The sequence below is a fragment of the Cyanobacteria bacterium QS_8_64_29 genome, assembly GCA_003022125.1.
GTDB lineage: Bacteria > Cyanobacteriota > Cyanobacteriia > Cyanobacteriales > Rubidibacteraceae > QS-8-64-29.
The window spans coordinates 1-53958 of record PXQH01000022.1 but is presented as its reverse complement, the minus strand read 5'-3'; the positions used below and the strand labels follow the sequence as shown (position 1 = coordinate 53958).

The window sequence follows — 53958 nt, the reverse complement described above, 5'->3', positions numbered from 1 at the left end:
AAGGTCGTTGGCGCGCTGCGAGAGGCGTTCGTAGCGCCTGAAAGTCGACCGGCTCAAATGGGCCAGGCATTGCTGCGATTGGCGGGTCGGCATGGCGTTACCCATTGCTCGTTACTGCATGAGGGGGGACCGGCCTGCCAAGGCGCCTTTCCCTAGGCAGGCCGGTACGGGCGGATCTAGACCGAGCCGCTAGCGATAGCGCCCAGCAGATCGGCATTCTCCAGCAGCAGGTAGGCAAAGGTCGCGCCCCCAACGCCGCCGACTAAAAAGGCCCCCGAGAACTGGCTCCAGCCTTCGCTGGTTTGGAGGGCTGCCGGCACGCTCGGGGCTGGCGATCGCTGCTCGGGCAGCTCGGGCGTCCGCGACGAAGCGGCCGTGCCGTAAATCGACAGGCACACCGTCAGAATGACGATCAGCCCGCTGGCTGACAGCAGCCCGACCAGATTGGCAACTTCGGCATCGCGCATGGGGCCCAGCCGGGCAAACGGGCCCAGCAGGAAGTACCCGTGGGCCATGCCAATCTCCAGTCCGCGAGCCAGCGGCGAGAGCCCGGGGCGATAGATGGGCAAGTACTTGAGGAAAAACAGGGCAAAGTCGGAGCCGTTGACGGGCGTGGCGAGATTACCCTCGCTTTGGCTGCGGTCTGGGCCGATGAAATCGCCGGCGCTAAAGTCAAAGCCAGCCGCCCGGCCGCGGGCGCGGATGGCGTGCCAAATGTGGCCGAACAGCACCAGCAGGGCCAGGACGAAGTGGAACGTTGCCAACCAGCCGCGCGCAGTGACGGTGCCGGCCTCGGTCTCGAACGTCCCGGCCGGGCCGTAGAAGGTCTCGGGGTAGACCGTGTCGTTGACCGTGACAAAGTAAGCGGCGAAAAAGCCCATGTAGGCTAGCGTCCCCAGGCTGTAGGACAAATAAGCCTCGCCCGAGTAGACCAGCACGCGCCGCGCCCAGCTAAACGGCTGGGTAAAGATGTGGAAAGCACCCCCGGCAAGCAAGATCAGGCCCACCCAGATGTGGCCGCCCACCACATCTTCCAGGTTGTCAACCGCGGCCATGCCTTCAGGCCCCCAAGCGCCGACCAGGTAGCCAAAGATGGTTGCGGGATTGAGGGTGGGGTCGCTAACGGCGCGCACCTCGCCTGCAGCTGGGTCAAACAGGCCGCCCCAGAGCATGGCTTTGGCCACCAGCAGCCAAGCCCCAATGCCCAGCATGACCAGGTGGATACCCAGGATGTTGGTCATGCGGTCGGTGTCCTGCCAGTCATAGCCAAAAAACCCCAAAAAGGTTTCGTCGCGGCGCAGGACGGCAGGGCCAAGCAGGGCGTGATAGAGCCCCCCAGCGCCCAGGACGGCCGAAGCGACCAGGTGCAGGACGCCGATGGCAAATAGCGGATAGGTATCGACAATCTCGCCGCCGGGGCCAACGCCAAACCCTAGGGCAGCCAAATGGGGTAGCAGGATCAGGCCCTGCTCGTACATGGGCTGGCTGGCATCGAACTGCGAGAGCTCGAACAGTGTCATGGCGCCAGCCCACAACACGATCAGCCCAGCGTGGGCCACGTGCGCGCCCAGCAGCTTGCCCGAGAGATCGGTCAGGCGCGCGTTACCGGCCCACCAGCCCACTCGGGGCTGCGCGCCCTCCGGTGCAGTTGCCGTTGCTGTCATAACTCCTCCTTGCAATCTCTTGCGATAGCACTCCGTTGCCGCTATTGGGCAGCCTCGGCTGTGCGCCGGCCCCGGCGGAAGTCAAACCCGGCGGCCCGCAGGGCATGCCAGATGTGGCCTTGCAGCAGGAAGAACGCCAACCAGAAATGGGCGTTGGCCAGCCAGGTGCGGGCCGTGACGTAGTCGAGGTCAGCGTGGGCAAAGTAAGGAACGATGTTGAATTTGACCGTTAGGGGCGGTCCGTAGAACGCCTCCGGATAAGCGGTGGTATTGACGGCGACAAAGTAGGTCGCGACAAAGCCCATTAGGGCCAGCCCACCCAGGCCGTAGGCCAAATAGGCCTCGCCGGACCAGACCAGCACGCGCTTGGCCCAACCAAAAGGCTGCGTCAGCACGTGCCAAACGCCGCCCAATACCAGCAGGATGCCGATCCAGACGTGCCCGCCGACCAGATCTTCGAGGTTGTCAACGCCCGCGAGCCAGTTGCGGCCTGAGGCATCGACCAAATACCCGAAAATGGGCGCCGGGTTGAGCGTGGGGTCGCTCACGACCCGCACATCGCTAACGCTGGGATCGTAGAGGCCGCCGAAGGCCATCGCTTTGGCAACCAGTAGAAAGGCCCCTATCCCCAGCAAGATGAGATGGATGCCCAAGATGGTGGTCATTTTGTTGCCATCGGACCAGCTGTAGCCAAAAAAGGGAAAGCGCCGCTCCAGCTCGGCCGGACCGTACAGGGCGTGGTAAACGCCGCCAGCGCCCAAAAAGGCGGACGAGATCAGATGCAGCGTGCCAATGGCGAAATAGGGGTAGGTGCTGCCGATCTCGCCGCCAGCTTCAATGCCCCACCCCTGGGCAGCCAGGTGTGGCAGCAGGATCAGGCCCTGCTCGTACATGGGCTGAGCCGGGTCGAACTGCGAGAGCTCAAACAGCGTCATGGCCCCGGCCCAAAAGACGATCAGCCCGGCGTGAGCCACGTGCGCGCCCAGCAGCCTGCCTGAGTGATGGATCAAGCGCGCGTTGCCCGCCCACCAGGGGGCTCGATCGGGATCTTGCGCGGGCGAGAGCGCGCTGGCCGTACTCGCTGCCATGCCGTTCACCTCCTAGCTAGTTGAAAATATAGCGCAACAACTTGCCGAGCAAGCTTATCTTACGGCCAGCTTGTTGAGATCGGCTTTAATGAAAGTTCACAGGACGCCGCAAGTAGCCGCTCGCAAAAAAAGCGCTGCCCCGAAGGGCAGCGCCATGGCAGCGAAGCTTATTAGGGCGGCTAGGAGAGGCTATTGCTCGTTGTCGGCTTCGCCTGCTTCGGCATCCGCAGCAGCGTCAGTATCGGCCTCAGCTTCCTCGTCTTCGCCTTCGGCAGCTGTGCCATCGCCTGAGTCGGTGGCAGCATCGCCACTGCCATCCCCTTCATCCGCTTTCTCAAGTTGGAAGTTGGTGCCGGCGGCCTGCTGCTTGAGCTTCTGCATCCGCTCTTGAACGGCCTGGTAGCGCTCCTGGTTGCCTTGTTCCTGAAAGAGCTTGGCAGCTTTTTCAAAGTCGTCGAGGGCTTTTTGCCGGTTGCCGAGGGCGGCGTGGTTGACGCCGCGGTTGGCGTAGGCACCGGCTAGCTCGCTGTCGAGCTCGATGGCTTGGGTATAGTCCTCAATCGCGGCCTCGAGCTGGTCCTGGCGCGTTTTGACAATGCCGCGGTTGAGATAGACATTGGGTTGGTTGGGTTTGAGCTCGAGCGATTGGTTGTAGTCTTTGAGCGCTTTGTCCCAATTTTGCAGCTGCGCGTGAGCGACGCCGCGGTCGTGGTAGGCGCTGGCATTGTCCTCATCGCGCTCGATGGTCTGGTTGTAGCTCTCGAGCGCTTTTTGGGGCTTGCCTAACTGCAGGTAGCTCACGCCGCGAAAGTAATACGCCCGCGTTAGCTCGCCATCGCGCTCGATGGCGCGGTTGAAGTCTTCAATTGCGGCTTGGTAGTTTCCTTTTTTATAGTTTTCGAAACCCATTTGCAGGGCTGCTCGGGCAGACCCCTCGCTTGCTTGGGCTAGGCTAGGCTGGGAAGTTGTGACTGTTGCGATCACGGCAACGGCGCTCACTGGTGCAATCAGTGGCGCCGTGCTGTAGATCAGCGAAGCGGCTAGCGAAATTGGGGTTCCTTTCATGGCAGCTGTTTGGGGTAGCGACTAAAATCATCTTACACGCAAGCTGGCACCGTCCCCAATAACTGCAACTGAGTCCCGACTGAGGGGTACATTCGGCGACGGGCGCCAGGCTTGTTCGCTTTGACCCTGTCGTAGTAAGGTCGGTTCCACTATAGGCGGCGCAGCGCGTCAATTGCCCCCCAAGGCAAGCCATCCTGCAGTCTCCCCAACCCATCGGGCGCCGCAAGACCATGAACCGGCTCGAGACGCAAAACCTGACCCTAGGCTACGGCCGCTCGCCCGTCATTCGCGATTTGGCACTAGCGGTGCCCAGCGAGCGCATCACGGTCCTGGTGGGGCCCAACGGCTGCGGCAAATCCACCCTGCTCAAGGGGCTGGCCCGCTTGCTCAAGCCGCATGGCGGCACGGTTTATCTGGATGGGGGCGATATTTTTCGGCGCTCCACCCAGGCAGTCGCCAAGCGCTTGGGCATTTTGCCCCAGAGCCCTATTGCCCCGGAGGGGCTGACCGTGCGGGATTTGGTCGCCCAGGGGCGCTACCCTTACCAGAGCTGGTTGCAGCAGTGGTCGTCCCAGGACGAGCGCATGGTGGCTTGGGCGCTCGAGCTGGCCGGCATGCAGGAATTCGCCCATCGTCCGCTGGAGCAGCTCTCGGGCGGGCAGCGCCAGCGCGCCTGGGTAGCCATGGTGCTGGCGCAGGACACCGAAATCCTGCTGTTGGATGAGCCCACAACCTTTTTGGATCTGGCCCATCAAATGGAGGTGTTGGACCTGCTGGCCGAGCTCAACGTCCAGCAGCAGCGGACGGTGGTTATGGTGCTGCACGACATCAACCAGGCAGCCCGCTACAGCGACTACCTGGTGGCCGTGCGCGACGGGCAAATTTACGCCCAAGGCCTGCCCGAGCGCGTCATGACCGAGCAGACCGTCCGCGCCGTTTTTAGCATCGATGCCCGCATCGTGCCCGATCCGGTGGCCGGCACGCCCATGTGCGTGCCCATCGGGCGGCGGGCGGTGGCCGCGCGCCGCTAGATCGCGCGCGCGTAGAACGCTTGCATGGTAGTTGCCAGCGCGCTGCGAGACGCCGGCCAAGTGTAGAACATGTGGCCGCCGCCAAAGCGCTCCACCGCCAAGCGCGCGGCCGCGCCCTCATCCAGCTTCATCAGCTGCACCAGGCGATCGCTGGTGTGGAAGGGCGTAACTAAATCGTAGTAGCCGTGCGCCAAATAGACCTGCAAGTGCGGGTTGAGCTGCAGGCCGTAGCGAAGCTCGTCCGTAGCGCCAATCTGGCGCTCGAGCAGGTGGCGCTCGAGATCCACCTGCCAGCAGCGGTTGGCCTCCCAATTGACCAACGTGTAAGGCCGCTCGGTCTCGAGTCCTAGCTCGCGGCGCAGCAGGGCGTTGATGCCCGCCTCAAATATCCGGTCAATGCCGGCCAAAGTGGGGTCGGGGCCTTCGTAACGCTCGCGGTCGGGGTAGGGATCGACGGCGGTGACCGTGGCATCGTAGAGGCCGCACACCCGGCGGTGATCGCGCAGGAGGTGGCGCACGAAGGTGGTCTTGGCAATGCGGCCCTGTGCGGCTGTCACTAGCGCTTCGGGTAGGCCCAGCATGTCCGCCATGGTTTGCAGCAGCGCCTGCCGCTCCTCATCCGGCATGGCAGCGCCCTGGACCAGCAAGCGGGGCAAGTCATTGCTAGCAAATCGGGCGGCTTCGGCGCGGACGGTCTCGGGTGCGGCATCGGGCGCCCACGTGCGGCTGGCGCCGTGGAATGCCGCCGTTGCCGCCATGGTGGGAAAGGTATCGATCCAAGGCAGGAGGTCGTAATCGGAAGGATCTAGGATTTGGAACTCCAGGGCCGGCGAGAGCAAGATGGCCCCATTGAGCCCGATGCCGTAGCGCTGCTGCAGCAGCTGCGTCAGCTTGGCGACCCGAAACCCGCCGTAGCTCTCGCCGACAACAAAGATGGGGCTCTCCCAACGGCCGTGCCGGGATAAAAACCGCTGCAGGAACTCGGCCAGCGCATCCAAATCCCGCTGTAGGGCGTAGAAGTTGCCGGTCTCGGCTTGGCTGTCGCGCTGGGCCGTGTCGCTACGGTTCTGCTGGGATGGCGCCGATGTGTCCGAGGCGGCCTCAAGCGGACGGCTAAAGCCTGTCCCCACCGGATCGACAAACACCAGATCCGTCCAGGGCAGCCAACTTGCCGGATTCGACTCTAGCTGCACCGGCGGCGGTGGCGCCGTACCGTCAGCCGCAAACGCCACCCGCTGAGGCCCGAGCGCGCCTAGGTGCAAAAAGGCCGAGGAAGCCCCGGGGCCGCCATTGAAGGCAAAGGTGAGCGGACGCTCGCCGGGATGGGCATCGCCAGCCAGATAGGCCACATGAAAGACCTCGGCCACGGCCCGCTCGCGCTCGCGCAGCGGCAGCCACTCGGCCCGCACTTGGTAGGGCCAGCCCGCCGAACCGTCACCGCTGAACTGGTACTCGCTAACCCGGCCGGCCGGGGGCTGATAGGCGCGATCGCTGGCTTCGGCAGGGGCAGAATCGGCCATTAGCGCGAGGATTGCGGCTCGACGGTTTGGGCCCCCTCGGCAGGTGAGCCTGCAACGGCAGCCGGCTCGAGTTGCGGCGTCAGCTGAATGCCGAATGCTTCCTCGAACGGCCCTTTATTGTCCTCGACGCTCCAGAGCTCCAAGGCGCAATCGTCCTCGGCGCGCGCCGGGCTCAGGTGCAGGACGATTTCCTTGCCTTTAGCGCGGTACTCGCAGCGCAGCTGCGCGATTGCACCCAGCTTGCGCCGATCCAGGGCAACGGCCAGGCGCAGCAGGGTACTGAGCTGCTCGACCAACTTGCGGTGCTGCTTGTCGGGCAGGTTCTTGTAGCCCTCGTGTTTTTTCTTGGGTTTGTTTTTGCGGTGGTAGCGCGCCAGGTTGGCGATCGCCTCAATCTCGGCTTCGGTAAAGCCCAGCAGCTCGCCGTTGCGGATGAGGTAATAGGAGTGCTTGTGATAGGCGGAGTGGCTGACGTGGATGCCGCACTCGTGCAAGATGGCGCCCGCCCAAAGCAGCTCGCGCTCGCGGGTGCTCCACTCGTGCAGGCAGCCCTGGGTCCAATCGAACAGGCTCAGGGCCAGCTGCGCGACACGCTCGCTGTAGGCCAAATCCACGCGGTACTTGTGGGCAATGTTGAGCACGCTGCGCTGCCGCACCGAGCCCTGATAGCGCAAGCGATCCGCAATCAGGCCGTGCGCCAACATCCAGTCCACCACCAACCCTTCGCGCAGGGCCCGCTCGCAAATGGTGATGTCCTCGCACCCCAGCAGCTTCATGGTCTCCAGCAGAATGAGGGCACCGGGCAGGAGGATCTCGGCGCGCTTGTCGCCAATGCCGGGCATGGCCGCGCGTTGCTTGCGGTTGCGGGCCGCCAGGCGATCGACCATGCCTTGCAAGTCCGAGCGACTGAACTGGTAGCCCTGCAGTGGTGACGGCACCCAGTCCAGGGTTTCCTTGGCATGCAGCGAGGCCAGGGTCTCGATGGTGCCGGAGGTCCCCACCAGCTGCAGTGGCTCGCCGGGGGCCAGCTGCGATCGCAGCTCCTCACTCGGGCGCGCCAGCATCTCGCGGATGTAGGCCTGCAGGTACTCGAACTCGGCCGTGCTGATGGGGTCGGTGGTTACCAATTCCTCAGTCAGGCGGACCGCCCCCACCTTGATGCTGCTGAGAAAGCGCGGCTCGCGCCCATCGCCCAGGATGAGCTCGGTCGACCCCCCGCCAATGTCGGCAATGGCGTGCGGCCGGTCCTGGAACTCCATGCCCGAGAGCACGCCCAAATAAATGCGGCGCGCCTCTTCTTGTCCCGAAATCAAGCTGACAAAGATCCCCAGCTCCGAGGCGACTTGCTTGAGGAACTCGCGCCCATTGGGCGACTCGCGAACGGCGCTGGTCGCCACGGCCACGATTTGCTCGGCGCCAAAGCTGCGCGCCAAATCCCGGCCGCGCTGCAGGGCAGCCAGCCCCCGCTCCAGCGCTTCTGCCTTGATGGCGCCCGTTTCGGGATCGCGCTCGCCCAAGCGGACAGTATCTTTCTCGCGCGCGATAATATTAAAAGCCGGCAGCTCGGGCTGAATCCGCACGATCACCATGTGAATGGAGTTCGTGCCAATGTCGATAGCGGCTAGGTTGCGTTCGGCTTGACCGGTGGGGTGGGCAATATCGACGGCGTTGGGCAGGGCAGAGTCGGTAGCAACCATGGCACTTGGGGCAAAGCTAGCTCTTGGTGGGGCAACGATATAGCTTAGGATCGGGTAATAGCAAGCACTGGATGGATTCGCGCGAGGTGCCGTGAGCTCGCCTCAATCACCATCGGCCGAGCCCACATGGTGGACGGTGGTGCGGCTGCTGCGCTGGAATCGCCCCACCGGGCGCTTAATCCTAATGGTGCCGGCGCTATGGGGCGTGGTTTTGGCGGCCGGTGGCCGGCCGCCGCTGCCGCTGGTGGGGCTGATTGTCGTTGGCAGTTTTGTCACCAGCGCGGCCGGCTGCGTCATTAACGATCTCTGGGATCGCAACATCGACTCGCAGGTGGCGCGCACCCAAAACCGGCCGTTGGCCTCGCGCGCGCTCTCGGTCCGTACCGGCATTGCTGTCGCCATTGCGGCGCTAGCCTGCGCGGCCGGCATTGCAACGTATCTTAATCCTGTCAGCTTTGGACTCAGTGCGGCAGCCGTACCGGTGATCGTTGCGTATCCGCTGGCCAAGCGCTTTTTCCCCATCCCCCAGCTCGTGCTGGCCGTTGCCTGGGGGTTTGCGGTACTCATCAGCTGGAGCGCGATCAGCTGCGCGGCCAATGCCCCGGCGGCGGCTTCGTGCTTGGGGACGGGGGCCTGGCTGCTGTGGGGGGCAACGCTGCTCTGGACGCTGGGCTTCGACACGGTTTACGCCATGGCCGATCGCGACGACGACCGGCGCATTGGGGTGCACTCCAGCGCCCTGTTTTTCGGCCGTTACGCCAGTGAGGCGGTGGGCGCGTTCTTTGCCGGGGCTTGCGGCTGTCTGGCGGCCCTAGGCGTGCAGCTGGGCCTGCAACCGAGCTTTTGGCTGGCCTGGGCGATCACGGTGGTGGGCTGGGTAGCCCAGTACGTGCGCCTGTCGCAGCCCGAGCTCCCCGATCGCCTGTTCGCGCAACTTTTTCGCGAGAACGTGGGCATTGGCTTTGTGCTGCTGGCCGGCATGGCGGCCGGCTCGCTGGGTTAGCTTCCCATGCGACGCACGATTGTCGGTATTATGGGACCAGGGGAAGGGGCGAGCGCGGCGGACTGCGAACGGGCCTACGCCCTGGGCGAGGGAGTAGCCCAGCGCGGCTGGGTCCTGCTAACCGGCGGCCGGCCGCAGGGCGTGATGGCGGCCGCCAACCGCGGGGCTCGGGCCGCCGGCAGCCTGACAGTTGGGATTCTGCCCGATGGGGATGCGGATGCTGCTGCTCCTGAGGTGGCGGTTGCCATCGCCACGGATCTGGGCAACGCGCGCAACAACATCAACGCGCTCAGCAGCGATGCCATCGTGGCGTGCGGCATGGGGCTGGGCACCGCTTCAGAGGTAGCGCTAGCCCTCAAAGCGGGCAAGCCGGTCGTGCTGCTGGCAGCGCCGCCCGAAGCATTGGCCTTGTTCCGCCAGCTGGCTGGCGAGCGCGTTGCCAGCACCGATACGCCCGAGGCGGCCTTACAGCAGCTACCGGCCTGGCTGGCAATCCCGGACCAGGGCACTGGCGGGCGCACCGGCGGCGGCTAGAATAAGGCCTGAGTCGTTGCACTGCGCCCCTCCCATGCCGGAAGTGCGCTATCCCAAATTTGGCGGCGAGCACCCCATCGACGTGCTGGTCTTTTTGGAGCGATTGGCCGCCAATCACGGCCTGGAGCCGCAAGAGCACATCCGCTGGGAGCGCGAGACGGGCGAAATTTTTGTCTCTAAAAAGCTGCTGGCGCGGGAGCGGTTTCGAACGCTGGGCTAAGGGCGGCCGGCGCGCTCGCGCACCTCGCTTAAGGTAAACAACGCCTCAAACGGCAGCCCGCTCGCGCGAAACTGCTCGGCGGCCCCCTGCTCGCGATCGACCAGCGCCAGGATTTGCACGACGGAGTAACCGGCTGCCTGCAGGCGATCCGCGGCTTGCAAGGCCGATTGTCCGGTCGTGACCACATCCTCCAGAACGGCGACGCGTGCCTCGGCCGGCAAAGTGGGCCCTTCCAGATAGGCGCCTGTACCGTGCCCTTTGGGGGACTTGCGCACGATCGAAGCTGGTAGCGGGCGCTCGCCGTACGCTGAGACCGTACTGACTGCGCTAACAATGGGATCGGCCCCTAGGGTCAGGCCGGCGACGGCTTGCACGCTAGCTGACAAACGCGCCAGCATGAGCTCGCCGACGGCCTGCGCACCTTTGGGGCGGAGCGTGACTTGCTTGCCGTCAATGTAATGGCAGCTGCGCTCCCCCGAGGTCAAGGTGAACTCACCTTGCTGATAGCTATATTGCGCCAGCATGGCGAGCAGGCGCTGGCGGTGCGAGGCTGTCTCGGTCTTTGGCATGGTTGCTAGCCGGGCTCCAAGCGAGTGGGGTTAGTAAGATCGAGGCAGTGACACTAACCCTTCATTATGGCCTGCTCGTTCCGGGCAATGGCGGTAGGGCTAACCCTTTTGCTGGGTTGCTGGGGCCAAGGGGCGCGCGCCCATCCCGATCACGCAACCGCTGGTGCCGAGGCGCTCGAGGCGGCTTTCTTTCACCAATCCGGCACGTTTTTCGAGGACCGCTCGCTGGGCGCTCAAGCTGACACCTTGCTGGGCCTGCAGGGGTATCCCAAGCGTGCCATCGCCAGCGATGCCGAGCGCGCCGATCGCGTTTACCGGCAGTTGCTCGAGCGGTAAAGCGCTAGCGGTCCCCCCATCCGAACGCAGGATTTGGCCAACCCGTTCGGTAGCTCGTTGCGATCCCGGCAGCGCTAGCCGGGACGTCCAGCAAGAAAGACTTTAGAGCAATCCAGGGTGCAGGAGTCGAACCTGCCTGAGGCGAATTATGAGTTCGCTGCCTAAACCGCTCGGCCAACCCTGGTCGCGCTGGCCTGGCCAGCCAGGCTGGTTGCACATTATAGTTACTCTAGCGGCTGCGATGCGATTGCGGTCGGCAGCGCCCGCCATTTAGGCTTGACTAGCGGGCACCCTCGGGCAACGCGGATGCGAGTGCAACCCATGCTGGGACTAACGCTTATTTGGCTGGCGGCCATGCTAGGAGCCACGCTTGTCAGCCTGCTGCTGGGACTTCGCATGGGCTACCAAGCACTGCAAGAGATCGATCCGCCCGAGGGCGCTCCGGCGCAACAGGCCCAGCGCGCGGGTAGCGAGCAGTCCCGCGATGCCTTCTCCATTATCTCGGAGAGCAAAATTATCAAGCAGACCGAAGCCAAAATGAATCGGGATGGCGACAGCAGCGGCTAGCCGCCGGCACTGGGGCAAGCGAGCTGGGCCAGAGCCGTACTGCTGGTGATTTGAGCGCTGCCCGAGCGATGGCTGCCGCCGTGCAACGCCCCAATCGTCATGGTCGTTACTGAAGCTGCCCCGCTCGCGGCTGCCCCCCAGCCGCCCCAACTCTCGTTGGGGGATGCCGCCGTCCGGTTGCTGGCGGTCCTGTCGCTGATTGCAATCAACGCATTTTTCGTCACGGCGGAGTTCGCCATGGTTGCAGTGCGGCGATCGCGGATCAGCCAGCTGGTGGAAGCCGGTGACGTCCAGGCTCAAACCGTGCAAGCGCTGCAACGCAGTATCGAGCGACTGCTATCGACCACCCAGCTGGGCATTACCCTCTCGAGCTTGGCATTGGGTTGGATCGGCGAGCGCACCATGGCCGTTTTAGTCGAAGCGGGCTTGCTGCGCTTGCCCGTTGCGGAGCCAACAGCCCGCTTTCTCTCGCACTCGGTCGCCGTCCCCGTCGCCTTTTTGCTGGTGGCCTACCTGCAAATCGTGCTGGGCGAGCTTTGCCCCAAATCGATCGCGCTACTGCGGGCCGAGCAACTCTCGCGCGTGCTGGGACCACCCAGCCTGCTGCTGGCCCGGTTGGTCCATCCCTTTGTCTGGATCTTGAACCAATCGACGCGCTTGCTGCTGCGCTTGGCTGGCTTTCGCGATGCCCAGCAAGGATGGCACAACCGCGTCACCTCAGAGGAGCTGCAGCTGATCGTGGCGACCGAGCGCGAATCCACGGGCCTGGAAGCCGACGAGCGCACGCTGCTCAACAACGTGTTCGAGTTTGGCGAGGTGCTAACCGAAGAAATCATGGTGCCTCGCCCCCAAATTGTCTCGCTGCCCAGCGAAGCCACCTTCGGCATGCTGCTCGACCGAGTGGCTGCCGAGGGCTATTCGCGCTATCCGGTCACGGGCGAGTCGCTCGATGACATTCGCGGCCTGATCGATTTTAAGGAGATGGCCGTCCCGCTAGCGCAAAACACCATCGCCCATCAGAGCCCCATTCAGGCCTGGATCCGGCCCGTACGCTTTGTGCCAGCGTTTACGCCGCTCAACGAATTGCTGTCGCTCATGCAGCGATCGCGCCAAGAGACCTTCATTGTGGTCGACGAATTCGGCGGAACGGCTGGCCTGGTTACCCTCAAAGACCTCATGGACGAAATCATCGGCGGCGAAACCGAGTCCGAGGACTCCGAAGCCCTCACCATCCAGATGCTGGACGAGCAAACCTTTTTGGTCCAGGCCCAAATGGATCTGGATGAAATCAACGACCTGCTCGATCTGGATCTGCCGGCGACGGACGAGTACCAGACGTTGGGGGGGTTTCTGCTCTACCAATTTCAAAAGATTCCCACCCAGGGCGAGACGCTGCGCTACGGCGATCTGGATATGACGGTCATGTCGGCTGAGGGGCCGCGGTTGTACGAAATCCGCATCCACCGCCGCGAGCCGCCCACCCAATCGCTGCCCCCATCCAGCGAGCGGGAGCGGCCCGACCCTGAAAATGGCTCGGGTGCTGATTCGGCTTCTGCCGATGGGCCGCCACCGGCTTCCTAGCCCCGGGCTGCTACGCCCGATCAAGCGGAGCATAGGGCAGCGGGTCGCGCAGGCCTAGCTCGTCAAAGGCCTGCAGGCGCAAGCGGCAGGCATCGCAGGTGCCGCAAGCGCGCTCGCCCCCGGCATAGCAGGACCAGGTCAGCGCCCAAGGGACGCCCAGCCGCTCGCCCAACTCGACGATCTCGGACTTTTTAAGCGCCAGCAGCGGCGTCTCGATGGCAATCGGTTGTCCCTGGCGGCCTTGCTTGGTCCCCAACCGAAACACCGCCTGCATGGCCTGGATGTAGTCCGGCCGGCAGTCGGGATAGCCGGAGTAGTCCAGGGCGTTGACGCCGATGTAGACGCGCTCGGCGCCGATGGCTTCAGCATAGGAGAGGGCAAAGCTCAAAAAGATGGTGTTGCGCGCCGGAACGTAGGTTGCCGGAATGCTTTGGGCCATGGCCGCCCGATCGCGGTTTTGGGGGAGCTCGCGCTCGCGATCGGTTAGGGCCGATCCGCCCCAGAGGCTCAGATCGATGCGAGCGAGCTGATGCTGAGAGGCTCCAGCAGCATGCGTGATCGCCGCTGCCGCATCCAGCTCGCGCTGGTGGCGCTGCTGGTAGTCGAAGGCTAGGGTATGGCAGGCCAAACCGTCCGCCCGGGCGCGGTACAAAACGGTGGCTGAATCCAGCCCACCGGACAACAAAACCACGGCTTTAACCGTCATAGTGCCGTACCCCTAGGGAACTTTTAGAGACCGTCCTAGGACGGTAGTGCCTCAGTGACTACAGTGCAGCCGATACCTGCCCGTTTGCGCAAAAGCACCGTGGTACTATCTGCATGGTTTTGCCGTCGGGGGGGATTGGCCCTGCACTTCCGTTGTGGTGGAGGAGCTGACAGGAGCGCAAACGCATGCATCACCCAAGAGCCGATGCCACGGAGCGGCATGCCCCCCTGCGCGTAGGCGCAATTGGGGTGGGTAATATGGGGCAACACCACACCCGCATCTTTAGCCTGCTGCCGGACGTCGAGCTGGTTGGCGTTGCCGATATTGACGTCGAGCGCGGCCTTGCGATCGCCCAGCAGTACCAGATCGACTTCTACGAAAGCTATCGCGAGCTGCTGCCGCATGTCGATGCGGCTTGCATTGCCGTCCCCACGCGCCTGCACTACCGCGTTGGCCTGGATTGCCTGCATGCCGGCGTGCACGTGCTGATGGAAAAACCCATCGCTGCCAGCCTTGTTGAGGCCGAGGCCCTGGTCGAGGCCGCAACGGCAGCCGGCGCGATTTTGCAAGTAGGCCACATCGAGCGCTTCAATCCCACCTTTAGCGAGCTGCGGCAGATCCTGCAGGCCGAAACGCCGCTAGCGCTGGAAGCCCACCGCTTGAGCCCCCATCCCCAACAGGCCAGCGATGTCTCGGTCGTGATGGATCTGATGATCCACGATCTGGACCTACTACTAGAGCTCATGGCGGCCCCACCTGTCAAACTGGCCGCCAGCGGCAGCCAAACCGCCAGCTCGCAGCAGTTGGACTACGTTACGGCCACCGTAGGCTTTGCCAACGGCCTGCTGGCAACGCTGACCGCTAGCAAAGTAGCCCATCGCAAAACGCGCCGCATTGCGGCTCACTGCCAGCACGCCCTAGCCGAAGCTGACTTGCTCGGCAATGAAGTCTCCATTTACCGGCACGCCGCCGCTCGAGGCAGCACTGACTGCCATGCCGCTTGGCACCGCCAAGATTGCGACCTAGAGCAAGTTCAGGCCCAGCAGATCGAACCGTTGCATGCCGAGATCGCGCATTTCATCCGCTGCATTCGCAACGGCGCTCGCCCCTCGGTTGGGGGCGAGCAGGCGCTCCAAGCCCTGCGCCTGGCCACTTGGGTGGAGCAAATGGCCCTGACCGATCGCGCGGACACCTGCAACGGTGCTGCAGCGCCCACCACATCGCTCTCGCCCCTCCCCTTGGAGTTTGCCGAAAGCTGCCGCGATTCCGGACAGCGTGGTTAAATTAGGCAAAGAGCGCTCCTCTGCTGCCGTGACGGAACGCCTTTCTGGTTCGCTGGCCTCGGTGGGGGCAAGCGGTAGTACCGGCCCAGCCAGCCCCACCATTCGCCAGGCCCAGCTGCAAGACCTCCCCTGGCTGGCGGCCCTAATTGCTGACAGCTTCCATCCCCCGCGCGGCCTCCAGGCCATAGTCCACCCCTTGTTCAAGCTGGGCATCAAGCTGGGCATCCAGCAAGATTTGCGCCAGCGCCTGAGCGCCCGCTCGAGCGTGTGTTGGGTTGCCACCACCGGAACCGAGCGGGGCGAGGCGATCGCCGGAACGATCGAGCTGGCCCGCCATGCGGGATGGCCGCGCCGCGCGCGCGGCGCGAGCTCGACCTACCTCTCCAACTTAGCCGTCCGGCCCGAGTGCCGCCGGCACGGCATTGCCCGCCAGCTGTTGCGCTGCTGCGAGCGCACGACGCTCGAGTGGGGCGCTCGGGATATTTACCTCCACGTTTTGGAGGGCAATCCCGCCGCGCGACAGCTCTACGAAAGCAGCGGTTACCGCGTGTGCCGGCGCGAACCGGACTGCAGCGCCTGGTTGTTGGGCCGCTCCCGGCGCCTGCTGCTCCACAAACGGCTATGACAGCATCCGGTCGCTCCATCCGGCTGGCCCAGTTTTTGAAATTCGTCGGCGCCGTCGGGACTGGTGGTGAAGCCAAGATCCGGATCCAAGCCAGTGAGGTAACGGTCAACGGCGAGCGCGAGACGCGGCGCGGCCGCCAGCTGGCTCCCGGCGATCAGGTCGTCATTGCGGGCGAGGCTTACGAGGTTGGGGCGCTCGAGTGAGCTTGCAGCGCTGCCTGCAAGCGCGCCAGGGCGCGCTCGTTTTGCGCGCGCGATCCCACCGAGAGCCGGATGCCACCGCCGGTGTGGCGCGCGAGCGTGCCGCTGGCCTGCAGGGCGCTCGCAACGGCCGCCGCTGAGGGGGGCGGGGTAGGGCGCAAGTACAAAAAGTTCGCTGCGCTGGGCCAAACGCGGACGTTGGGGATTTGTTCCAGCGCCATCCGCAGGCGCTCGCGCTCGCTTTGAATGGTGGGCACGGCTGCCAGCAGTTGCTGGCGGCGATCGAGGGCGAACTGCGCCGCTGCCTGCGCCATGCCGCTCAGGTTGTAAGGCAGGCGAATTTTCTCCAGGGCCGCGATCGGTTGGGGATGGGCGATGCCGTAGCCGACGCGGTGCGTTGCCAGGCGGAAGGCCTTGGAGAACGTGCGCAGCACGATCCAGTTGGGCCGTTGGGCGAGCTCGCCGGCGAGCGAGTGCTGGCTGAATTCGAAGTAGGCTTCGTCGATGGCCACCAGGATGCGCTCGGGCAGGCTGCGCAACCAGTCGAGCTCGGCAGCCGAGAGGAGATTGCCGGTGGGCGAGTTGGGGTGCGCCACGAACACGACGCGCACGGGTGCCTCGCGTGCCTCGGCGATTGCGCGCTGCGCGGCCGCCAAATCGATGGCAAAGTCGGATTCCGAACGACCGATTGAGACGACCGGAACGCCCAGCGTGCGGGCGATAATGCCGTACATAGCAAAAGTGGGTTGGGCCACCAGCACCGAACTGGGGCGGCCCAAGCAAGTGGCGATCAGCAAGCTGCGGATGAGCTCGTCGGACCCATGGCCCAGCGCGATGCTATCAGGACTGATGCTGGCAGCTGCGGACTCGCTGGCGTAGGTGGCGATGGCGCGCTTGAGGCTGGCGTGGCTGCCATCGGGGTAGCGATTGGCCGCGATAGCGCGCTCGTAGTAGCGGGCGAGCTCTTGCTTGAGGGCCGCTGGCAGATCGAACGGGCATTCGTTGGCGTCGAGCTTATCGGGCAGCTCGGCTGCCCCCTCGCTGCCATTGGCCCCATCGGTTTGGGTCTCGTAGGCCACCAGCTCGGCAAGGTCGCTTCGCAGCGCTGCCAAGCCAGCACTCGCATCGCCCTCGGGCATGGCCTCTCCCTCGACTCGCCATCCCGCCCAACCCTAGCACTGGCGCGCTCCTCAATGCGGGCTGGCCTGATGTGCCACCCCGCTGCCTTCGGGCAAGGGCGGCCGCGCGCTCAAATAGGCCAACGGCCCGAGCAGCGGGATGAGGCTCACGGCCCAAAAGACGGCCGGCTCGTGCAGGCCGCGTCGCGCCATGTCATCGCCAAGCAGCGACGGAAACAGCGCGCACAGCAGGCAGAAATCCAGGCTCATAACGTGGACGAAGCGGTTGCTCTGCCATTGCTGGGCGAACGCGTGCCAGTCGCCCCACAGCAGGCCGTAGCCCAGCAGCGGCACGCTCGCGATCAACAGCAAGATCCCAGTGGCACGGCGATCGAGCAGCTTGAGCGGGCCGCTTTTGCCCCCGGCCAAGGTGGGGTTAGCGCGGCGCAGAGCCAAATACGGCAGGAGCGCAAACGCGCCCACGGCAAAGGCGGTCAGGGCAAAGGGCCAGGCGCGAACGGGTTGGCCGCTGCCATCGCTGGCCAGCACGCTGGCGTAGGCAATGGGCCAGATCCCCATGAGGTTAAACAGGGCCACCAGCAGCGGGTTGAGATCTTGCCACTGGCCGCTGGCTAGCTGCCGGAGGAGCGCGGGCGTCTCTGGGCTGTTGGGCGGTGCCAGCGCGAACGCGTAGGCAACCAAGCCCACCCACAGCAAGCTGAATGCAATGGTGCGCCACACGGCTCGCTCCTTAGGGGTCGCTAGGGTTGAGCGTGGCAGACAAATAGCCAGCGACCGCCTCGACCAGCGCGATCGCGCTTTCGTAGAGCATGCGCGTGGGACCGATGAGGCCCACGCTACCCACCGGGCGATCAGCCTGGCAGTAATGAGCCGAGATGAGCGTGCAGCTGCGCATGGGCTCCAGCGGATTTTCCGAGCCAATGCGCACTGTTGCGTTCCGCTCGCTACCCTCGCTACCCTCGCTACCCTCGCTGGCCGGCAGCTCGAACATCAGCGGCCAAAGCTGATCGGGCTCGGCTTCCAACAGATGGAGCAGCGTCTGAACTTGCTGCAGCTGCGAAAATTCGGGCTGGCGCAGGACCTCCGAGATGCCGCGGACGACGATGGGGGCTGAGGTCAGCGCGTGGCTGCGCTCGCGCAGCGCTTGCAGGATGCTGCTAATGAGGCGGGCGTACTGCTGGAACTCGCGATCCAGCTCGCTCCAGTCGAGGCAGGCGATGGCAGCCAGCGATCGCCCGCGCAGCTTGTGATTCAAAAAGTTGGAGAGAACCTGTAGCTCTCGCTCGTCCGGTCCCCGATCAGCGCCGTCTGCCCTCGAGGGCCCCATCAGCACCGACTGGGTCTCGTAGGCATCGGTCACCACAATCAGCATCACCCGACCCGAATCCAGCCGCACTAGTTGCAGGTGCTTGAGGGTGTGGTGGGGCGTCTGCGGCCAGGTAACCAGCGCAATGTAGCCGCTGAGGGTGCCCAGCAGCTGGGCGGCCCCGTGAAGCAGAGCTTCTAAGTTGCCGGTTTCGGCATCCAGGCGCTGGTTGAGAAAGCGCTCGGTTTGGCTCCCCAAGCGCTCGTCGGGTTCGATTAGGCGATCGACATAGAGCCGATACCCCCAGTCCGACGGAATGCGACCGGCCGAGGTGTGCGGCTGAAACAGCAAACCGGCCTGCTCCAGCCACCCCATGGCATTGCGGATCGTGGCTGGGCTGACGGCAAAGTCGCGATTGCCGGCCAGCGATTTGGAACTAACGGGCTCGGCTGTGGCGACGTAACGGCGAACGGTAGCCCGCAGGATCTGCTGGTGGCGCTCGGTCAGCTTGCGCTCGTCAGCCATGGTCCGGCACGCTCAGTCCCCTACCACCATGACGCGCAGCTGCAGCCGCGCGTTGCATCGAGCAAGCCGCCATTGCGCTGGCCTGCGCTAATAGCGCGGCACGCTCGAGTCGATCGCCAGGGCATACGCGTCGATGCCGCCAATGACGTTTTTGACATTGCGAAAGCCTTGCTGCCACAGCCACTGGCACATCTGCGCGGAGCGGATGCCGTGGTGGCACATCACCAGGGTCTCGGTTTCGGCATCGAAGCGGTGGTGGATCTCGCCTGCCCAGCTTGCCTGCTGGCTCAGCGGCAGGTTGGCGAACCCATCCAAGCGGGCGATTTCGAGCTCCTCCGGCTCGCGCACATCGATTGCCTGAACCGGCCGCGCTGGGTCGGCAATCGCGCGAGCTAGCTCTTCCACCGTGATTTGGGGAATGTCGGCACTTGCACTCTGCTGGGCCATAGCCTTCCCCTTGTGCTTGCAAGCGGCGATCGCCATTCCCGTTTTAGCGCTCGCGTCCTTGGCGTTCGCGCTTATTTTAAGCTTATTGTAACGATCCGGATCCAGCCCGAACGGGCCGTATGGCAGCGCAATGGCAATACCTGGCGACCGCGCCGCGCGACAAAGCGCACATCGTCGCATCCCGGCTGCGCGAGTGCTTTCCGCAAGCGCAGCTGGTGCCGGAACCATCGGGGTACTGGGGCTTGGTCTGGCTCGGCAGCGACCGGGAGCTGCCCACCGCAACCATGCGCGCCATCCCCGAACTCGAGCAGGCCATTGCCATTGAGGCCGAGGTGGCCCCGCCGGATTGCGCGGCGATCGCAGCCACTTGCGCGCGCGCGGCCGAGCGCCTGCCCGAGGGGGCCACTTTTGCCGTTCGGGCCACGCGGCGCGGCCAGCACGCGTTCACCTCCCGCGATGTCAAAATCGCAGCCGGCGCTGCGGTTCTGGACGCCAGCCGCACCCTGAGCGTGGATTTGAGCGCGCCCGATTTTGTCATCCGGGTGGAGCTAGTCGGCGACTGGGCCGGCATTGGCCTCCTTGAGGGGAGCTGCGTCCGCCCCAAAAAGCGCGGCAAGGCCGACTCCCGCCAGCTAACGCAAAAGCTGACGCTGGTGCAGTTGGCCTACGAAAGCGAAGACTTGCGCGGTACGCGCCGCATGGGCGAGTCGCTAGGGCGCTCGGTGCAGGCCTTCGAGCTAGCTCAGCTGATTGTGGTGGTGGACTCGCCGGTGAGCGCCCGCTCGCTGCGGACGCTGCTCGATGGCATTGAGGAGGGCCGCGAATCGCGCTTCTCGCTGCAAAAGCGGACCTACGGCCACCGCGTGCGCCAAGTGCCGCTAGTGGTGTACGAGCTCTACCAGCTGCTGCGGGATGCAGCTGAAGCGCCTACCTTGACTGTTGCCACCGATCCGCGCGGGCAGACGCTACCGGCGGTTGCCCAGGAGCTGGCCGGCGAGTTGGAATCAGCCCCTGCCGTTTATGCGCTCAACGGCTCCAACGAAGGCATTCCGCCAGGCTGCTTCGAGCTGGCCGACTACACGCTCGATTTGGCACCGCAGATGACCTACGGCACCGACCAAGCCATTGCCGCCACGACCATCGCGCTGCTGGATGTGTGGCACGGTCACCCCGCTCGGGCGAGTCGTTCCTAGGCCTTAAAGCCGCCGAAGGCAGCCAGATTGTAATGTTTCCACGGCACGGCCACCGGGTGAAAGCCAGCCTCACGCAGCATCTGCAACTGTGCCTCTAGCGTTGCCAAGCGATCAGGGCCGGAGTGACCGCAGGGCACGCTGGTGCCAATGCGGGCGCGCACGGCTTCGCGGTCGATGCCATGCTGCTGCGCCCATGCCATCCGGGCTTCGTCGTCGGCATCTGCGAGCGCGGGCGCCTCCGGCAGCAGGGGATCGGCGTTCCAGAACGCACCGCCGGCTTTGAGCGAGCGGCAAGCCTGTTGCAACAGTTGTTGCTTGTCCGCGTCGCTCAAGTGGTGGATGGCAAGCGAGGAGATGATCGCGTCGAACGCGGTGCCGGTTTCGCGGGCGTGCTGGCTGTTGGCCCACTCGCCAAAGTCGAGTTCCAGGCCCTGCCAGCGATCCCCAGCGCCAGCAGCCTGCAGTTTGTCGCTTGCCGCCGCCAGCATGCGCGGCGAATAATCGATTCCTACCAGCTGCGCTTGCGGACAGCGCGCCAGCAGCTTGTGGCTGAGCTCGCCCGTCCCGCACCCCAGTTCCAAAATGCGCTCGGCGCCAGGCGGGACGCAGCGGACGATGGCGTCCAACAGAGAGTCGTAGTGCGGCAGTAGCTCGCGGATGCGGGTGTCGAACTCGGCCGTCTCGGCAAAGACTTCGCCCGGCCGGATCTCGGTAGTCGCGTCAGCCATAACGATCCTCGTACTCGCGCAGCCTCGATGCCCTCAGCCGCCTTCCATTCGCGGGGCTTGGGGGCGATAATGGGGCGCGATCGCGAAACTTTGCCGCACGGCAGCAATGCTCCCGTCCGCAGCCCCCATCCGAATTGCTGTCGACGCCGAGATCGATCGCGCCGGCAACATTGTGGCCACCTCGCGCGCAACCCAGCAAATGGTGGCGGCCCTCAAGCAGGCGATTGCGGCGCAGGACCCGAGTGCTGCCATTGAGGTCGTCCCGGCTGCCGGGTTGCAGGCCGAGCCATCTGACGGGGAGCAGCAACCGCGCTACTGTCCGCTGACGATCGCGCTCCCGGACAGCTTTGAGTTTCCCGGTCGGGCCATCTATCAGGCCTGCAAGGACGTGCGCGCCCGGCAGCAATGGGTCGAGGCGCACCTGCAGTGCGCGAGCGGCTTGCAGCAACCGGCTGCTTGGGCGGGCAACTACTGGTTGCCCATGGTCCTAACCGCTAAGGGACCGCTCTACGGTGAAGCCATTGGGGAAGGCATGGCCCCCAATACCTACCGGCAGCCTATCGAGCTCGACGATCACCAGCGGCAGCAGCTCTATCGCTTGGGGCATCAGCTGTTGCACGCACTGGCAGCGCCGCCAGCCGTCTACTTGTTGCAGTTTGGCTACCTAGACGGCCAGATTGCCTTTGATCGCCTCTGGCCCTTTCCAGCTGCTCCTGCCTTAGCAAGCGTGGGCGTGCAAAGCCCCGATCTGTTTGCCTGCCACTGGCAGTGCCTGACCGGGCGCCCAGTCTGCAACCTGGCGATCCGCGCGCAAGCAGCTGGCTGGTACGAATCGGGCTGACGGACAGCTCGCCCGGCGGCACTGCAAGCGGGCGCTAGCCTTTTTTCTCCTCGCGCGGGCGGGCTTTGTTGACCTTGAGGGTTCGGCCCATCCACTCGGCGCCGTCGAACGCCTCAATAGCCGCGGTCTCTTCGGCTTCATTGGCCATCTCGACAAAGCCGAAGCCTCGCTTGCGGCCGGTTTCGCGGTCGGTGGGAAGGTAGGTGCGCTTAACGGTGCCGTAATCGCCAAAAACGGCGTTTAGATCTTGCTGCGTTACCTCGTAAGAGAGGTTACCGATATAGATGGACATGGAAGCGATTGTCTCCGCAATTGAGCTGGGCTGAGATTTCAATCCGGGACGGCATCTCGATTGACGCCAGCTCCGCAAGCCCAGCGCGCACCTGCCCAACCGAATGAATATCTCTACCCCCTATTGAAACATACTATCGGCTGCACCGAGCGGCTTGATCGCAGGCCCACGCAATTGGGGCAGGCTTCCCTTTACCATCACCAGCAGCGCGCTAAGTTACCGCTCCATGCGCGAAGCCGATGCCTACGGCCTCGCCTTGCAATCCGCGAGCCCGCAGCTGGGCGCTGCGGTGGGGGCGATAGGCGGCGAGCTCCGCACCCAAAGCTGGGATTTGGGCTGGGAGCTGGCGACGCACTTGCAGCTCTGCTTGGCCCAGTTCCTGCCGCCGCTGGCGTGGCGCGATTTGAGCTGGCTTGCCGTTGCCATTGGTCCGGGTAGCTTTACCGGCACGCGCGCCGGCGTGGCAACCGCGCGCGTGCTAGCCCAGCAGCTGGCCTTGCCGCTGTTTGGCATCTCCACGCTGGCGGCGGTGGCGCGATCGCAACCGGCGCTGCTGCAGCCGGAGGGCACCATCGCCGTCCGGATGCCAGCACGCCGCAACCAGCAATTTGGGGCCATCTACCGGGTCACCCCGGACGGGCAGGGCCTGCTGCCAGCGCTGGCCGATACCGCCATGACAGCAGCTGACTGGCAGCAAACCCTGGCAGCGCAACCGGCCGACTGCCAGGTGGTGGAAGCGCCACCCCAGCTGGGCGCAACGGCAAGCGGGGTTTGGCACTTAGCCGCTCGAGCCTGGCAGCAGGGGGAGCGACCGCACTGGTCACAGGCCGCCCCGTTCTACGGCCAGCACCCAGTGGGCTAGGGCCGCCCAACCAGCAAGCTAGCCAGGCCGGCGGCAGCGGCTTCGGCGGCAATGCTGACGAGCCGGAACGCGACAACAGCGCCCAGAAGCGCGCCGGCCGCGAACGGGCCTTGAAGCAGGGCAACGGCACTGGCTTCAAACGTGCCAATTCCGCCCGGAGTGGGCACGACCAACCCCAGCCCCCACGCTGCAGCGAACGCGCCCAGCAGCAGCGGCAGTGCTGCCGGCGGGACCGGCGCGAAGGCGGCCACCGTCAGGGCAAACCCCGCCCCGCGCAGGGCGACAAAGCCCAGCTCCCCCAACAGCGGCCGCAGCGGATAAGCCGACAGCCGCAACGGCTCGTCCTGGTCAGCAAGACGGCGGCGCTGCAACAGCCAGTTCAAATAGCGCGGCCGCAAGCCCCCCCCAATGGCCACCAGGCCGGCAGCCCGCAGTGCGGCTGCTTGTTCCGCCGCGATTGGGAGCAGCGCCGGCAGTGGGGCAGCAGCCAGCGCGATCGCGCCGGCTGCGGCAACCATCAGCAGCGGCTCCAGCAGCACGCTCAGGGTTGCCGTTCCCAGCGAGCTACCGGCGGCTTTGACAGCTTCGATGCGGCCGTAAAAGTGCCAGATATTGCCCGGAACGTACTTGGCCAAGTTGGTGTTGAGATAGAGCCGCAGCCCCCGGCGCAGCGGTAGGGGACGCTCGAGCGCTCGCAGCAGGCTCAGCCACACCAACCCCGACCAAACGTGCGCGATCACCGTCACCAGCAGCGCCATGGCGCAGTACCCCCACTGCGCGCTCGTTAGCTGCAAGCCAGCCATCTCGTGCCAGCGCGCTCGCAGTGTATGGAGCAAAAACAACAGCGCCACGCCGAGCGCAAACCAGCGCAGGGCCGATTTACCCCTCATGCGGCTGAGGGAAGCGCGCGGCAAGTGCGAGGATGGAGATGTTGGGGCAGCCAAGCAAGCATCATGTGTCGGTTGGCATCTTGGGACATGGGGCGCTTCGTTAGGACCTTGGCGTATTTTGGGGCCATTCCGCTACTGGACAAACTGCCCGGCCTCAAGCCCACGGAGGAGACCCCGCGGCCCCAGCCAGCTACCCCCGCCAGCCAGCAGCGTAGCGGCACCATCTTGGTTGCCGGGGCAACTGGCGGCGTGGGCCAGCGCGTCGTGCAGCAGCTCCGGGAGCGCGGTTATCCGGTGCGGGGCCTGGTGCGCAGCATCGAGCGCGCTCGCCCCCTACTGGGCGAGCAACTCGATCTCTATGAAGGCGACATCACCGTTGCCGAGAGCCTGCAGCCGTCCCTCATGCAAGGGGTCACCGCCGTCATTTGCTGTACGGGGACGCGGGTGCAGCCGGTGGAAGGCGATACCCCCGACCGGCAAAAGTACTATCAGGGGGTCACCTACTACGACCCCGAAATTGCCGCATCCACACCTGAGACAGTGGAATACCGCGGCACGAGCAACCTGGCAGCGCTGGCCGCGCAGCAGGTGCGGGCGCCCGGCGCGCGGATGCTGTTTGACTTCTGTGCCCCTTCAGCCCAGGAACAAGCTGCCTGGGGCGCCCTTGATGATGCGGTCATGGGCGGGGTCAGCGAGAGCAGCTTCTCAATGGCTGGCGACAGTGCTGTTTTTGCCGGCAACGTTTCCACCGAAAACAACGGTGGCTTTGCCTCGGTGCGCACGCGCAACTTCGATCCGCCGCTCGATCTGAGCGATTGCGACGGCGTACGGTTGCGCGTCAAAGGGGATGGCAAGCGCTATAAGTTTTTCCTACGCAGCGACAGCCGCTGGGACGGCATCGGCTATGGTTATAGCTTCGATACCGTGCCCGATCGCTGGATCGATGTCGAGATTCCCTTCAAAGCAGTGACGCCCACCTTCCGCGCCCGCACCCGAGAGGACGCAGCCCCCTTCGATCCCGGCCAGCTCCATTCGCTGCAGCTGATGCTGAGCAAATTCGAGTTCGATCGCGAGCTCAACCCCACCTTCGAGCCGGGCCCGTTTGCACTGCAGGTCGCTACCATCGAGGCCTATCGGGATTGGCCCGGATCGCAGTTTGTCATGGTGAGCTCGGCCGGCGTCACGCGACCCGAGCGCGCCGATCTGGACTGGGAGCAGCAACCGCCCGCAGTCCGCATGAACGAGCAACTCGGCGGCATCCTGAGCTGGAAGCGTCGGGCCGAAGGCAGCGTGCGCCAGAGCGGGTTGCCCTACACCATCCTGCGGCCCTGCGCGCTCACCGAAGCAAGCGGCGGCAAGCCGCTACAGCTGGCGCAGGGCGACGAGATTACCGGTCAGGTCAGCCGGGATGCGATCGCCGAGCTGTGCGTGCAAGCCATCGCCGAGCCGCAAGCGCGCAACAAAACAGTTGAGGTCCGCGAAGCGCCTGCAGGGGGTCGTGGGACGGCAGCCTGGCAAGACCTCCAGCCCGATCCGAGCGTTTGAGTCCAAGATCGTGTCACTGTCCCCTGAGTTTTACGGTTGGCAAGGCTATCGCTGCAGCTACGAGTGCTGGCAGCCGTCGAGTGCCACCAATCCAGGACCCCCTCTAGTCCTGATTCATCCCATTGGCGTCGGACTCTCGCGGCGCTTTTGGTGGCGCTTCTGCCGCCAGTGGCAGCAGCAGGGGCATCCCCATGCCCTCTATAACCTGGACTTGCTGGGATGCGGCGATGGCGACCTGCCGCGCTGGGCTTACACGCCAGCCGATTGGGGCAGCCAGTTGTGCTGCTTTTTGGAGACTGTGGTTCAAGCCCCGCCGCTGGTCGTCGTACAGGGGGCATCGCTGCCCATCGCGCTCGAGCTGGTCCGGCAGGAGCCCCAAACCAGCATTCGCGGCCTAGTTCTGGTGGGGCCGCCAGCTCGATCGGTCATCCGCGATCGCGCCCCTCTCTGGCGGCAGCGGCTGCTGTGGCTGTTGCTGAGCTCGCCGCTGGGTTGGGCTTTCTTTCAGTACGCTCGCCGGCCTCAGTTTCTACGCTCGTTTTCGCAGCAGCGGCTGTTTGCGCGCGCTGAGGCGGTGGATCGCGAGTGGTTGGAACTGCTGGCAGTTGGCGCCCGCGATAGCCGAAGCCGCTACGCGGTGCTTTCGTTTCTGGCAGGCTTTTGGCGGCAGAACTACGCGGCCCTGCTACCGGCAGTCGCCCAGCCGACACTCGTGCTGGTGGGCGATGCCGCGACCAGCATCAGCCGTCGGGCAGCGCCCGAGACGCCCCAGCAGCGGCTGGAGGCGTACCGGCAGCAGCTCCCCAACGCGCAGGGGCAAACGATTGCCGGTCGCAACGTCCTGCCCTACGAAGCCACAGCTGCTGTCGAGGCGGTGATCGCGCCCTTTGCCCGTTCGCTCGCGCGCTAGTTCAACTGCCCGCTTCGCGCGCCATTTGCAAGATCCGCTCGGCAACCGAGTCGCCAACCGGCATGACCGAGAGCCGATTGCCGCGCTTGACAGCCAGCAGCTCCTCGGGGCCAAAGGTGGCCTTGAGCGTCGCAATGGATAGGTAGCGGGCAAAGGTCTCCCAGTATTCCACCTCGACCGTCTGCCAGCGCGGTGCCTCCGGGCGGGATTTGGGGTCGTAGTGGGGATCCTGGGGGTCAAACTGGGTGGGGTCGGTGACGTTGCCGGCCGTGACGCGCATCAAGCCCGCGATGCCGGGCGGCTTGGTGTTGGAGTGGTAGAAAAACCCCCAATCGCCGGGCTGCATCTGGCGCAGGTAATTGCGCGCCTGGTAGTTGCGCACCCCATCCCAAATGGCGCGCCCGTCTTGCTGCAGATCGCCGATGCTGTAGGCTTGGGGCTCTGATTTCAGCAACCAGTAGGGCACGGTTACTCCGAGGCAGGTCCGTCACCAACCAGCTGTTGGCGTAGCGTCGGCGGCGGCTGGCTGGGCTCAAAGTGATAGCTGCTGTGCGCGCCGTTGGGATACAAAAAGGTACATACGACCGAGACGTCAGGGTTGTACTTGACTAGCATCTCCTGCAGGCCCGATTCCTTCCAATCGCTGACCATAGAGGGAACGAGCCCCACAGGCTTGTAAATCAGCTGCCAGTCTTCCAGCTCGGTGCCGCTGCTCTCGAGCTGGCGCAGCACGATCAGGGTGCCTTTTTCGCCAAACTCGCAGTAGCCTTTGTAGGCCACTGCCCCCAAGTAGTTGGCGTTAGCTTCAATAACGGCCAGCTGCTGCTGTTGCGATTCCAGCGGTTCGGCCATAGTGGGGCGAGCAAGCGGATAGCGTTTCCTATTGTACGCGGCCACCAGCACCTGGCTGCGGGATCGGTCGGCTACCATTAAAGGGCAATTGTTTGCCCGAGCGAGCCCCATGAGCTTAGCCAGCAATCCGCCCATCAAGTTCGGTACAGACGGGTGGCGCGGCATCATCGCTGACGACTTTACCTTTGCCAACGTTTGCAAAGTCACCCGCGCGATCACCGCCCATTTGGAGCGCGCCTACTCGGCCGAGCGACCGGTGCTGGTGGGCTACGATACGCGCTTTTTGGCCGATGAGTTTGCACGCATGGCGGCCGAGGTGCTGGCCGAGTTGGGCTGGTCCGTGCGCCTGGTGGCTCGGGACTGCCCCACCCCGGTCATGGCGCACGCCGCGCAGGATTTGGGCACGGCGGGGGCGCTGATGTTTACCGCCAGCCACAATCCGCCTCCCTACTGCGGCATCAAATACATTCCCGATTACGCCGGACCGGCAACAACCGAAATCACCAACGCGATTGTGGATAACATTGCCGGTTCCGCTGAGGATCCCCCCAGTGGGGATGGCAGCGCGCGCATCGCCAGGCTGGAGCCGCAGGCCGATTACCTGCAATCGCTGTACGCCCAGTTCGATTGCGCCCGCATCCGCAGCGCCCGCCTGAGCGTCAAATACGATGCCCTCTACAGCACCTCGCGCGGGTACATGGACCGCATCCTGAGCGAGTGCGGCTGCGAGGTGGAGACCTTTAATGCCTGGCGCGACGTGCTGTTTGGGGGCGGCATGCCCGAGCCCAAGGAAGCGCAGCTGCGCGATCTGGCCGATGCCGTCCGGCGCGATGGCGCAGATCTGGGCCTAGCCACCGATGGCGACGGCGATCGCTTTGGGGTCATGGACGAGAGCGGCGAGCTCCTAACCCCCAATACCGTACTGCTGCTGCTGGCCCACCACTTGGTCAAAAACAAGGGCCAAACGGGCGCGATCGTGCGTACGGTAGCCACGACGCACTTGCTCGATCGCCTGGCGAGCGCCTACGGCTTGGAGGCGATCGAGACGCCTGTGGGCTTTAAGTACGTGGGCGAGCAAATGCGCCAGCGGCCTGTGCTGATTGGCGGCGAGGAGTCGGGCGGCCTGAGCGCGATCGGCCATATTCCAGAAAAAGACGGCATCTTGGCCAACATGCTGGTTGCCGAAGCCATGGCCTACGAGGGCAAACCCCTATCGCAGCTGGTTGAGGAGGTCCTGGCTGAAGCCGGCGGGCCAGCCTACAACCAGCGCCTGGACCTAGAGCTAGATGACGCGCGCAAGCGCGCGGCCATGGAGCACTTTCACCACAATCCGCCTAGCGAGCTTGCCGGAATCGCCGTGCGCGAGACCGGGCACCAAGATGGAGTCAAGCTCTACCTGGAGGAGGGCAGTTGGGTGCTACTGCGCCCCTCGGGAACCGAGCCGCTGATGCGGGTCTACATTGAAAGCGACACGCAGGCCAAGCAAACCCAGCTTGCCGAGCGCGTCCAAGCCGCACTCAAGCAAATCGAACCGGTGGCCGCCTAACGGCACTGGAGTCATCCATGCGAGTTTTTGTCAGTCTGCTCAGCTCCCTCATCCTCGCTGCTTGGGTAGCGTTGTTTGCGGTGCTGTCGATTCAGAATGTCGACGCGCTGACCCTGCGCTTTTTGATGTTCCGGACAGTGGAGCTGCCTTTGGGCGTGGCAATGGCTTTTGCCTTTGGCATCGGCGCCATTGTGGGGACCCTCTCGCCACTATTGCTGCCGTGGCGCCGCCCGGTCGGCAGCGAGCGCTGACCTGGGGTCGGCGGTCCTCATAGGGACCGATTGGGTTAGGACGCCGGCTTGCCCGGGCGAACTAAGACCCAATTGGGCGGCGCGCTCGCTACGCGGTTGGGGGCTTCCAGTGCCAGCCGCTCGAGCGCCTTCGATCGCAGCAAAAAAAAGGCCTGCGGCTGGGCTTGCCAGTGCCGCTCGAGCGCTCGGTCGGCTAGCGGCACAACCGGGTGCTGGCTGTAGAAATTGAGCGAGGGCCGGCTGTAGGCAAAATCGGTATAGACGGCCCGCTCGGGAGGAACGTTCTGGCGGACGATTGCGGCAACGGGCTTGACCGGATAGGCCTCGTTAAGCTCCCACAGCCAGTGGGGCGAGGCGAACAGCAGCAGCAGTGACACGTAGCTCCCCCAGACCAGCAGCGCCACAAACTGCGGATCGCGCCGCGCCACCAGCCGGGCCGAAGCCCCCAAGGCGATTGCCAGCCCGGCTAAAATAACTACCAGCCAGGGCTCGGGCGGATCCTGCCAAGCGTAATAAGCGCTGCCTGCACCAGCGGCAACAGCTAGGGCGGCCAGCAGCACCGTCCAGCCGCGCGGGTAGGAGCGATCGCTAGGCCGCTCGAGGACTGCCTGGAGTTGCACGCCGGTTGCCAGCGCCAAGGCGGGATAAGCTGGCAGTACGTACCAGGGGAGTTTGCTGGCCATCAGCAGGATGGCCGCCCAGTGGAGACCGCTCCACACCAGCACAAGCTTGGCCCAGCCCCACTGGCGCTCGACCCAAGCCAGCCCCAGGCCGTAGGCCATAAGCGGCAACCAGGGCAGCGCCCGCAGCAAGATTGGGCCGTAGTACCAAGGCGGTGCCGCCAGATCGCCAGTTCCGGACGTAACCCGTTGCAGCGACTGGCGGACGATGGTGGTCTCAACGAAGGCTTCCCCGTAGTGCCAAAACTGGGCAGCGTACCAAGCTGCGGCAGGCACGCTCCCGAGCAACAGGCCCAGCCACAGGTAGCGGCTGCGCAGGACGCGAGGCGCATCCACCTGCAGAAAGGCCAGTGCAAAAGCCAACCACAACAGCGCCATCATGCCTTTGGTTAGGGCCATTAGCCCCAACCCCACCCCCAACCCCAGCGACCAACGCAGATCCCGACGCACTCGCAGGGCAGCCAGCAGCATTAGCAACCCCACTGCCAACACGGCGCCGTCCAGCATGGCCAGCCGTCCGTGGCGCACGACGGGCAGCAAAGTCAAATAGACTAGGGCAGCCAATGCCGCGGGCAAGCGGCGCACGAACGATTCGCGCCCAAGCGCATAGAGCAACGGAACGGACAGGGCCGTGCAGATTGCCCCCGGCAAGCGAGCCGTCCATTCGCTGATGCTACCAAGCGCGTACGCTGCCGCAATCGCCCAGTGCACTAGCGGCGGTTTGTTGAGGTAGGGCTCGCCCCAAAGGGTCGGGAACAACCAGCGTTGGCTCCCCGACGGCGCCTGCGCAATCTCGCGCGCCACCTGGGCCACTGTCCCTTCATCCCAATCGCGCAGTGGGACACTACCCAAACCGGTCAGCAGCAGCACCAGTGCCGCTCCCAGCAGGCCAGTTGCAATAGCGCGATCGCATCCTCGCTCGCCCACCCCGACTGAGCCCAATGCCCGCACCGTCCTTGTTGCGCTCCATATCGCCTGCACTGCCGCTCGAGCGGCCTCCTGGGCACTCTCTGTGTTAGGCCAGCGCTCGGGAAACCATTGCCCCCAACTTGAGCTGGGACGGCATATCACACGCTCCCAGCAGGCCGAGTCGCAACGGCAGTAACGATATCGCACTTTTGCGCGATGGGACCGGATCGAGCCTGGGCGGACCCTGCCAAAGCGCGCTGGCGCCTGCATCGAGGTTGGATGCTTTTAAGCCGCCATCAACCCCGATCCGGGGTCGAGATCTCGTTCGCTACCCTTTTGCCGCAAGTTTTTGAATTAGGCTGACGTGCGATGCTGATTAGACGCCTTGAGCCGACAAAATGTTGAGGCTTAAACCAAAGCAATCGTTCTCTAACTGAAGGTTGGCAAGCGAGGGAACAACAGCAGTTGCGTGACTGAGCTGCTCCCGCGCATGAGTAGTCGTTACCGCGATCGTTTGCATGCCCGCGCGCTGCGCAGCTTCCACGCCAGCAGGCGTGTCCTCAAACGCGATGCATCGATCCGGTCTCTGGTCGAGGCATTTAGCTGACATCAGATAAAGATCGGGTGCTGGCTTGCCGTAATTAACATCATCTGCTGCCGTTAGTACTGGCGGCGTCGGAAGCCCTGCTCTGCTCAGTCGTAGTTGGGCCGTTCGCCTTGCCGAGCTTGTCGCAACTGCCCAAACCTCATTAGGAAGAGAGTTCAATAACGCGATGGCTCCCTCGCAGGGGCGAAAGGCATCCTGGTCTTGCGCTTCTTCCTGTGCCAGGCGCTCGGCTTCGGCCTTGGCGTCGAGCCAAGGGGCAACCGTTGCAATTCCATCCGTAAAGCGTTTTCCGTGAACGTTTTGGAGGACGAACTCTGGATCGAGCTGATGGCGCTTGGCCCATTGCGTCCAACGCCGCTCAATAACGCCGCCCGAATCGACTAGAACCCCATCAAGATCGAAAACAATGGCCTGCGCCTCGACAGACATGACCGCTACTCCGATTGGCTGCTTTCGCTAATTAGCTAATAACAGTCTTGGGTACTGCAGTAGCAGCACGACTGCTGCTTTATCAATAATCCTAAAAGCTAACGAAGCGGATGAAAAATTGTTTTTTCTTATATTGCATAAACGCTTTTTTAAAGCGTTATCTCGGATACCAAAATGGCCGGCGATGGCAGGAGCGCTCGATTCCAGTTGCGGCGAAAGTTGCCCTCGCTCGAGCGTGCAGGACGCTCCCAATAGCGACGCCATGCACGGGCGCTTGTCGTCGTAAGGACTCGCCTGCACTCAATCCGTACTGTCAGGCGCGCTCGCGGCTAACGGCGCCAGCAAGCCGGGCGGGAAGCGCTCGACCCATTGAGCCAGATGGGCGCGATTGGCTTGCTGCTGTTGGGGGTCGGCCGTCTCGAGCGGATGGGGCGCCAGACCGCGAATGGCAGCCGCCGTCACGCACACCATGGCTTTCTGGAAGCCCTGACCGATTCGCACCAACCAGTCCCTGCCATCGGGCGATCGCTGGCCGTAGAGCGCCTGCAGCGCGGCGGGCAGGTAGCGCCACAGATCTTGGGCGAGCAGGCTGGGCGGAACGCCGGCACTACCGGTGGTGAGCGGGTCGGCGTATAGGGGGCCATAGCGAAAGTCCGATTGCCGCTTCGGGATTTGGCCGGCTTGGGCGTTGTAGGAAACTGTTCCTAAAAAGGGCGTGCCCCGCAGCAGGATGGCCTCGACGTAGGGAACGGCCGCATCGGCCAGAAAGGTCAACCCGGCCGATGGCGGTACGATTTCGTAGGTCTGACCGCGCAAGGCAACCGTATAGGTGATGGGCCGGTTGGCGGCTCGGAGCAGGCCGGCCTGAATGTGCTGCACCCCTGCCGCTAGGGAGGCGATCTCGCCGCTATCGTAGCGCTGTCCCAGGCTCAAAAACAGCTCGCTCATTACCTGCCAGAACTGGGCCAGCACGCTGCAGTAGGCCAGCTGTCGCACTTGCTCGGGCAGGAACTCGCGGTAGAGGCGGTGGATGGCCAGCATGAGGCCGTTGCCGCGGAATTTATCCCGAATGGCCCCCTCGGCACGCTCGCGGAACTCAGCCGAGTCGAGGTAGGCATCCAAACCGCCGCCGCCGTGCCAGAGCATGGCCCGCATGATGTATTCGGCGTATTCGTAATTGAGGCGGTCGTGCCGCCAGTGGCGCAGCAGCTTGCGCGGCGTCACCTCGCCCTGGAAATATTTAAAAAAGGTCAAAAAGACCAGAAACTGCCGCTCGGCCATATCGGCCAGTACGCGGTAGTAGGCATCCAGAATGAGGCCGTAGCTTTTGAGGATGCCGCTCACCTCAATTAGGTTGGCCTGCGACTCGGGCAGCAGCGCCTCGCCCCGTTCCAGGCGCGCGATCGCCTCAGCTTGCAGCGATGATGGGCTTAGGGCAGGGTCGGTACGCATCGCCGAGGGCACTAGAAATAACTGGCAACTGCGCTAGGCGCGATCGGGAACGCGATCTGCTGCACCAAGAGCTGGGGTTGTACCCCCAGCGTGACGATCACGGCAGCCATGACCAAAGCCGGTAGGGCTTGCGAGGGCGAGGCCGAGGGCTGCCGGTCCCAGTCAAGCGGCAGCCGACCGAAGAAAACGCGGTTGACCAGCAGCAGAAAGTAAACCGCCGTTAGCCCGGTGCTGACCATGCACAGCAGCGTTGGCACGGGGAAGCTGGCAAAGCTGCCCCGAAAGATGGTGAATTCGCTGACAAAACCCACCATGCCGGGAATACCGGCGCTGGCCATTGCCCCCAGAACGGTCAAGCTCCCCACCAGGGGCATGCCGCGTTGAGGGTTTAGCAGGCCCCGCAGCTCGCCGATCTGGCGCGTTCCCACCGCCTCGCCGATGGTCCCGACCAGCAGAAACAGCAGCCCCGAGATCAGCCCGTGGCTGACCGTTTGCACGATCGCAGCAACCAAGCTGATGGGGGTAGCGGCCGCGGCTGCCAGCAGGATGTAGCCCATGTGAGCGATTGAGGCGTACGCCACGACTTGCTTCATATCGGTTTGGGCGATTGCGGCCAGCGCCCCGTACAGGGCACTGACGGCCGCCCAAACCGCCAGTCCGGGCGCCAGCAGCTGCCATGCCTCCGGAAACAGGCCCACGCCAAAGCGCAACAGGCCGTAAGTGCCCAGCTTGAGCAGAATGCCGGCCAGCAGGATGGAGATGGGGGTTGATGCCTCGACGTGGGCATCGGGCAGCCAGGTGTGGAACGGCAAAAACGGCGTTTTGATGGCAAACCCCAGCAGAAACCCACCCAGCAACGGCACCTGGACATCCACCGGGAGCGCGGGCACCAGCGCCGCCAGCCGCTCGTAGCTAAAGCTTGCAGCCCCGCTGGCCCAAACGGTGCCCAAAGCCGCCGCCAGCAGGCATGCCCCCGAGAGGGCCGTGTACAGCAAAAACTTGGTTGCGGCATAGCCGCGCCGCTCGCCGCCCCAAATGGCGATCAGCAAGTACAGCGGGATGAGCTCGATCTCATAAAACAACAAAAATAGCAGCACGTCCCGGGCCAAGAAGGCCCCCGTTACGCTGGCGTTGAGGACCAAAATGAGCGCATAGTAGAGCTGCGGTCGCGCCACATGCCGATCGCTGCTGCCAATCGCTACGGCCGTCAGCAACCCGTTGAGCAGCACTAGCGGCAGCGAGAGGCCGTCCAGGCCCAGCGCATAGCTCACGCCAATGGGCTCGATCCAAGCAACGCGCTCGGGGAAGGCCAGGGTGGCTTGACTGGGATCGAACTGGGTTGCCAAAGCGAGCGCCCCCAGCAAAACCGCCACCGCAATCGCCAGGGCCAGCGATCGCCAGCGCTCGGCCGAGGCGGTTTGCGGCCAAGCCCCAACCAGCAAGGCCCCAACAGCCGGTCCCCAAATCAAAGCGCTGAGCATCCCCAACTCGACGACCTCGCTCGCTTTCCCACCTCGAGCTTAAGCCGCTAGAAAGGCCAACTGATTATTAGGCCAACCAGTAGCGCGCTCCCCAGCGCGACCGTCAGCACGTAAAACTGCGACTGCCCCGATACGCCGTATCGGAGCCCTTGACTGCCGGCGAGGGCCCCTAGGCCGATCCAGTTGATGGCCCCATCGACAACGTGGCGATCCAGGCAACGCCCCCACTGGGACAGGCGGGCGATCGACGCCACGACCGTGAGGCGATAGAGGCGATCGAGGTAGAGGTTGCGTGCCAGGCTCTGCTGGATCCAGCGCGCATGGGCCCGAACGGATGGCGATCGCGCCCGAGACAGCGGCTGCCGCCAGCCCAGCGCGAGCCCAACCGCCCCTGATAGCACCAGCAGCGCGATTTCGGGCTCGGCGAGGACCTCGCCTGCTGTTGCCAAAGACCCCGTGGATTGGAACCAAAGCTGCCACCGCTGCGGCACCAAGGGGGCCAGCAAGGCGACGACGGCCAGCGCCACCATGGACAGCGCCATGGGCCAGGGAACCTCGGGAGCCCGGCGCGTTTTGGGCTGGGGCGCCCCCAGAAACACTAGGCGAAAGACGCGGGTCAAATTGAGGGCATTGAGGGCATTGACCGCCACCAACACGGCCAACAGCCAGCCAGGCGGGGCCGGAAACGTATCGACCCACTGGCCGACGACCCAAAAATTGCCCAGCGGCAGCAGCACCACCAATCCCGAAGCGCCAACGGCAAAAGCGGTACTGGTCGCCGGCATGCGGGCTGCCAAACCGCCCATTTGGGTGATGTCTTGGTCGTTGGCAATCCAACTGACCGAACCGGCGCTCATAAACAGCAGGGTCTTGGCGATGGCATGGATGAACAGCAGCAGCAGGGCAATGTCGGCCCACTCCAAGCCCACCGCGACAAACACCAATCCCAGATAGGCGCTGGTGGAGTGCGCGAGCGTGCGCTTGATATCGATTTTGGCGGTGGCAATGAGCGAGGCCCCAATCGCCGTTACCGACCCGATAGCCACCAGCGCAGCGGAGGTAATGGGCGATAGGGTCAGCACCGGTTGCAGCCGGATCAAAACGTAGGCCCCAGCCGCCACCACAATGGCGTTGCGCAGGATCGAGGCCGGGTTGGGCGCTTCCATGGCCTCATCCAGCCAGAGATTGAGCGGAAATTGCGCGCACTTGCCCACCGGTCCGGCAATCAGAGTCAGCCCCAACAGCGCGCTCGCGCTGCCATCGAGCGGTGCGGTTTCGGCCCAAGCTGCAATTTGGGGAAACGTCAGTCCCACGCCGTAGCTGGAGAGGGCAATGACGCCCATGAGAAAAACAATATCGCCGACGCGCTTGGTCAAGAACGCATCCCGCGCCGCCGTTACCACCAGCGGTTGCGCGTACCAAAAGCCCACCAGCAAGTACGTCGATAGGGTGAGCATCTCCAGCAGGGCGTAGCTCAAAAACAGCGAATCGCTCAGCGCAATGCCTGATAGCGCCGCTTCAAAAAAGCCCATCAGCCCGTAGAAGCGCGCCAGCGAGCGGTCTTTGTCCATATAGCCCAGCGCGTAAACGAGGGTGATGAGCGTAATGCCGCTCACTAGCTCGATGGCCCCCAAACTGACCGGCGAAGCTCGGATTGCCAGCGATAGCTCCCAATCCGCAATTTGGAGCCAGTCGAACGTCAGTTGTTGCGGCGCGCGTTCCCAGATGGCCGTAAAGGCCAGCGCCCCGTGGACGAAAGCCAGCGCCGTTGCCAGCAGATTGAGATAAGCTGCCGGACGTTGGCCGCGCCACGGCCCCCAACCGGCCGCCCAGGGCAGGGCTAAGACAGCGCCCATTAGGCCGTAAAACGGAATCAACCCAACCGTCGAAACGACGAACGACTCCATTTCGGGGCACTCGCGACAACGAGTTGGCTGCGGTTACGGTTGGGCCTTCCGGTTAATGGGGTCGCTCGATTCGAGTTGAAGGCGCCTCGACCCCTCGAGCGGCACGCCGGCCCACCCGGTCTCTAAACTGGGAAGCTGCTCCAGCAGTATGATGCCTTGCCAAGCACCATGCCAATCCGAACGGTTCACGTTGCCCTAACCGCGGTTGCCATTGTGGCGGCGTTGGCCATCGGCCAGGCTTTTCCATTGGCGCCGCCAGGACCTGAAACCACCTCAGCGGGGACGGGCCGAACGCCCATCGACCTGACACATCCGTTCAACCAAGAGACGGTGCATTGGCCCACGGCACCGCAGGAGTTCGAGCTCAAACCGGATTTTGTGGGCGAGACCGAAGGGGGCTTTTACTACGCTGCCTACTGGTTCTGTGGTGCCGAGCACGGCGGGACCCACATGGATGCCCCCAAGCACATGGCCCGAGGCCAACCGGCCGTCGATGCGGTGCCGCTCGAGCAGCTAAGGGGACCGGCCGCCGTCGTCGATGTCTCCGAGCAGGCTCTGGCGAATCGCGATTACCAAGTCACTATCGGCGACCTGCGCGCTTGGGAAGAGCAGCACGGTCGGATTCCCGAGCAGGCTATCCTCGCCATCCGCACGGGCTACGGCCGGTACTACCCCGATCGCGAGGCCTACATGGGCACTGACGCGCGGGGCCAACAGGCCCTGTCCGATTTGCACTTTCCCGGCTTGCACCCGGATGCCGCTCGGTGGCTGCGCGAGAACCGCGCGATCACCGCTGTGGGCATTGATACCAATTCTCGTGGCTTGTGCACTAGATTGCGGCCTTCATAACTCCCTCAATATGGGAGTCATGCTGTTTGGTAAGCGTGCATCTGCTGCTCAAATTGGTATGACACCCCCAGCATCGATTACGGCCAGTCCACCCAATTCATGGCCCACCAGCATCTGTTTGAGGATGGGACCGTCGTACTGGAGAACCTCGCCCAGCTAGAGCGGCTGCCCGCAACTGGCTTTGCCATCACGGCCTTGCTCATGAAGATTGCTTCGGGCAGTGGCGCACCGGTCCGCGTGATCGCTTGGCTGCCCGAGGGAGCCTGAGCGATCCACGCTAGTCAGCCGGCTGGGGGATGCCTGCCCCCTGTTGGGCCAATCGAGCCGCCCCATAAGCTGCCTGGGCGTGCTGGGATGGGGCCACAGGAACGCCGAGCTGGCGCTGGCGAATGGCACGCCATTGGGGGTTTTGAGCCCCACCGCCGGCGGTGTAGACCCGTGCCAGCGGCGAAGCCCCCAGCGCTTGCAACTTGCGATACCCGCTGGCCTCGATGCGCGCCAGGCTCTCCAGCAGCCCGTGCAAAAATGCAACCGGATCCGCCGGCTGCGGCTCGAGCTGGGGTTCCTTGTCCGGATCGTTGACGGGAAAGCGCTCGCCGGGGCTCAACAGCGGATAGTAATCCAGCGGGCTTTCCTGTGCCGGATCGATGCGGGCCGAGTACTGGGCCAGCTCGGCATCGCTGAAGTAGTGCCGCAGCACGGCTCCCCCCACATTGGAGGCGCCGCCCGTCAGCCACAGATCCCCCAGGCGGTGGCTGTAAATCCCGTAGCGCGCGTCCTCCACGCGTTGCTCGCTGAGCAGCTTCAGCGCTAGCGTCGAGCCCAGTGAGGTAATGCCTTCCCCCGGCAAGCGAGCGCCGCTGGCCAAAAAGGCCGCAATGCTGTCGGTGGTGCCCGCGCAAACCTGGCACGCCCGCGGGCAGCCCAGGCGATCAGCAACTGCCGGATCCAGCGGCGCAACCGGCGTGCCCGGTGCCACCACCTGCGGCAGCAGCTCCCAAGGCGATAGCGAGGCCAACCAGTCGGGATAGCGCAGCGCCGCGACGTCGTAACCCAGCTTGAGCGCGTTGTGATAGTCGCTGATGCCCCACTGCCCGTGCAGCAGGGCGGCCAGCCAATCGGCCTGGTGCAGCAGATAGGTGGCCTGCCGGGCCCAGCCCTGCTGCTGCCACCAGCAAAGCTTGGCCAAGCTCGAGGTTGCGGTCGCCGCCACGTGCTGGGGCGGAGCGGCGGCCTGGATTGCTTCAACAGCCGGTGCGGCTCGGCGGTCGTCGTACAGTAGCGGCCCGGCGAGTGGCTCGCCGCGGGCATCGCACAGCAGGACGGTCCCGGAGGTGCCATCGATGGCGATCGCGCCCAGTTCGGCACGGACGGGCGCGGGCAGATCGCCCACCAGCGCGAACAGCGTTGCCCGCCACGCGGCGGGCGCATCCGCTTGGGCTAGCGAGCGCTGCCGCTCGGCTCGCACGCATCCGCTAGCATCGAGCGCGATCACGCGGGCGCCGCTGGTCCCAAAGTCAATGCCGAGCGCGAGCACCATGGCGCGTGCGGACCGGAATCAGTGACCGCTGAGATGCACCACAACCTCGCGCTCGTGCCCGTACTGCCGGTGCTCCCACAAATAGATCCCTTGCCAGGTACCCAACAGCAGCCGGCCACGGCCCACCGGAATTTGCTGCGAGGTCTGCGTTAGGACCGAGCGGATGTGGGCCGGCATGTCGTCAGGCCCTTCTAAGGTATGGACGTAGCGCTGATTGTCCTCGGGGACGAGCTGGGCGAAAAAGTTGGACAGATCGGTCAGAACGTCGGGATCGGCGTTTTCCTGAATGACCAGACTGGCTGAGGTATGGCAGACAAAAACGGTGCAGAGCCCCGTTTCGATGCCGGATTCGGCCGCAGCAGCCGCCACTTGGGGCGTAATGGCATGCAGCGACTTGCCGCGGGTGCGCACCGTATGGATCTGCTGGTAGTGGCTGACGGCCGGTTGGGTGTAGCTCATGCCGTGCTGCCTATTGCGGCGCTTTAGCGACTGTCGCCGTCTCCATCGGCTGCGCTCACTTCGCGATCGCCTGCCTGGGTGGGCTCGCTGGTCCCGTCATCTTGCGCCGAGTCGGAGGACTTCCAGGGCGACTCGTAATGGCTCCACGGCAAGATGGGCGTATTGGGCAGCCGATTCGGTGAGCACCGTCATGTTATCCGGATCGGGCTGGGGAAGCAGCTTGCGCGTCGACCATGGGACCGCTGCTACCGTTCTGCCACGGGGGAGCCAGGGCACATGGCGCTGGCAAGTCAAACGGAGAGGGAGGGATTCGAACCCCCGATAGGGAAAAACCCTATACGGCATTTCCACTGCCGCGCCTTAAACCACTCGGCCACCTCTCCCTGCGACGGCAATGCTAACACTCGCTGCCCGCAGGCCGCGCGAGCTGGGGCGCGAGCTACACTGGCTCAAACGAGCCCCCTGGCGCCTGGGAGCGACCATGACCCGCTTTTACACCGCGCGCGTCCGTGATCGCCGCACCGGGACAGAGCACGTTGTCTCGCTGCCTGCTGATCGCTACATCCTGGAGAGCTTGGAGGAGCAGGGAATCGAGCCGCCCTTTCTGTGCCGCAACGGGGCTTGTACCAGTTGCGCCGTCCGCCGCAACGCCGGTCAAATCGAGCACCCAGATGGGATGGGCCTCTCGTCGCAGTTGCAGCAGCACGGCTACTCGTTGATTTGCGTGGGCTACGCCCGCTCCGACATTGACATCGAAACCCAGGACGAAGACGAAGTCTACGACCTGCAATTCGGCCGCTACTTCGGGCAAGGCAAGGTCCGCTTTGCCATCCCGCTGGATGACGAGTAGGGCCACTCGGGCAGCGCAATGCGCGGCCGCGCTCATCGCGGCGTGCTGCCTGTTGGGGTGCGCGGACGCCCAGCCCGATGGGGGAACGATCACCCGCGTTCAGCGCGTGGTTAGCGGCCACACGCTCGAGGTCCTGCTGCCCGAGCGCCAACCAGCGCTGCGGGCGCGCATCCGCCTGATCGGCATTGAGGCCCCCGATGGGCGCCAGCAGCCCTGGGGCCCGGCCGCGCGAGCGCGCCTGAGCAAGCTGGTCGGGGGCAAGCGCGGCGAGCGGCAAGTGCGCTTGAGCGCCGATGTCACCGAGCGTGATCGCTTCGGGCGTCGCCTGGCCTACGTCTGGAAGGCAGGAACCCTGCTCAACCAGCGGCTGGTCGAGCATGGGCACGCCCTGGCCATCGAGCGCGCACCCAACACGCGCTACAGCGAGCGCCTCGCCCATGCCCAAGCCTACGCGCGCATCCTGGGGCGCGGCATTTGGGATACGGCGCAGCCGCTGCGCAAGCGCCCGGGCGCGAAACGCGCCCGAGAGCGGTAGAATTGGCCGACAGTCCTTGCGCGCGAGCTGCCATGACCGCCGATGTCCTGGCGCAACGCCGGATTTATCTGGACGTTGCCACCGAAGCAGCCCTAGAAGCCGGGACCGTCTTGCTGCAGCATTGGGGCGATTTGGCCGAGGTGAGCGAGAAAGGGCGCGTGGGGGATTTGGTCACCAGCGCCGATCGCGTCTCAGAGCGCACCATCTTGCAAGTGCTGCAGCGTCACGTGCCGGACCACGCCATCCAGGCCGAGGAATCTTCCCCGGAGGGCAACCCGGACAGTGCCTGCCAGTGGGTGATCGACCCGCTCGATGGCACCACCAACTTTGCCCACCAGTACCCGCTGTGCGCTGTCTCCATTGCCTTGCTGGTGGAGGGCACGCCGCAGGTGGGGGTGGTCTACAACCCCATATTCGGGGAGCTGTTTCGCGCTGCCCGCGGCTGGGGCGTTACCCGGAACCGCCACCCCATCGCTCCCTCCCGTACGAGCACGCTAGCCGACAGCCTGCTGGTTAGCGGCTTTGCCTACGACTTTCGCAACACGGCCGATAACAACTGCGCCGAGTTCTGCCACCTGCTGCACTTGACCCGGGGCGTACGCCGCAGCGGTGCCGCATCCCTGGATTTGGCTAGCGTTGCTTGCGGCCGCTTTGACGGCTACTGGGAGCGCGGCCTCTCGCCCTGGGACATGGCTGCCGGCATCGTTTTGGTGGAGGAAGCAGGCGGCCGCACTAGCGCCTACGACGGCAGCCCGCTGCAGCTGGAATCGGGGCGGATCTTGGCTAGCAACGGCGTCCTGCACGGCGAGCTCAGCAGCGCCCTGCTGGCCGCCCCCCGCTAAGCTGATGGCGATCGGCCGCTCGGCCCAACAATGACCCTGTACCAAGCCCCCACCGGAACGCGAGATTGGCTGCCGCTGGAGGTAGCCCAAAAAAGCTGGATTGCCGAGCGCTTGCAACAGGTGTTCCAGCAGTGGGGCTACCAGCCCATTGTGACCTCCACCATTGAAGGGCTGGACGCGCTCATGGCCGGTGGCGCCATCCAGCGCTCGAGCGTGCTGCAGCTGCAGGAAACCGAGGAAGGCACCCTAGGCTTGCGCCCGGAGCTGACGGCTTCCATTGCCCGGACAGCCGCCACCCGCATGGCCGGGCATCCCTACCCGCAGCGGCTGTACTACCACGCCAACGTCTTTCGCCGCTCGCGGGGCCACCACGGCCGCCAGATCGAGTTTTACCAAGCGGGGGTGGAGCTGCTGGGGGCAGGCAGCACCCTGGCCGATGCCGAAATCCTGCTGCTGCTGGCTGACTGCCTGGAGCGGCTGGATCTGCCGCAGTGGCATTTGATCGTGGGCGAAGCCAGCCTGACGCGATCGCTGCTGGCGCCATTCCCGCCTGAGCTGCAGCAGCAGGTGCGCTACAGCATTGCCCACCTGGATCGCGTGGCGCTGCAAGCGCTGCCGCTGTCGCCGGCGCTGCGCGATCGGGCACTGCAGCTGTTCGATTTGCGCGGCGAGCCCGAGGCGGTGCTGCAGCAGCTGGCCGACCTGGAGCTCGATGCCGCCACCCAGCAGACCGTCAGCCACCTCCAATCCCTCGTTGCCCTGCTGCGGCGCAGCTGCGCGCAACCGCTGCCGCTGACGCTGGATTTGAGCCTGCTGCAGACCATGGATTACTACACCGGCATCGTCTTCGATGCCGTCAATGCCACCGAGACCGACATCCGCAGCTTCGGGCAGGGCGGTCGCTACGACCGCTTGCTAGAGCTCTATCAGCCGCAGGGGCAAGGCGCGCCCGGAATTGGGTTTGCCCTCAACTTGGAAGACCTGCACGCTTGCTTGCTGGCGGCCGATCAGCTCCCGCGCCAGACCGCCGCTAGCGACTGGCTGGTCATCCCGCAGGCGGCTGGGGCTGAGGCAGCCGCGCTCAACTACGCGCACGGACTGCGTCAGCGCTTGGGATCGGCGCGCGTGGAGCTGGATCTGGGCGAGCGCTCGCCCCAAGCCATCCGCGCTTACGCTCGGGCCTGCGCGATCGCGCAGCTGGCTTGGGTCAGCGCCGATGGCAGCGCCCAAATTGAGACCCTGTAGCCGCGCGAATTCCCGGCAGCAGCGGCTTGCTAGGCTGGTGAGCGGAACCGACGGCAGGCAAGGAGGCCCCGTTGCCCTACACCATCGTTACCGATACCTGCGAAGGCGTTGCCGATTGCGTCCAGGCTTGCCCGGTAGCCTGCATCCACCCTGGGCCGGGTAAAAACGCCAAAGGCAGCGACTGGTACTGGATCGACTTCGATACCTGCATTGACTGCGGCATCTGCCTGCAGGTGTGCCCGGTGGAGGGCGCGATCATTCCGGAGGAGCGTCCCGAGCTGCAGCGCACGCCAGAGTGAGGGCTATGGACGAACTGTTGGCGGTTCGGGATCTCTACGCCGGTTACTCGCGGGATCTCAACATCCTGCAGGGTATTAACTTTAGCGTTGCCCCCGGGGAGCTGGTTGCCGCCATCGGCCCCAATGGGGCGGGCAAATCCACGCTGGCTAAGGCCGTATTTGGCTTGCTGCACCCCAATGGCGGCCAGATCCGCTACCGGGACCGCAATATTGCCGGCCTCAAGCCCGATCGCATCGTGGGGCTGGGCCTGTGCTACGTGCCCCAGCGCGCTAACGTTTTCCCTTCACTCTCAGTAGAGGAAAACCTGGAAATGGGGGCATTTGCCTACCCTCGCGATCTGGCCTCGCGCAAGCAGCGCGCCTACCAGATGTTCCCCGAGCTGGCCCAGCGCCGCCACCAGCGTGCCGGGACCCTCTCGGGCGGCGAGCGCCAAATGCTGGCCATGGGGCGCGCGCTCATGCTGGATCCGGAGCTGCTGCTGTTGGACGAGCCCTCCGCGGCTCTCTCGCCGCGGCTGGCGGACAACGTCTTCGAGCAGATTGCCGCCATCAACCGCGCCGGCAAGGCCATCGTGCTGGTGGAGCAAAACGCCCGCAAGGCGCTGGCCATGGCCCATCGGGGCTACGTGCTGGAGAGCGGGCGCGATCGCTTTGAGGGGCCGGCGCAGGCGCTGCTCGACGATCCCAAGGTGGGCGAGCTCTATCTGGGGGCAGCCTATGGGAGCGCGCAGGCTTAGAGGCGCGCCAGCGTTACCGCCTGGGGCTGATCCTGGTACTTGCCCGCTCGGGCGGCATAGCTGGTAGCGCAGGGATCGCCTTCCAAAAACATCAGCTGCACGATGCCCTCGTTAGCGTAAACGCGGCAGTCAGCGCTAGAGGAATTCGACAGCTCCAGGGTGAGATAGCCGCGCCAGGCAGCCTCAGCAGGCGTGATGTTGGCAACGATGCCGCAGCGGGCGTAGGTGCTTTTGCCAATGCAGAGGACGGTAACCTGCTCGGGGACCTGGATTTTCTCCAGCGCCACCCCTAGGCCGTAGGAGTGGGCAGGCAGGATGAAAAAGCGGCCTCGCTCGTCTTGGTGGAGCTGGGTCGCTTCTAGGTTGTCGGGGTTGAAGTTTTTGGGATCCACCACAGTCCCGGGCACGTGCCGAAAGATGCGGAACTCGCGCGGCGAGAGCCGGATGTCGTAACCAAAGCTACCCAAGCCGTAGGAGATCGCCGGTGCCCCCTCGACGTGCCGGATTTGGCTGGGCACGAACGGCGAGATCATGCCCTTTTGGGCCATTTGGGCAATCCAGGTGTCGTTTTTGATCGCCACAGCCGCCCGCTGCACTCTTTTATCGGCCCTAGGATAACCCAGCGGGGCGCTAGGGCTGGTGGGAGCGGCGAACTTCGGTGACCCGATCCGCGCGCTCGAGGATGGCAGCAGGCATCTGCGGTCCGGTCAGGACGAGCTCGATGGGGGCAGGGCGCTGCGCCAGCAGCTGCAGCACCTCCGCTTGCGGGATGAACTCGTGCTGCAGCGCCAAGCTGAGCTCATCCAGCACCACCAGCCCGTACTGGCCCTGCTGGATGGCTTGCTGCGCGTGCCCCCAGAGCTGTTGCAGGGCTTGGAGTTCGCCCGCTTCGGGCTGGGTTTCGCTGATGTCGCGAGCGAGGTCGCAGCGCAGCCAGTCTAGGTTCTGGCCCAGCTGCATGGGGCGATCGCGCCCCTGCCCGATGCCGCCTTTAAAAAACTGGACCACCAATGTTGGCGTTCCTTGGGCCGCAACCGTCAGCGAGCGCGCCAGGACGCTGGTAAAAAACTGGCGTTGGGGGCCGGTAAAAACGTGCAACAGCCCCTCAACCTGGTAGGCGGGGTGTTGGCTAGCGTCGAATTGGGGGGTTTCCAGCTGGGCGACCATGATGCGAGCCCTGGCTACTAGATGTTGGGCGCTTGGGCATTCGGTTGTCTATCGAACCCTAGATATAGGCTAGCGTCAACCCCGCCGCTGCTGTATCCTAAGCCTAGGAGCCGCAAGCACCCCCACCTATGGCTTGGCAACGTCCCGACGGACGCAGCGCCGTGCAGCTGCGCCCCATTCGCTTCCAGCGCGATTTTACCCGCTTTGCCGAAGGCTCGGTGCTGACCGAGTGCGGCCAGACCGTAGTGCTGTGCACGGTCAGCTCGCAAGCGGGCGTGCCGACGTTTTTGCGCGATACAGGTAGCGGTTGGCTCACGGCCGAGTACCGCATGCTGCCCGGCTCCACCCCGGACCGGCAGCGGCGCGAGGGCATGCGGCTCTCGGGTCGGACCCAGGAGATCCAGCGCCTGATCGGGCGCAGCTTGCGCGCGGCGCTCGATCTGAGCGCTTTGGGCGAGCGAACGCTGACAGTGGATGCTGACGTGCTGCAAGCCGATGCCGGGACGCGCACGACCGCCATTACCGGCGGTTTCGTGGCGCTGGTGATCGCGCTCGAGCGCCTGTTGCAGCGTGGCGAGCTGGCGCAGTCGCCGCTGCAGACGGCGATTGCGGCCGTGTCAGTGGGAATGGTGGAGGGCGAACTGCTGCTCGATCTCGACTACACCGAGGATAACCAGGCCGAGGTGGACCTCAACCTGGTCATGGACGGCGAGCTCAACTTCATTGAGGTACAAGGCACGGCCGAATCGGGCAGTTACAGCCGTGCCCAGCTCGATCGAATGTTGGATGTGGGCGAGCGCGGCATCCGCGAGTTGCTGGTTGCCCAGCGCGAGGTCCTGCCGGCTGGGGTCTTTCCAGAGGACGCTACTCCCCGATGACTTTGATCAGCATCTTTTTGGGGCGGCGGCCGTCAAACTCGCCGTAGAAAATTTGCTCCCAAGGGCCAAAGTCGAGCTGGCCCTCGGTGATGGCCACCACCACTTCGCGGCCCATAATCTCGCGCTTGAGGTGGGCGTCGGCATTGTCCTCGCCGGTGCGGTGGTGGGCGTAGTGCTGCGCCGAAGCGTTGTAGGGCGCCAGCGCTTCCAGCCACTTTTGAAAGTCTTGATGGAGGCCCGGCTCGTCATCGTTAATAAATACTGAAGCCGTTATGTGCATGGCGTTGCAAAGCACCATGCCCTCGCGCACCCCGCTTTGCCGCACCACGTTCTCGACCTTGGGTGTAATGTTCTCAAACCCCACGCGGTTGGGGATGTTGAACGTCAGGTATTCGGTTTGGGATTTCATGCGCTCGGATGGCAGCTCCAACAGTGGACGAGCCTAGCACGGCGCCCCCTATTCGCCCCAGCGCCGCCAGCGCGCGAAATCGTGCCCCTCGCTGACCGCCAGCCCGATCTGGTGCTGGCTGGTGAGCTCGTCCGTCCCGCCTTCACTAGCGCCGATGTAGTACATGCGCCAGCTGCCATCGGCCATGGGCACGACACAGGGGGTCCCTACCGCGCGGGCATCCCAGCGCCCCGAGCCAGTGGGAGCCGGGGCAAACGCTGCGCCTGCTGGCGCGTCGCCATCCTGCTTGTGCCAGTGGCGGCCGTCGGCGGAGGTGGCCAGGCCGATGGCGTGATAGTGGCTGGCGTTGACGCCTTCGTAGAACATGACGTAGCGCTCGCCCATGCGGCAGATGTGGCGCGTGCCGGCCCCACCCTCATCAAAGCGGCCGGCCTCGCCCGGCCCTAGCACCGGACCCACTTTCTCCCAGCGCAGACCATCGGGCGAGACAGCTAGGCCCACCCAAAAGCCGCGCTCGGGATGGAGCGCATGGTAGTAAAGCAGCCAGCTGCCATCGCCAGCGCGCACCACCTGCGGCCAGGCACAAAACAGCTCATCGAACGCGCCCGCCTCGCCGAGCGACAGCAGTGCCCCGCGGTAGGGCCCTTCCAAGCGCAGCCAATGCAAGCCATCGCTCGAGACGGCACAACCGGGTTGCATGCAGATGCCTTTGGCTTGCCGGCCGCCGACCGAGCGCCAGCTGCGATCGCCGCCGAAATACCACAGCCAGTACAGGCCGTCGCTGACGGTGACATCGCTGACGCCCACGTGCCCCGAGTCAAAGCAGTTGCCATCGGGATGGGGTTCCAAGATGGCCCCCAAGGTTAGCGGGCCGCTCACCCGCTCCCAGCGCACGCCGTCGGGCGAGATGGCCATACCGCAGCGGCCGGTGGGCAGGTTGATGTCGCGATCGAAGCTCGGGTCGCGCCCGTAATACCACATCCGCCACCAGCCATCGGCGCAGTGCAGGACGCGCGGGCCGGAGACGCGCTCGGCATCCCACCAGCCGGCCCCGCCCGGTCCCAACAACAGGCCGGGTTGGCTCGGGGATTTCTCGGCTTGCTGGGCCATCGGACGCTCGGCAGTCGTCCTGCCTAGGATGCCACTAGCGGTGCCGCAGCTGCTGAGCGCGCAGGGCAATGTTGGCTGCCGCAGCAACCAGCAACCCGGCGACACCTAGATAGGAGACCGCAGGCGCCACAAACAAAAAGCCAAACGTAACAGCGGCCGCAATCGCCCCCAGCACTAGCGGCCACTGGCGGCCGTGACGGCGGGTGCCGGCTGCCAACCCAACCAGCGTAATGGCCAAAAACACGCCCAGCAGCGGCAGCAGGATGGCATCGTTAATGACAAATCCCAAGCCCAGCGCCGAGAGCAGCGCCAGGGCCGCTGGGAAGCCCAAGCAGCACAGGGCGGCCGTGATCGCGCCCAGCGGGCCAACTTTGTCAGCCTAGTCAGTCCAAAAGCGTCGCACGGGCTTCTCCTCAAACTAGCCGGCACAACATGAGAGCTTGCTGGGGTCGGTCTCGAAAGCCTGCGCGGCGAGCTTTAGCCCCTCGACCTGCACCAGATAGGGGAACAGGGTGCGCCGCAGGTCGCGCACGGTCGCGCCCCACCGCAGGGCCAGCGCCGCGGCTTGGATCGTCTCGCCGCCTTCGGCAGCCAGTACGTGCGCCCCCAGCAGCCGATCACTGTCGGCATTGGCCACTAAATGAATTGCCCCGCGCGTGTCGCCGGCCACCAGCGCCCGCGGCACCTCGCTTAGCGGCAGCGTCGCCGTTTTGACGCTATAGCCCCGCTCGCGCGCCTGCCCCGCGGTTAGACCCACTGTGGCCACCTGCGGGTCGCTAAACACCACCTCCGGGCAAGCCGCCAGATCCAGCGATTGTGCGTCACCCTGGAGGGCATTTTCAGCGGCAATGCCGCCGCCGGCTGCCGCCACATAGACCAACTTGGGGCAATCGGTCACGTCACCGGCGGCGTAGACGTGCGGCTGGCTGGTCTGGAGCGTGTCGCTCACCGCAATGGCGCCATCCGCGTTGCAGGCAACGCCCGCTGCCGCCAGGCCCAAATCCTGTGTATTGGGCGCGCGCCCGGTGGCCATCAGCACGTGCTCGGCGCGAAAGGTTTTCTGCTCGCCCGCCACCCGAGCCGTGACGACCTTGTCGCCGCCGTCTTGCGCGATGTGCACCGGCGTGGCTTCGGCCACTACTTGCAGCCCTTCCGCGCGCAGGTAGCCCGCGAGCCGCTCGCTCAGCGCCGGCTCGTGCCCCGGCAGGAGATAAGGATTGCGCTGCAGCAGCGTCACCTCGGTACCCAGGCGGGCCAAGGTTTGCCCCAGCTCTACCCCAATGGAACCGCCGCCCACCACCAGCAGTGATCGCGGCTGGTGCGTCAGTTCCATTGCCGTTGTGCTCGTGAGGACCTCAACATTCTCGATTCCTTCGATTGCCGGGATATGGGGACTAGCGCCTGTGGCTACGACGACGCGCTCGGCAGCGAGGGTGGGGCCGCCCTCGATGGCAACCCCGCCATCTGCCTGCAGGCGGGCGCGCCCTTGCCAGAGTGAGATGTAATCCTGATAGGCCGCCAGCACGTCGCGGTACTTGTGCTGTCGCAACTGCTCCACCAAGCCGTCTTTGTGGTGCATTAGGGCCGACCAGTCCACGCCATCAGCATGCACCTGCAGGCCGGCAAAGGCCGGCCGGTGCGCGCGCTCGTAAGCCTCGGCAGCCCGCACCAGCGTCTTGGAGGGAATGCAGCCGACATTGACGCAGGTACCCCCGAGCGTGCCGGCCTCGATGAGTGCCACCGAGCACCCCAGCTCGGCCCCTTTAATAGCGGCGGCCATGCCGGCGCCGCCCGTTCCAATAACAGCGAGATCGAAGCGGATTGTCTCGGTAGGGGAGGTTGCCATCGCGGGACGTCGAGCTGCAGTCTGCTGCCACGCTAATCCCTAGCGTTGGGTATAGGGTCAAGGCTGCGAGGGGCGCTGCCGCAGCAGCGCTTGCGAGACCAGGGCCAAAACCGGCAGCTCGATCAGCGGCCCGATCGCCAACGCGATGGCAACCAAGGGGCGATGCGGAAACGCCGAAGCTGCGATCACCAGCGCGACGGGCGAGTTGCGCGCAAGCGTGGTGCAGCTCAGGCAAGCCTGCTCGGGGTAGTGCAATTGCAAGCGGCGGCCCAGCCACTGACCGAGCACCCAGTTGAGGGCAAAAAACAGCCCCAGCGGTGGCAGCAGCCGCAGCAGCAACGCTGGCTGTTGCAGCAAGGCCTCGCCTTCAGCCGCAAAGAGGGCGGCAACGGCAGCATTGAGGGCCAGCAACTGGCCGGTTTCGGCGCGCGGCAGTAGCGCCTGCCACGCGCGCTGGCCCCAAAGTCGCGGGACGAGCTGGCGGGTCAGGGCAGCGAGCACCAGCGGCAGCAAGAAAACGAGCGCAATGCGCACCAATAGCGTCTGAGGGGGCAGGGCAACCAGCGAGCCAGCCAGCCCCCACACATAAAGCGGCAGCAGCGCTAGCTGCAGGATGGCGTTGAGCGGCAGCAGGGCAGTGGCAAGGGCCACATCCCCGCGGGCAATGCCGGTAAACACCACGTACCAGTCCGTGCAGGGCGTTACTAACAGCAAGAGCAAGCCCAAGCGCAGATCGGGTGCATCTGCCAAAAAAACAGCGCCCAAGCCCCAGGCCAGCAAGGGCGTCCAGACAAAGTTGAGCCCCAAGCTGGCCAGGGTAACTTTGCGGTGGCCGAGGGCTCGCCCGAGCTGCTGCTGCCCGATGGGCAGCAACGTGGCGTAGATAACCGCAACCAGCAGCGGCGTGACGAGGGGGGCAGCCGCCGCAGCCAAGGCCTCAAGGCGCGCAAGCGCTAAGCCCAGGAGGGCGGAAGCCAATATGGCCAGCGGCTGCAGCCGCTCGAAGAGCCTCATGCGTCAGCCGACTCGACCGGCAAGCCGGCAGCAACCCAATCCTCGCGTCCTTCGTCGTACTCCCAAACTTGGGTATAGCCCAGCGCCTTAAGGCGCTCCCAAGCCCGCTGTGATCGCTTGCAGGGACCATTGGCGCAGTAGACAACGATGGGGGCATTTTTGTCAGGCAGCCGCTGTGGAGCAACCTGGTTGATGTCGTCCGAGGGAATGTTGATGGCGCCGGGCAGGTGATGCTTGCGATAGGCCTGCTCTGGCAGCGTGTCGATTAAAATAAGGGGCTCGCCGTGATCGAGCTGGGCTTTGAGCTCGTCTCGGGAAATGATGTCTGTCATGGTGCCCTCCCAGGTAGTGCCTGCAATTTGGGGCTAATGGCTCGAGCAGTCGCGAGACGGAGCGGACGGGCGGTCGAAGGCCAGGCACGGCGTCTCGGCCTCCTCACCTTGCCGGTTGTGCTGGCAGCACGCCATCCGCTGCTGCAGCTCCGATTTGAGGGCTTGCAGCTGCGCGATTTGCCGCTCGAGCTGCTGGACCTTGGCGCTGAGTTGCCGGTACCCGTCGCGACAGGTGATCGCCTCGCCGTTCGGCTGGGCCAGCAGCTGTTGGATCTCGCTCAAGGACAGGCCCAGCGCCTTGGCCCGGGTAATGAACGGCAGGCGTTCCATTGTGGCTTCGTCGAACAGGCGGTGCCCCGCTCGCGTGCGTTGCGGCGGCGGAATTAGGCCGCGCCGCTCGTAGAAGTAGAGCGTCTGGGGATTGAGGCCCAACTGGCGGGCAGCTTCGCCAATGCGGTACATGCTGCCTTCCTCGGTTGCCATTGCCCGCTGCGATCCCGAACGTAACCCCTTGAGTGCGGTATAAGGCCAATGCGAGCGCTTGCGAGCTAGGGGGCACGCCGCTGCAGGCAAACCCCCAACTCGCGCAGGCCGCTGGGATGGGGGATTTCGAGCGGCGGGGCCTGGGGCCAAACCAGCGCTCGCTGGCAAACAGCACCTGCATGGCCGTCCAGTCGCAGTGATGGGGCGGCCCTTCCTGCGGCGATCACCCGGTTTGCATGAACAGCACTAGCAGGACGCCGCCCGGTCGGAGCCAGCTGGCCAGGCGCGCCTCGTACGCCGGCCACAGGGGCGGCTCCAGCGCGCAGAGGCAGGTTTGCTCGTAGATGGCATTGAAGGGGCTGCTGGGGGGACTCGGCAATCTCGGTGTTGAAGACGGTAGTCATGGCTAACTTCAGCTCACCACCTCTATCCTAGTGCGCTAGCTCCGGAAAATGGGATAACGGCATAGCCGCGCTGCGCCAGTAGCTTAACTTCGTAACCGCGGCCGGCACCGGGCACGAGCACGCGATCGCCGGGAATGGCATCCAGCGCTAGCCAGCGTTCGAGGGCCGGACTGGGCGCGCCGCGATCCCACCCCGTTTTCCCCTGCTGCCAGCGCGCCTCCCAGGGGGAGCGGCGATCACTTATCGCGTTCACGCCAATCGGCGCTGCGAGACGGTTAGCTCGACCGTTGAACCGTCGCTATCGCGGCAGGCAATGGCTTTACTGAAGCGTCTGCCTGCATCGGCGGCTACCAGCGCCGGTGCGGGGTTGGGGGTCTCCAGCGGCGGCAGCGACACCTGCTTTCGGGGGCGCGGGGTGGGGCGCACCGCCCGCTGCAGTTCTTCGAGCACCTGGCGGGCACCGGCATCCGCCGGAGCGTGGGCCTGCAAGCAGGAAACCAGGTGCTGGTAGGTGTCGTCCGGGATGGTGACCATGGGCTGCCTCCAACGACGCAGAGCGGCTGAGTTGGGGGATTGCGAGCCGCAATCCCCGGGGTCATTCGGTCAAGGGGCCTGCGATTCTAACCGCCCGCTCAGGGGCAGCCGCTCGAGCAAGCGCATGGGGCGAGCCGGCGGGATTGACGCCTTTGGATCGGCTCCAAGTGCGGGATAGCGCCCGCTTCGGGAGTTGGACGGCAGTTAAGGAACACCCGGTGCAAACGGCAACAGAGCTAGTGCGAGGTTTGCCTCGTTACTGGGCCCTGGCAAAGACCGTCGTTTCCACTTTGTAAGTCTCATCATCCATTTTTCCTTCCAAAACTAGCTCTGCTTCCCGAGTGCCATTAACGGTGACTTGAAAGCCATCACTAGCAATCGAGTCTACTAATAAATTGCAGTTCCAACCATCGGGATTGCTGGGATTACCGTATTCTCCGCCCCCATCAAAACTGGGACCCCATCGATAGATCGACTCGGGACTTAGCCAATTACTATCGCTAGAAACTGGCTTAGTATAGTAAACAATTTTTGGATCCACAGAAGGGATATCCAGGGTCAAAACACCAGAAGCGTTATTACAATCAAACTCACCCGGTTCAGATCCGCTACTACCAATAGCAGTAGCCATTTTGGTTTCTTCCCCTATGAAATCGAGAGCTCGACTTAGCTCAGTCCGTTGCCTAGTTAAGTTCTCCGAACGCGCATCCGAACGCAAAATGGCCATTAGGCCAATACCAGTAGCGGCAACGACAATAGATCCCATCGCTGCTGCCACCAGAAGCTCAATCAGCGTAAATCCTGCCACTTGCGGTAACTTACTACGCTTAAGTCGTGCAAGAGCTAGCACTAGGCGAGGTTTCATCACCTGAGTAGTCTCCTTCCCGAATAACGCCTAGAGGGCTAGAAATAACTAGGCACTTTTTATTATAAGCATCCGGATTGTCTTGAATAAAGAAAACAATCGTTCTAGCATCGCTAAGCGTATTGGTCCCGCGGAACGTAAATTTTGTCTGGTTGCTACCAATATTGGTTTCTATCGCGGCGCCTTTAAAATCAGGCTCTATAACATTACAGTAATCACTAGTAACTCCAGTGGGCTCAGTAACCATAATGCTATTATTATTATTTTTATCTATTTCAACCATGCAAGGCTTACTTTTTTGAATTGCTTTGCGCTGGGCTTGCTTTAACGTGCCGCGCACCTGATTGAGTGCGACATTCACCTTAGTGTTGCTATACCAGGCAAGCATGCCAGGTGCGCTTATGGCGGCTAGTATTCCAATAATAACCGTGGCCACAATAAGCTCTATAAGCGTAAACCCGGCATTTTGGGCTGACGCTTGTTTCAATTTATTGGGGCGGACAGTTAAACGTCTCATCAATAATTATTTCTGTATAAACAGCAGCAACGCTTTCGCCGTCATGATAAGCATCATATTTTAGCCTGACCACATCATAGGGGGCACGACTCAAAACCGACTGAGTTCTTTCTATTGAATATTCTTTTCCAGATTGCTCTCCTTCGCTGTCAAGATCGTCATATAGCAAAACACGTGGATCGTGAACAGGTAAGTGGACTTGCCTTTGGGAACTTAATTCCCACTTCGAGAGGATTCTAGAGCTTTGCCAACAAGCTAACTCCGTTCACATCCAGTCTACGACTGCTATATTCGCTAAAATTTACAGTATCGTCTACACCTTCTTTTACTCGATCGCTTTCTAAAAGCGCATGTGCAAAACCATCGCTTTCGCTGGTTGCATTGCATTGATCCTTTATGCTATCCGAGTCATTATCTGTTCCGGTAAAGCTACTATAGCAATCACAACTTACACGTGAACGAGCCCGTACTGGCGTAGCATCGAAAATTTAAAGATGTCATGCTCGATAAGTAGCCGGAATAGCGCCTTGACGCGCTCAAAGGAAGGACATAGGCCAGCTAG

At 64.2% G+C, this 53958-nt stretch carries 62 protein-coding genes, 2 tRNA genes and 1 pseudogene (1 of these 65 only partly in view); 25 read left to right on the top strand and 40 right to left on the bottom strand.

The annotated features are described in order from the left end of the window. From BRC58_04500 to BRC58_04485, 4 genes and pseudogenes are all read right to left on the bottom strand, one after another. Positions 1-93: pseudogene (locus tag BRC58_04500) on the bottom strand (hypothetical protein) (it extends 459 nt beyond the left edge of the window). A gap of 83 nt (positions 94-176) precedes the next feature. Then, a complete protein-coding gene (locus tag BRC58_04495; protein PSP18172.1) occupies positions 177-1664 on the bottom strand; it encodes a chlorophyll a/b binding light-harvesting protein in 1488 nt (495 codons plus the stop codon). A gap of 41 nt (positions 1665-1705) precedes the next feature. Next, complete coding sequence (locus BRC58_04490) at positions 1706-2752, bottom strand: chlorophyll a/b binding light-harvesting protein (GenBank protein ID PSP18180.1); 1047 nt, start codon at positions 2750-2752, stop codon at positions 1706-1708. Between the two features lie 189 nt (positions 2753-2941). Further along, positions 2942-3817: a hypothetical protein gene (locus BRC58_04485; GenBank protein PSP18171.1), complete on the bottom strand. Its 876-nt coding sequence runs from the start codon at positions 3815-3817 to the stop codon at positions 2942-2944. 230 nt (positions 3818-4047) lie between these two features. Between BRC58_04485 and BRC58_04480 the strand changes: the two genes are divergently transcribed. Beyond that, positions 4048-4848, top strand: a complete 801-nt coding sequence (locus BRC58_04480) for a cobalamin/Fe(3+)-siderophore ABC transporter ATP-binding protein (GenBank protein PSP18170.1) — start codon at positions 4048-4050, stop codon at positions 4846-4848. On the opposite strand, the gene BRC58_04475 is transcribed toward BRC58_04480, so the two are convergent. Then, entirely contained in the window at positions 4845-6368 is a 1524-nt protein-coding gene (locus tag BRC58_04475) for a peptidase S10 (GenBank protein PSP18169.1), read from the bottom strand. The two genes, BRC58_04480 and BRC58_04475, sit on opposite strands and share 4 nt — an antisense overlap. Further along, positions 6368-8065 carry an exopolyphosphatase gene (locus BRC58_04470; protein PSP18168.1) on the bottom strand — a complete coding sequence of 566 codons (1698 nt, stop codon included), beginning with the start codon at positions 8063-8065 and terminating at the stop codon, positions 6368-6370. Before BRC58_04470 ends, BRC58_04475 begins: the two co-directional genes overlap by 1 nt. Before the next feature lie 91 nt (positions 8066-8156). On the opposite strand from BRC58_04470, the gene ubiA reads away from it, so the two are divergent. The 3 genes from ubiA to BRC58_04455 are packed head-to-tail and all read left to right on the top strand — an operon-like array spanning position 8157 to position 9822. Then, positions 8157-9068, top strand: coding sequence for a 4-hydroxybenzoate octaprenyltransferase (ubiA, locus tag BRC58_04465; protein PSP18167.1), 912 nt, complete (start codon positions 8157-8159; stop codon positions 9066-9068). Between the two features lie 6 nt (positions 9069-9074). After that, the gene (locus BRC58_04460) at positions 9075-9602 is read left to right on the top strand and encodes a cytochrome (GenBank protein ID PSP18166.1); all 528 of its coding nucleotides are present in this window, start codon (positions 9075-9077) and stop codon (positions 9600-9602) included. 34 nt (positions 9603-9636) lie between these two features. After that, the gene (locus tag BRC58_04455; GenBank protein PSP18165.1) at positions 9637-9822 is read left to right on the top strand and encodes a hypothetical protein; all 186 of its coding nucleotides are present in this window, start codon (positions 9637-9639) and stop codon (positions 9820-9822) included. On the opposite strand, the gene BRC58_04450 is transcribed toward BRC58_04455, so the two are convergent. Further along, positions 9819-10391 carry an orotate phosphoribosyltransferase gene (locus BRC58_04450; protein ID PSP18164.1) on the bottom strand — a complete coding sequence of 191 codons (573 nt, stop codon included), beginning with the start codon at positions 10389-10391 and terminating at the stop codon, positions 9819-9821. The genes BRC58_04455 and BRC58_04450 overlap by 4 nt on opposite strands. Positions 10392-10478: 87 nt before the next feature. On the opposite strand from BRC58_04450, the gene BRC58_04445 reads away from it, so the two are divergent. Next, positions 10479-10727 carry a hypothetical protein gene (locus BRC58_04445; GenBank protein ID PSP18163.1) on the top strand — a complete coding sequence of 83 codons (249 nt, stop codon included), beginning with the start codon at positions 10479-10481 and terminating at the stop codon, positions 10725-10727. Positions 10728-10838: 111 nt separating this feature from the next. Here the strand turns inward: BRC58_04445 and BRC58_04440 are convergent. Further along, a tRNA-Met gene (locus tag BRC58_04440) sits at positions 10839-10911 on the bottom strand. A 137-nt stretch (positions 10912-11048) separates the two neighbouring features. Between BRC58_04440 and BRC58_04435 the strand changes: the two genes are divergently transcribed. Beyond that, the gene (locus BRC58_04435) at positions 11049-11294 is read left to right on the top strand and encodes a hypothetical protein (GenBank protein ID PSP18162.1); all 246 of its coding nucleotides are present in this window, start codon (positions 11049-11051) and stop codon (positions 11292-11294) included. A gap of 99 nt (positions 11295-11393) precedes the next feature. Then, the gene (locus BRC58_04430; GenBank protein ID PSP18161.1) at positions 11394-12875 is read left to right on the top strand and encodes a hypothetical protein; all 1482 of its coding nucleotides are present in this window, start codon (positions 11394-11396) and stop codon (positions 12873-12875) included. Between the two features lie 10 nt (positions 12876-12885). On the opposite strand, the gene queC is transcribed toward BRC58_04430, so the two are convergent. Then, positions 12886-13581 (bottom strand): 7-cyano-7-deazaguanine synthase QueC, encoded by a 696-nt coding sequence (queC, locus tag BRC58_04425; GenBank protein PSP18160.1) that lies wholly within the window; start codon positions 13579-13581, stop codon positions 12886-12888. A gap of 185 nt (positions 13582-13766) precedes the next feature. Here queC and BRC58_04420 point away from each other — a divergent pair, with 185 nt between their 5' ends. From BRC58_04420 to BRC58_04410, 3 genes are read left to right on the top strand one after another with little or no spacing between them, the layout of a single operon-like run. After that, entirely contained in the window at positions 13767-14864 is a 1098-nt protein-coding gene (locus tag BRC58_04420; protein ID PSP18159.1) for an oxidoreductase, read from the top strand. Then, positions 14761-15489, top strand: coding sequence for a GNAT family N-acetyltransferase (locus tag BRC58_04415; protein PSP18158.1), 729 nt, complete (start codon positions 14761-14763; stop codon positions 15487-15489). Before BRC58_04420 ends, BRC58_04415 begins: the two co-directional genes overlap by 104 nt. After that, positions 15486-15692, top strand: a complete 207-nt coding sequence (locus tag BRC58_04410) for a hypothetical protein (GenBank protein ID PSP18157.1) — start codon at positions 15486-15488, stop codon at positions 15690-15692. The genes BRC58_04415 and BRC58_04410 overlap by 4 nt, the downstream gene beginning before the upstream one ends. Here the strand turns inward: BRC58_04410 and BRC58_04405 are convergent. The 4 genes from BRC58_04405 to BRC58_04390 form a co-directional block, all read right to left on the bottom strand. Beyond that, positions 15668-16828: a histidinol-phosphate aminotransferase gene (locus BRC58_04405; protein PSP18156.1), complete on the bottom strand. Its 1161-nt coding sequence runs from the start codon at positions 16826-16828 to the stop codon at positions 15668-15670. The genes BRC58_04410 and BRC58_04405 overlap by 25 nt on opposite strands. Positions 16829-16879: 51 nt before the next feature. Then, complete coding sequence (locus tag BRC58_04400) at positions 16880-17548, bottom strand: DUF2834 domain-containing protein (protein ID PSP18155.1); 669 nt, start codon at positions 17546-17548, stop codon at positions 16880-16882. Positions 17549-17558: 10 nt separating this feature from the next. Then, positions 17559-18659 (bottom strand): heat-inducible transcriptional repressor HrcA, encoded by a 1101-nt coding sequence (locus tag BRC58_04395; protein ID PSP18154.1) that lies wholly within the window; start codon positions 18657-18659, stop codon positions 17559-17561. Positions 18660-18746: 87 nt separating this feature from the next. Beyond that, positions 18747-19106: a rhodanese-related sulfurtransferase gene (locus tag BRC58_04390; GenBank protein PSP18153.1), complete on the bottom strand. Its 360-nt coding sequence runs from the start codon at positions 19104-19106 to the stop codon at positions 18747-18749. A gap of 119 nt (positions 19107-19225) precedes the next feature. Between BRC58_04390 and BRC58_04385 the strand changes: the two genes are divergently transcribed. Beyond that, positions 19226-20299 carry a hypothetical protein gene (locus BRC58_04385; protein PSP18152.1) on the top strand — a complete coding sequence of 358 codons (1074 nt, stop codon included), beginning with the start codon at positions 19226-19228 and terminating at the stop codon, positions 20297-20299. On the opposite strand, the gene BRC58_04380 is transcribed toward BRC58_04385, so the two are convergent. Beyond that, positions 20296-21027, bottom strand: a complete 732-nt coding sequence (locus BRC58_04380) for an SAM-dependent methyltransferase (protein ID PSP18151.1) — start codon at positions 21025-21027, stop codon at positions 20296-20298. The genes BRC58_04385 and BRC58_04380 overlap by 4 nt on opposite strands. 106 nt (positions 21028-21133) lie before the next feature. On the opposite strand from BRC58_04380, the gene BRC58_04375 reads away from it, so the two are divergent. Then, positions 21134-21868 carry a hypothetical protein gene (locus tag BRC58_04375; GenBank protein ID PSP18150.1) on the top strand — a complete coding sequence of 245 codons (735 nt, stop codon included), beginning with the start codon at positions 21134-21136 and terminating at the stop codon, positions 21866-21868. A gap of 34 nt (positions 21869-21902) precedes the next feature. Here the strand turns inward: BRC58_04375 and BRC58_04370 are convergent, their stop codons facing one another. Further along, the gene (locus BRC58_04370; GenBank protein ID PSP18149.1) at positions 21903-22160 is read right to left on the bottom strand and encodes an RNA-binding protein; all 258 of its coding nucleotides are present in this window, start codon (positions 22158-22160) and stop codon (positions 21903-21905) included. Between the two features lie 226 nt (positions 22161-22386). Here BRC58_04370 and tsaB point away from each other — a divergent pair, with 226 nt between their 5' ends. Then, positions 22387-23022, top strand: a complete 636-nt coding sequence (gene tsaB / locus BRC58_04365) for a tRNA (adenosine(37)-N6)-threonylcarbamoyltransferase complex dimerization subunit type 1 TsaB (protein PSP18148.1) — start codon at positions 22387-22389, stop codon at positions 23020-23022. On the opposite strand, the gene BRC58_04360 is transcribed toward tsaB, so the two are convergent. Then, positions 23019-23912 carry a hypothetical protein gene (locus tag BRC58_04360; GenBank protein ID PSP18147.1) on the bottom strand — a complete coding sequence of 298 codons (894 nt, stop codon included), beginning with the start codon at positions 23910-23912 and terminating at the stop codon, positions 23019-23021. The two genes, tsaB and BRC58_04360, sit on opposite strands and share 4 nt — an antisense overlap. Before the next feature lie 63 nt (positions 23913-23975). Between BRC58_04360 and BRC58_04355 the strand changes: the two genes are divergently transcribed. Together BRC58_04355 and BRC58_04350 are read left to right on the top strand one after the other, a co-directional pair. Then, positions 23976-25457 (top strand): NADH:ubiquinone oxidoreductase, encoded by a 1482-nt coding sequence (locus tag BRC58_04355; protein ID PSP18146.1) that lies wholly within the window; start codon positions 23976-23978, stop codon positions 25455-25457. Continuing rightward, on the top strand, positions 25444-26367 hold the full coding sequence (locus tag BRC58_04350) for an alpha/beta hydrolase (protein PSP18179.1): 924 nt from the start codon (positions 25444-25446) through the stop codon (positions 26365-26367). Before BRC58_04355 ends, BRC58_04350 begins: the two co-directional genes overlap by 14 nt. A gap of 1 nt (position 26368) precedes the next feature. Here the strand turns inward: BRC58_04350 and BRC58_04345 are convergent, their stop codons facing one another. Both BRC58_04345 and BRC58_04340 read right to left on the bottom strand, forming a co-directional pair. Continuing rightward, complete coding sequence (locus tag BRC58_04345) at positions 26369-26833, bottom strand: EVE domain-containing protein (GenBank protein PSP18145.1); 465 nt, start codon at positions 26831-26833, stop codon at positions 26369-26371. A 2-nt stretch (positions 26834-26835) separates the two neighbouring features. Beyond that, positions 26836-27219 (bottom strand): hypothetical protein, encoded by a 384-nt coding sequence (locus tag BRC58_04340; GenBank protein ID PSP18144.1) that lies wholly within the window; start codon positions 27217-27219, stop codon positions 26836-26838. A gap of 109 nt (positions 27220-27328) precedes the next feature. Between BRC58_04340 and BRC58_04335 the strand changes: the two genes are divergently transcribed. Then, the gene (locus tag BRC58_04335) at positions 27329-28765 is read left to right on the top strand and encodes a phosphoglucosamine mutase (GenBank protein ID PSP18178.1); all 1437 of its coding nucleotides are present in this window, start codon (positions 27329-27331) and stop codon (positions 28763-28765) included. 17 nt (positions 28766-28782) lie between these two features. Then, the gene (locus BRC58_04330; protein PSP18143.1) at positions 28783-29016 is read left to right on the top strand and encodes a DUF1049 domain-containing protein; all 234 of its coding nucleotides are present in this window, start codon (positions 28783-28785) and stop codon (positions 29014-29016) included. A gap of 35 nt (positions 29017-29051) precedes the next feature. On the opposite strand, the gene BRC58_04325 is transcribed toward BRC58_04330, so the two are convergent. From BRC58_04325 to BRC58_04305, 5 genes are all read right to left on the bottom strand, one after another. Then, positions 29052-30875: a phospholipid carrier-dependent glycosyltransferase gene (locus BRC58_04325; GenBank protein ID PSP18142.1), complete on the bottom strand. Its 1824-nt coding sequence runs from the start codon at positions 30873-30875 to the stop codon at positions 29052-29054. A gap of 106 nt (positions 30876-30981) precedes the next feature. Next, on the bottom strand, positions 30982-31641 hold the full coding sequence (locus BRC58_04320) for a hypothetical protein (protein PSP18141.1): 660 nt from the start codon (positions 31639-31641) through the stop codon (positions 30982-30984). Between the two features lie 300 nt (positions 31642-31941). Beyond that, positions 31942-33093 carry a carbon dioxide transporter gene (locus BRC58_04315; GenBank protein ID PSP18140.1) on the bottom strand — a complete coding sequence of 384 codons (1152 nt, stop codon included), beginning with the start codon at positions 33091-33093 and terminating at the stop codon, positions 31942-31944. 11 nt (positions 33094-33104) lie between these two features. Further along, the gene (locus tag BRC58_04310; protein PSP18139.1) at positions 33105-34574 is read right to left on the bottom strand and encodes an NAD(P)H-quinone oxidoreductase subunit D4; all 1470 of its coding nucleotides are present in this window, start codon (positions 34572-34574) and stop codon (positions 33105-33107) included. Between the two features lie 47 nt (positions 34575-34621). Further along, positions 34622-36481: an NAD(P)H-quinone oxidoreductase subunit F gene (locus BRC58_04305; protein ID PSP18138.1), complete on the bottom strand. Its 1860-nt coding sequence runs from the start codon at positions 36479-36481 to the stop codon at positions 34622-34624. A 168-nt stretch (positions 36482-36649) separates the two neighbouring features. Between BRC58_04305 and BRC58_04300 the strand changes: the two genes are divergently transcribed. Continuing rightward, positions 36650-37330, top strand: a complete 681-nt coding sequence (locus tag BRC58_04300) for a cyclase (protein PSP18137.1) — start codon at positions 36650-36652, stop codon at positions 37328-37330. A 277-nt stretch (positions 37331-37607) separates the two neighbouring features. Here BRC58_04300 and BRC58_04295 read toward each other — a convergent pair whose 3' ends face one another. The 3 genes from BRC58_04295 to BRC58_04285 form a co-directional block, all read right to left on the bottom strand. Continuing rightward, positions 37608-38870 carry a carbohydrate kinase gene (locus BRC58_04295; protein ID PSP18136.1) on the bottom strand — a complete coding sequence of 421 codons (1263 nt, stop codon included), beginning with the start codon at positions 38868-38870 and terminating at the stop codon, positions 37608-37610. Positions 38871-38888: 18 nt separating this feature from the next. Then, the gene (locus BRC58_04290) at positions 38889-39329 is read right to left on the bottom strand and encodes a hypothetical protein (GenBank protein ID PSP18135.1); all 441 of its coding nucleotides are present in this window, start codon (positions 39327-39329) and stop codon (positions 38889-38891) included. A gap of 295 nt (positions 39330-39624) precedes the next feature. Beyond that, positions 39625-39712, bottom strand: a tRNA-Ser gene (locus tag BRC58_04285). Between the two features lie 98 nt (positions 39713-39810). Here BRC58_04285 and BRC58_04280 point away from each other — a divergent pair. The 6 genes from BRC58_04280 to BRC58_04255 all read left to right on the top strand — a co-directional run bounded on the left by BRC58_04280 (position 39811) and on the right by BRC58_04255 (position 43837). Continuing rightward, complete coding sequence (locus BRC58_04280) at positions 39811-40179, top strand: ferredoxin (protein ID PSP18177.1); 369 nt, start codon at positions 39811-39813, stop codon at positions 40177-40179. After that, entirely contained in the window at positions 40169-40714 is a 546-nt protein-coding gene (locus BRC58_04275; GenBank protein ID PSP18134.1) for a nuclease, read from the top strand. Before BRC58_04280 ends, BRC58_04275 begins: the two co-directional genes overlap by 11 nt. 32 nt (positions 40715-40746) lie before the next feature. Continuing rightward, on the top strand, positions 40747-41556 hold the full coding sequence (locus BRC58_04270; GenBank protein PSP18133.1) for an inositol monophosphatase: 810 nt from the start codon (positions 40747-40749) through the stop codon (positions 41554-41556). A 30-nt stretch (positions 41557-41586) separates the two neighbouring features. Further along, positions 41587-42801, top strand: a complete 1215-nt coding sequence (locus BRC58_04265; GenBank protein ID PSP18132.1) for an ATP phosphoribosyltransferase regulatory subunit — start codon at positions 41587-41589, stop codon at positions 42799-42801. A gap of 71 nt (positions 42802-42872) precedes the next feature. Further along, positions 42873-43100 carry a ferredoxin gene (locus BRC58_04260; GenBank protein ID PSP18131.1) on the top strand — a complete coding sequence of 76 codons (228 nt, stop codon included), beginning with the start codon at positions 42873-42875 and terminating at the stop codon, positions 43098-43100. A 5-nt stretch (positions 43101-43105) separates the two neighbouring features. Then, on the top strand, positions 43106-43837 hold the full coding sequence (locus tag BRC58_04255) for an ABC transporter ATP-binding protein (GenBank protein PSP18130.1): 732 nt from the start codon (positions 43106-43108) through the stop codon (positions 43835-43837). On the opposite strand, the gene BRC58_04250 is transcribed toward BRC58_04255, so the two are convergent. Together BRC58_04250 and BRC58_04245 are read right to left on the bottom strand one after the other, a co-directional pair. Beyond that, entirely contained in the window at positions 43834-44385 is a 552-nt protein-coding gene (locus BRC58_04250; protein PSP18176.1) for a dCTP deaminase, read from the bottom strand. The genes BRC58_04255 and BRC58_04250 overlap by 4 nt on opposite strands. 82 nt (positions 44386-44467) lie before the next feature. Continuing rightward, positions 44468-45004: a cob(I)yrinic acid a c-diamide adenosyltransferase gene (locus tag BRC58_04245; protein PSP18129.1), complete on the bottom strand. Its 537-nt coding sequence runs from the start codon at positions 45002-45004 to the stop codon at positions 44468-44470. Positions 45005-45132: 128 nt separating this feature from the next. Between BRC58_04245 and BRC58_04240 the strand changes: the two genes are divergently transcribed. Then, a complete protein-coding gene (locus BRC58_04240; protein ID PSP18128.1) occupies positions 45133-45882 on the top strand; it encodes a ribonuclease PH in 750 nt (249 codons plus the stop codon). Here BRC58_04240 and BRC58_04235 read toward each other — a convergent pair. From BRC58_04235 to BRC58_04180, 12 genes are all read right to left on the bottom strand, one after another. Next, entirely contained in the window at positions 45869-46291 is a 423-nt protein-coding gene (locus tag BRC58_04235; GenBank protein ID PSP18127.1) for a secondary thiamine-phosphate synthase enzyme, read from the bottom strand. The two genes, BRC58_04240 and BRC58_04235, sit on opposite strands and share 14 nt — an antisense overlap. 48 nt (positions 46292-46339) lie before the next feature. Beyond that, positions 46340-47401: a glycosyl hydrolase gene (locus BRC58_04230; protein PSP18126.1), complete on the bottom strand. Its 1062-nt coding sequence runs from the start codon at positions 47399-47401 to the stop codon at positions 46340-46342. A gap of 34 nt (positions 47402-47435) precedes the next feature. Beyond that, entirely contained in the window at positions 47436-47762 is a 327-nt protein-coding gene (locus BRC58_04225; GenBank protein ID PSP18125.1) for a MerC domain-containing protein, read from the bottom strand. A 57-nt stretch (positions 47763-47819) separates the two neighbouring features. Continuing rightward, positions 47820-49247, bottom strand: coding sequence for a mercury(II) reductase (gene merA, locus BRC58_04220; protein ID PSP18124.1), 1428 nt, complete (start codon positions 49245-49247; stop codon positions 47820-47822). A gap of 57 nt (positions 49248-49304) precedes the next feature. Continuing rightward, positions 49305-50261 carry an arsenic resistance protein gene (locus BRC58_04215; protein ID PSP18123.1) on the bottom strand — a complete coding sequence of 319 codons (957 nt, stop codon included), beginning with the start codon at positions 50259-50261 and terminating at the stop codon, positions 49305-49307. Continuing rightward, on the bottom strand, positions 50258-50593 hold the full coding sequence (locus BRC58_04210) for a sulfurtransferase (protein PSP18122.1): 336 nt from the start codon (positions 50591-50593) through the stop codon (positions 50258-50260). Before BRC58_04210 ends, BRC58_04215 begins: the two co-directional genes overlap by 4 nt. A 33-nt stretch (positions 50594-50626) precedes the next feature. After that, positions 50627-51076 carry a heavy metal-responsive transcriptional regulator gene (locus tag BRC58_04205; GenBank protein ID PSP18121.1) on the bottom strand — a complete coding sequence of 150 codons (450 nt, stop codon included), beginning with the start codon at positions 51074-51076 and terminating at the stop codon, positions 50627-50629. 223 nt (positions 51077-51299) lie between these two features. Further along, a complete protein-coding gene (locus BRC58_04200; GenBank protein ID PSP18120.1) occupies positions 51300-51455 on the bottom strand; it encodes a hypothetical protein in 156 nt (51 codons plus the stop codon). Positions 51456-51502: 47 nt separating this feature from the next. Further along, on the bottom strand, positions 51503-51739 hold the full coding sequence (locus tag BRC58_04195) for a hypothetical protein (GenBank protein ID PSP18119.1): 237 nt from the start codon (positions 51737-51739) through the stop codon (positions 51503-51505). Next, positions 51730-52014: a hypothetical protein gene (locus tag BRC58_04190; GenBank protein ID PSP18118.1), complete on the bottom strand. Its 285-nt coding sequence runs from the start codon at positions 52012-52014 to the stop codon at positions 51730-51732. Before BRC58_04190 ends, BRC58_04195 begins: the two co-directional genes overlap by 10 nt. Positions 52015-52270: 256 nt before the next feature. Further along, positions 52271-52879 (bottom strand): hypothetical protein, encoded by a 609-nt coding sequence (locus BRC58_04185; protein PSP18117.1) that lies wholly within the window; start codon positions 52877-52879, stop codon positions 52271-52273. Beyond that, positions 52842-53396 (bottom strand): hypothetical protein, encoded by a 555-nt coding sequence (locus BRC58_04180; GenBank protein PSP18116.1) that lies wholly within the window; start codon positions 53394-53396, stop codon positions 52842-52844. Before BRC58_04180 ends, BRC58_04185 begins: the two co-directional genes overlap by 38 nt. Positions 53397-53958 lie beyond the last annotated feature (562 nt).

Excerpts from the sequence above, each read along its gene's own strand:
- BRC58_04495 (PSP18172.1), bottom strand. The coding sequence starts at position 1,664 with ATGACAGCAACGGCAACTGCACCGGAGGGCGCGCAGCCCCGAGTGGGC.
- BRC58_04490 (PSP18180.1), bottom strand. The coding sequence starts at position 2,752 with ATGGCAGCGAGTACGGCCAGCGCGCTCTCGCCCGCGCAAGATCCCGAT.
- BRC58_04485 (PSP18171.1), bottom strand. The coding sequence starts at position 3,817 with ATGAAAGGAACCCCAATTTCGCTAGCCGCTTCGCTGATCTACAGCACG.
- BRC58_04480 (PSP18170.1), top strand. The coding sequence starts at position 4,048 with ATGAACCGGCTCGAGACGCAAAACCTGACCCTAGGCTACGGCCGCTCG.
- BRC58_04475 (PSP18169.1), bottom strand. The coding sequence starts at position 6,368 with ATGGCCGATTCTGCCCCTGCCGAAGCCAGCGATCGCGCCTATCAGCCC.
- BRC58_04470 (PSP18168.1), bottom strand. The coding sequence starts at position 8,065 with ATGGTTGCTACCGACTCTGCCCTGCCCAACGCCGTCGATATTGCCCAC.
- BRC58_04460 (PSP18166.1), top strand. The coding sequence starts at position 9,075 with ATGCGACGCACGATTGTCGGTATTATGGGACCAGGGGAAGGGGCGAGC.
- BRC58_04455 (PSP18165.1), top strand. The coding sequence starts at position 9,637 with ATGCCGGAAGTGCGCTATCCCAAATTTGGCGGCGAGCACCCCATCGAC.
- BRC58_04450 (PSP18164.1), bottom strand. The coding sequence starts at position 10,391 with ATGCCAAAGACCGAGACAGCCTCGCACCGCCAGCGCCTGCTCGCCATG.
- BRC58_04445 (PSP18163.1), top strand. The coding sequence starts at position 10,479 with ATGGCGGTAGGGCTAACCCTTTTGCTGGGTTGCTGGGGCCAAGGGGCG.
- BRC58_04435 (PSP18162.1), top strand. The coding sequence starts at position 11,049 with ATGCTGGGACTAACGCTTATTTGGCTGGCGGCCATGCTAGGAGCCACG.
- BRC58_04430 (PSP18161.1), top strand. The coding sequence starts at position 11,394 with ATGGTCGTTACTGAAGCTGCCCCGCTCGCGGCTGCCCCCCAGCCGCCC.
- queC (PSP18160.1), bottom strand. The coding sequence starts at position 13,581 with ATGACGGTTAAAGCCGTGGTTTTGTTGTCCGGTGGGCTGGATTCAGCC.
- BRC58_04420 (PSP18159.1), top strand. The coding sequence starts at position 13,767 with ATGCATCACCCAAGAGCCGATGCCACGGAGCGGCATGCCCCCCTGCGC.
- BRC58_04410 (PSP18157.1), top strand. The coding sequence starts at position 15,486 with ATGACAGCATCCGGTCGCTCCATCCGGCTGGCCCAGTTTTTGAAATTC.
- BRC58_04405 (PSP18156.1), bottom strand. The coding sequence starts at position 16,828 with ATGCCCGAGGGCGATGCGAGTGCTGGCTTGGCAGCGCTGCGAAGCGAC.
- BRC58_04395 (PSP18154.1), bottom strand. The coding sequence starts at position 18,659 with ATGGCTGACGAGCGCAAGCTGACCGAGCGCCACCAGCAGATCCTGCGG.
- BRC58_04390 (PSP18153.1), bottom strand. The coding sequence starts at position 19,106 with ATGGCCCAGCAGAGTGCAAGTGCCGACATTCCCCAAATCACGGTGGAA.
- BRC58_04385 (PSP18152.1), top strand. The coding sequence starts at position 19,226 with ATGGCAGCGCAATGGCAATACCTGGCGACCGCGCCGCGCGACAAAGCG.
- BRC58_04380 (PSP18151.1), bottom strand. The coding sequence starts at position 21,027 with ATGGCTGACGCGACTACCGAGATCCGGCCGGGCGAAGTCTTTGCCGAG.
- BRC58_04375 (PSP18150.1), top strand. The coding sequence starts at position 21,134 with ATGCTCCCGTCCGCAGCCCCCATCCGAATTGCTGTCGACGCCGAGATC.
- BRC58_04370 (PSP18149.1), bottom strand. The coding sequence starts at position 22,160 with ATGTCCATCTATATCGGTAACCTCTCTTACGAGGTAACGCAGCAAGAT.
- tsaB (PSP18148.1), top strand. The coding sequence starts at position 22,387 with ATGCGCGAAGCCGATGCCTACGGCCTCGCCTTGCAATCCGCGAGCCCG.
- BRC58_04360 (PSP18147.1), bottom strand. The coding sequence starts at position 23,912 with ATGAGGGGTAAATCGGCCCTGCGCTGGTTTGCGCTCGGCGTGGCGCTG.
- BRC58_04355 (PSP18146.1), top strand. The coding sequence starts at position 23,976 with ATGTGTCGGTTGGCATCTTGGGACATGGGGCGCTTCGTTAGGACCTTG.
- BRC58_04340 (PSP18144.1), bottom strand. The coding sequence starts at position 27,219 with ATGGCCGAACCGCTGGAATCGCAACAGCAGCAGCTGGCCGTTATTGAA.
- BRC58_04335 (PSP18178.1), top strand. The coding sequence starts at position 27,329 with ATGAGCTTAGCCAGCAATCCGCCCATCAAGTTCGGTACAGACGGGTGG.
- BRC58_04330 (PSP18143.1), top strand. The coding sequence starts at position 28,783 with ATGCGAGTTTTTGTCAGTCTGCTCAGCTCCCTCATCCTCGCTGCTTGG.
- BRC58_04325 (PSP18142.1), bottom strand. The coding sequence starts at position 30,875 with ATGCAGGCGCCAGCGCGCTTTGGCAGGGTCCGCCCAGGCTCGATCCGG.
- BRC58_04320 (PSP18141.1), bottom strand. The coding sequence starts at position 31,641 with ATGTCTGTCGAGGCGCAGGCCATTGTTTTCGATCTTGATGGGGTTCTA.
- BRC58_04315 (PSP18140.1), bottom strand. The coding sequence starts at position 33,093 with ATGCGTACCGACCCTGCCCTAAGCCCATCATCGCTGCAAGCTGAGGCG.
- BRC58_04310 (PSP18139.1), bottom strand. The coding sequence starts at position 34,574 with ATGCTCAGCGCTTTGATTTGGGGACCGGCTGTTGGGGCCTTGCTGGTT.
- BRC58_04305 (PSP18138.1), bottom strand. The coding sequence starts at position 36,481 with ATGGAGTCGTTCGTCGTTTCGACGGTTGGGTTGATTCCGTTTTACGGC.
- BRC58_04300 (PSP18137.1), top strand. The coding sequence starts at position 36,650 with ATGCCAATCCGAACGGTTCACGTTGCCCTAACCGCGGTTGCCATTGTG.
- BRC58_04295 (PSP18136.1), bottom strand. The coding sequence starts at position 38,870 with ATGGTGCTCGCGCTCGGCATTGACTTTGGGACCAGCGGCGCCCGCGTG.
- BRC58_04290 (PSP18135.1), bottom strand. The coding sequence starts at position 39,329 with ATGAGCTACACCCAACCGGCCGTCAGCCACTACCAGCAGATCCATACG.
- BRC58_04280 (PSP18177.1), top strand. The coding sequence starts at position 39,811 with ATGACCCGCTTTTACACCGCGCGCGTCCGTGATCGCCGCACCGGGACA.
- BRC58_04275 (PSP18134.1), top strand. The coding sequence starts at position 40,169 with ATGACGAGTAGGGCCACTCGGGCAGCGCAATGCGCGGCCGCGCTCATC.
- BRC58_04270 (PSP18133.1), top strand. The coding sequence starts at position 40,747 with ATGACCGCCGATGTCCTGGCGCAACGCCGGATTTATCTGGACGTTGCC.
- BRC58_04265 (PSP18132.1), top strand. The coding sequence starts at position 41,587 with ATGACCCTGTACCAAGCCCCCACCGGAACGCGAGATTGGCTGCCGCTG.
- BRC58_04255 (PSP18130.1), top strand. The coding sequence starts at position 43,106 with ATGGACGAACTGTTGGCGGTTCGGGATCTCTACGCCGGTTACTCGCGG.
- BRC58_04250 (PSP18176.1), bottom strand. The coding sequence starts at position 44,385 with ATGGCCCAAAAGGGCATGATCTCGCCGTTCGTGCCCAGCCAAATCCGG.
- BRC58_04245 (PSP18129.1), bottom strand. The coding sequence starts at position 45,004 with ATGGTCGCCCAGCTGGAAACCCCCCAATTCGACGCTAGCCAACACCCC.
- BRC58_04240 (PSP18128.1), top strand. The coding sequence starts at position 45,133 with ATGGCTTGGCAACGTCCCGACGGACGCAGCGCCGTGCAGCTGCGCCCC.
- BRC58_04235 (PSP18127.1), bottom strand. The coding sequence starts at position 46,291 with ATGAAATCCCAAACCGAATACCTGACGTTCAACATCCCCAACCGCGTG.
- BRC58_04230 (PSP18126.1), bottom strand. The coding sequence starts at position 47,401 with ATGGCCCAGCAAGCCGAGAAATCCCCGAGCCAACCCGGCCTGTTGTTG.
- merA (PSP18124.1), bottom strand. The coding sequence starts at position 49,247 with ATGGCAACCTCCCCTACCGAGACAATCCGCTTCGATCTCGCTGTTATT.
- BRC58_04215 (PSP18123.1), bottom strand. The coding sequence starts at position 50,261 with ATGAGGCTCTTCGAGCGGCTGCAGCCGCTGGCCATATTGGCTTCCGCC.
- BRC58_04210 (PSP18122.1), bottom strand. The coding sequence starts at position 50,593 with ATGACAGACATCATTTCCCGAGACGAGCTCAAAGCCCAGCTCGATCAC.
- BRC58_04205 (PSP18121.1), bottom strand. The coding sequence starts at position 51,076 with ATGGCAACCGAGGAAGGCAGCATGTACCGCATTGGCGAAGCTGCCCGC.
- BRC58_04190 (PSP18118.1), bottom strand. The coding sequence starts at position 52,014 with ATGGTCACCATCCCGGACGACACCTACCAGCACCTGGTTTCCTGCTTG.
- BRC58_04185 (PSP18117.1), bottom strand. The coding sequence starts at position 52,879 with ATGAAACCTCGCCTAGTGCTAGCTCTTGCACGACTTAAGCGTAGTAAG.
- BRC58_04180 (PSP18116.1), bottom strand. The coding sequence starts at position 53,396 with ATGAGACGTTTAACTGTCCGCCCCAATAAATTGAAACAAGCGTCAGCC.